Origin of the sequence: Pseudomonas sp. MPB26 (assembly GCF_046605355.1) — a bacterium.
GTDB lineage: Bacteria > Pseudomonadota > Gammaproteobacteria > Pseudomonadales > Pseudomonadaceae > Aquipseudomonas > Aquipseudomonas cedrina.
In genome coordinates this window covers 5,297,535-5,355,205 of the sequence record NZ_CP176793.1, presented here as the reverse complement: position 1 = coordinate 5,355,205, position 57,671 = coordinate 5,297,535, and the positions used below count along the sequence as shown (strand labels likewise).

General features: G+C 61.5%; 44 protein-coding genes and 2 riboswitches (2 of these 46 cut by a window edge). Of the genes, 25 read left to right on the top strand and 19 right to left on the bottom strand.

Annotated elements, in window-relative coordinates:
* The 4 genes from ACLH0H_RS24400 to cobW all read right to left on the bottom strand — a co-directional run.
* A protein-coding gene (locus ACLH0H_RS24400) for a vWA domain-containing protein (RefSeq protein ID WP_411382460.1) crosses the window boundary here: on the bottom strand, positions 1-497 show its 5' portion. It extends 106 nt beyond the left edge of the window; 497 of the gene's 603 nt are visible here — the first part of the coding sequence; its start codon is at positions 495-497; the stop codon falls past the left edge of the window.
* 53 nt (positions 498-550) lie between these two features.
* Positions 551-1,555: an ATP-binding protein gene (locus ACLH0H_RS24395; RefSeq protein ID WP_411379982.1), complete on the bottom strand. Its 1,005-nt coding sequence runs from the start codon at positions 1,553-1,555 to the stop codon at positions 551-553.
* A 141-nt stretch (positions 1,556-1,696) separates the two neighbouring features.
* Positions 1,697-5,458 carry a cobaltochelatase subunit CobN gene (cobN, locus tag ACLH0H_RS24390; protein ID WP_411379981.1) on the bottom strand — a complete coding sequence of 1,254 codons (3,762 nt, stop codon included), beginning with the start codon at positions 5,456-5,458 and terminating at the stop codon, positions 1,697-1,699.
* Positions 5,459-5,461: 3 nt separating this feature from the next.
* Positions 5,462-6,523, bottom strand: coding sequence for a cobalamin biosynthesis protein CobW (cobW, locus tag ACLH0H_RS24385; RefSeq protein WP_411379980.1), 1,062 nt, complete (start codon positions 6,521-6,523; stop codon positions 5,462-5,464).
* Positions 6,524-6,614: 91 nt separating this feature from the next.
* Positions 6,615-6,816: riboswitch (cobalamin riboswitch) on the bottom strand.
* A gap of 224 nt (positions 6,817-7,040) precedes the next feature.
* On the opposite strand from cobW, the gene ACLH0H_RS24380 reads away from it, so the two are divergent.
* From ACLH0H_RS24380 to cobM, 5 genes are all read left to right on the top strand, one after another.
* Positions 7,041-7,532: a hypothetical protein gene (locus ACLH0H_RS24380; protein ID WP_411379979.1), complete on the top strand. Its 492-nt coding sequence runs from the start codon at positions 7,041-7,043 to the stop codon at positions 7,530-7,532.
* 93 nt (positions 7,533-7,625) lie between these two features.
* Positions 7,626-7,828, top strand: a riboswitch (cobalamin riboswitch).
* A 94-nt stretch (positions 7,829-7,922) separates the two neighbouring features.
* Complete coding sequence (locus tag ACLH0H_RS24375) at positions 7,923-8,111, top strand: CbtB domain-containing protein (RefSeq protein WP_307400720.1); 189 nt, start codon at positions 7,923-7,925, stop codon at positions 8,109-8,111.
* Between the two features lie 11 nt (positions 8,112-8,122).
* On the top strand, positions 8,123-8,827 hold the full coding sequence (locus tag ACLH0H_RS24370) for a CbtA family protein (protein ID WP_411379978.1): 705 nt from the start codon (positions 8,123-8,125) through the stop codon (positions 8,825-8,827).
* Entirely contained in the window at positions 8,824-9,216 is a 393-nt protein-coding gene (locus tag ACLH0H_RS24365) for a cobalamin biosynthesis protein (protein WP_411379977.1), read from the top strand. Before ACLH0H_RS24370 ends, ACLH0H_RS24365 begins: the two co-directional genes overlap by 4 nt.
* Before the next feature lie 69 nt (positions 9,217-9,285).
* Positions 9,286-10,032: a precorrin-4 C(11)-methyltransferase gene (gene cobM / locus ACLH0H_RS24360; protein ID WP_411379976.1), complete on the top strand. Its 747-nt coding sequence runs from the start codon at positions 9,286-9,288 to the stop codon at positions 10,030-10,032.
* Between the two features lie 412 nt (positions 10,033-10,444).
* Here cobM and nfuA read toward each other — a convergent pair whose 3' ends face one another.
* Together nfuA and ACLH0H_RS24350 are read right to left on the bottom strand one after the other, a co-directional pair.
* A complete protein-coding gene (gene nfuA / locus ACLH0H_RS24355) occupies positions 10,445-11,029 on the bottom strand; it encodes a Fe-S biogenesis protein NfuA (RefSeq protein ID WP_003173594.1) in 585 nt (194 codons plus the stop codon).
* Positions 11,030-11,088: 59 nt separating this feature from the next.
* On the bottom strand, positions 11,089-12,111 hold the full coding sequence (locus ACLH0H_RS24350) for an acyltransferase family protein (protein ID WP_411379975.1): 1,023 nt from the start codon (positions 12,109-12,111) through the stop codon (positions 11,089-11,091).
* 270 nt (positions 12,112-12,381) lie between these two features.
* Between ACLH0H_RS24350 and metH the strand changes: the two genes are divergently transcribed.
* Positions 12,382-16,092 carry a methionine synthase gene (gene metH, locus ACLH0H_RS24345; protein WP_411379974.1) on the top strand — a complete coding sequence of 1,237 codons (3,711 nt, stop codon included), beginning with the start codon at positions 12,382-12,384 and terminating at the stop codon, positions 16,090-16,092.
* Positions 16,093-16,096: 4 nt separating this feature from the next.
* Here the strand turns inward: metH and ACLH0H_RS24340 are convergent, their stop codons facing one another.
* Positions 16,097-23,047: an NEL-type E3 ubiquitin ligase domain-containing protein gene (locus tag ACLH0H_RS24340; protein WP_411379973.1), complete on the bottom strand. Its 6,951-nt coding sequence runs from the start codon at positions 23,045-23,047 to the stop codon at positions 16,097-16,099.
* 171 nt (positions 23,048-23,218) lie between these two features.
* Between ACLH0H_RS24340 and ACLH0H_RS24335 the strand changes: the two genes are divergently transcribed.
* The 3 genes from ACLH0H_RS24335 to ACLH0H_RS24325 all read left to right on the top strand — a co-directional run bounded on the left by ACLH0H_RS24335 (position 23,219) and on the right by ACLH0H_RS24325 (position 25,975).
* On the top strand, positions 23,219-23,428 hold the full coding sequence (locus ACLH0H_RS24335; RefSeq protein WP_411379972.1) for a DUF2970 domain-containing protein: 210 nt from the start codon (positions 23,219-23,221) through the stop codon (positions 23,426-23,428).
* 410 nt (positions 23,429-23,838) lie between these two features.
* Positions 23,839-25,497: a nitrite/sulfite reductase gene (locus ACLH0H_RS24330; protein WP_411379971.1), complete on the top strand. Its 1,659-nt coding sequence runs from the start codon at positions 23,839-23,841 to the stop codon at positions 25,495-25,497.
* The gene (locus ACLH0H_RS24325) at positions 25,481-25,975 is read left to right on the top strand and encodes a DUF934 domain-containing protein (RefSeq protein ID WP_186691424.1); all 495 of its coding nucleotides are present in this window, start codon (positions 25,481-25,483) and stop codon (positions 25,973-25,975) included. The genes ACLH0H_RS24330 and ACLH0H_RS24325 overlap by 17 nt, the downstream gene beginning before the upstream one ends.
* A gap of 40 nt (positions 25,976-26,015) precedes the next feature.
* Here ACLH0H_RS24325 and ACLH0H_RS24320 read toward each other — a convergent pair whose 3' ends face one another.
* Positions 26,016-26,420 carry a MerR family transcriptional regulator gene (locus ACLH0H_RS24320; protein ID WP_411379970.1) on the bottom strand — a complete coding sequence of 135 codons (405 nt, stop codon included), beginning with the start codon at positions 26,418-26,420 and terminating at the stop codon, positions 26,016-26,018.
* Positions 26,421-26,491: 71 nt separating this feature from the next.
* On the opposite strand from ACLH0H_RS24320, the gene ACLH0H_RS24315 reads away from it, so the two are divergent.
* From ACLH0H_RS24315 to ACLH0H_RS24305, 3 genes are all read left to right on the top strand, one after another.
* Complete coding sequence (locus ACLH0H_RS24315) at positions 26,492-27,724, top strand: NADH:flavin oxidoreductase/NADH oxidase family protein (RefSeq protein ID WP_411379969.1); 1,233 nt, start codon at positions 26,492-26,494, stop codon at positions 27,722-27,724.
* A 79-nt stretch (positions 27,725-27,803) separates the two neighbouring features.
* Entirely contained in the window at positions 27,804-29,528 is a 1,725-nt protein-coding gene (poxB, locus tag ACLH0H_RS24310) for a ubiquinone-dependent pyruvate dehydrogenase (RefSeq protein WP_411379968.1), read from the top strand.
* Between the two features lie 543 nt (positions 29,529-30,071).
* Positions 30,072-31,088 carry an IS110 family transposase gene (locus tag ACLH0H_RS24305; protein WP_411379243.1) on the top strand — a complete coding sequence of 339 codons (1,017 nt, stop codon included), beginning with the start codon at positions 30,072-30,074 and terminating at the stop codon, positions 31,086-31,088.
* Between the two features lie 504 nt (positions 31,089-31,592).
* On the opposite strand, the gene ACLH0H_RS24300 is transcribed toward ACLH0H_RS24305, so the two are convergent.
* Positions 31,593-32,150: an NADPH-dependent FMN reductase gene (locus ACLH0H_RS24300; RefSeq protein ID WP_186691428.1), complete on the bottom strand. Its 558-nt coding sequence runs from the start codon at positions 32,148-32,150 to the stop codon at positions 31,593-31,595.
* Positions 32,151-32,376: 226 nt separating this feature from the next.
* On the opposite strand from ACLH0H_RS24300, the gene ACLH0H_RS24295 reads away from it, so the two are divergent.
* Positions 32,377-32,613 (top strand): hypothetical protein, encoded by a 237-nt coding sequence (locus ACLH0H_RS24295; RefSeq protein ID WP_076952458.1) that lies wholly within the window; start codon positions 32,377-32,379, stop codon positions 32,611-32,613.
* A 63-nt stretch (positions 32,614-32,676) separates the two neighbouring features.
* Here ACLH0H_RS24295 and ACLH0H_RS24290 read toward each other — a convergent pair whose 3' ends face one another.
* A complete protein-coding gene (locus ACLH0H_RS24290; RefSeq protein WP_411379967.1) occupies positions 32,677-33,021 on the bottom strand; it encodes a hypothetical protein in 345 nt (114 codons plus the stop codon).
* 109 nt (positions 33,022-33,130) lie between these two features.
* Between ACLH0H_RS24290 and ACLH0H_RS24285 the strand changes: the two genes are divergently transcribed.
* Positions 33,131-34,024 (top strand): LysR substrate-binding domain-containing protein, encoded by an 894-nt coding sequence (locus ACLH0H_RS24285; protein WP_411379966.1) that lies wholly within the window; start codon positions 33,131-33,133, stop codon positions 34,022-34,024.
* On the opposite strand, the gene ACLH0H_RS24280 is transcribed toward ACLH0H_RS24285, so the two are convergent.
* From ACLH0H_RS24280 to ACLH0H_RS24260, 5 genes are all read right to left on the bottom strand, one after another.
* Positions 34,021-34,590 (bottom strand): GNAT family N-acetyltransferase, encoded by a 570-nt coding sequence (locus ACLH0H_RS24280; protein ID WP_186691451.1) that lies wholly within the window; start codon positions 34,588-34,590, stop codon positions 34,021-34,023. The genes ACLH0H_RS24285 and ACLH0H_RS24280 overlap by 4 nt on opposite strands.
* 20 nt (positions 34,591-34,610) lie before the next feature.
* Complete coding sequence (locus ACLH0H_RS24275) at positions 34,611-36,866, bottom strand: Orn/Lys/Arg decarboxylase N-terminal domain-containing protein (protein WP_411379965.1); 2,256 nt, start codon at positions 36,864-36,866, stop codon at positions 34,611-34,613.
* 144 nt (positions 36,867-37,010) lie between these two features.
* The gene (gene dnaQ, locus ACLH0H_RS24270) at positions 37,011-37,751 is read right to left on the bottom strand and encodes a DNA polymerase III subunit epsilon (RefSeq protein ID WP_411382459.1); all 741 of its coding nucleotides are present in this window, start codon (positions 37,749-37,751) and stop codon (positions 37,011-37,013) included.
* Between the two features lie 65 nt (positions 37,752-37,816).
* Positions 37,817-38,269, bottom strand: a complete 453-nt coding sequence (gene rnhA / locus ACLH0H_RS24265) for a ribonuclease HI (protein ID WP_003173571.1) — start codon at positions 38,267-38,269, stop codon at positions 37,817-37,819.
* 28 nt (positions 38,270-38,297) lie between these two features.
* Positions 38,298-39,056, bottom strand: coding sequence for a methyltransferase domain-containing protein (locus tag ACLH0H_RS24260; protein WP_076952463.1), 759 nt, complete (start codon positions 39,054-39,056; stop codon positions 38,298-38,300).
* A 65-nt stretch (positions 39,057-39,121) separates the two neighbouring features.
* On the opposite strand from ACLH0H_RS24260, the gene gloB reads away from it, so the two are divergent.
* The 9 genes from gloB to ACLH0H_RS24215 all read left to right on the top strand — a co-directional run bounded on the left by gloB (position 39,122) and on the right by ACLH0H_RS24215 (position 53,502).
* Positions 39,122-39,889 (top strand): hydroxyacylglutathione hydrolase, encoded by a 768-nt coding sequence (gloB, locus tag ACLH0H_RS24255; RefSeq protein WP_411379964.1) that lies wholly within the window; start codon positions 39,122-39,124, stop codon positions 39,887-39,889.
* 98 nt (positions 39,890-39,987) lie between these two features.
* On the top strand, positions 39,988-41,403 hold the full coding sequence (locus tag ACLH0H_RS24250) for a transglycosylase SLT domain-containing protein (RefSeq protein WP_411379963.1): 1,416 nt from the start codon (positions 39,988-39,990) through the stop codon (positions 41,401-41,403).
* 208 nt (positions 41,404-41,611) lie between these two features.
* On the top strand, positions 41,612-43,441 hold the full coding sequence (locus ACLH0H_RS24245) for an extracellular solute-binding protein (RefSeq protein WP_411379962.1): 1,830 nt from the start codon (positions 41,612-41,614) through the stop codon (positions 43,439-43,441).
* Positions 43,438-45,276 carry an extracellular solute-binding protein gene (locus ACLH0H_RS24240; RefSeq protein WP_411379961.1) on the top strand — a complete coding sequence of 613 codons (1,839 nt, stop codon included), beginning with the start codon at positions 43,438-43,440 and terminating at the stop codon, positions 45,274-45,276. Before ACLH0H_RS24245 ends, ACLH0H_RS24240 begins: the two co-directional genes overlap by 4 nt.
* Entirely contained in the window at positions 45,277-46,353 is a 1,077-nt protein-coding gene (locus ACLH0H_RS24235; RefSeq protein WP_411379960.1) for a microcin C ABC transporter permease YejB, read from the top strand.
* Between the two features lies 1 nt (position 46,354).
* Positions 46,355-47,374, top strand: a complete 1,020-nt coding sequence (locus ACLH0H_RS24230) for an ABC transporter permease (RefSeq protein ID WP_411379959.1) — start codon at positions 46,355-46,357, stop codon at positions 47,372-47,374.
* A gap of 1 nt (position 47,375) precedes the next feature.
* Positions 47,376-48,977, top strand: coding sequence for an ABC transporter ATP-binding protein (locus ACLH0H_RS24225; protein ID WP_411379958.1), 1,602 nt, complete (start codon positions 47,376-47,378; stop codon positions 48,975-48,977).
* A 127-nt stretch (positions 48,978-49,104) separates the two neighbouring features.
* Entirely contained in the window at positions 49,105-52,554 is a 3,450-nt protein-coding gene (locus tag ACLH0H_RS24220) for a hypothetical protein (protein WP_411379957.1), read from the top strand.
* A gap of 63 nt (positions 52,555-52,617) precedes the next feature.
* Positions 52,618-53,502: an AraC family transcriptional regulator gene (locus tag ACLH0H_RS24215; protein WP_411379956.1), complete on the top strand. Its 885-nt coding sequence runs from the start codon at positions 52,618-52,620 to the stop codon at positions 53,500-53,502.
* Here the strand turns inward: ACLH0H_RS24215 and ACLH0H_RS24210 are convergent.
* Positions 53,444-54,031 carry a LysE family translocator gene (locus ACLH0H_RS24210; RefSeq protein WP_411379955.1) on the bottom strand — a complete coding sequence of 196 codons (588 nt, stop codon included), beginning with the start codon at positions 54,029-54,031 and terminating at the stop codon, positions 53,444-53,446. The genes ACLH0H_RS24215 and ACLH0H_RS24210 overlap by 59 nt on opposite strands.
* Positions 54,032-54,160: 129 nt before the next feature.
* On the bottom strand, positions 54,161-55,045 hold the full coding sequence (locus tag ACLH0H_RS24205; RefSeq protein WP_411379954.1) for an NAD(P)/FAD-dependent oxidoreductase: 885 nt from the start codon (positions 55,043-55,045) through the stop codon (positions 54,161-54,163).
* Positions 55,046-55,189: 144 nt separating this feature from the next.
* Between ACLH0H_RS24205 and ACLH0H_RS24200 the strand changes: the two genes are divergently transcribed.
* On the top strand, positions 55,190-55,627 hold the full coding sequence (locus tag ACLH0H_RS24200; RefSeq protein WP_411379953.1) for an Rrf2 family transcriptional regulator: 438 nt from the start codon (positions 55,190-55,192) through the stop codon (positions 55,625-55,627).
* Here the strand turns inward: ACLH0H_RS24200 and ACLH0H_RS24195 are convergent.
* Positions 55,624-56,253 (bottom strand): ribonuclease T2 family protein, encoded by a 630-nt coding sequence (locus tag ACLH0H_RS24195; RefSeq protein ID WP_411379952.1) that lies wholly within the window; start codon positions 56,251-56,253, stop codon positions 55,624-55,626. The genes ACLH0H_RS24200 and ACLH0H_RS24195 overlap by 4 nt on opposite strands.
* Positions 56,254-56,291: 38 nt before the next feature.
* Positions 56,292-57,272, bottom strand: coding sequence for a Gfo/Idh/MocA family protein (locus ACLH0H_RS24190; RefSeq protein ID WP_411379951.1), 981 nt, complete (start codon positions 57,270-57,272; stop codon positions 56,292-56,294).
* Between the two features lie 128 nt (positions 57,273-57,400).
* Between ACLH0H_RS24190 and ACLH0H_RS24185 the strand changes: the two genes are divergently transcribed.
* On the top strand, positions 57,401-57,671 hold the 5' portion of the coding sequence (locus tag ACLH0H_RS24185; RefSeq protein ID WP_411382458.1) for an NUDIX hydrolase. It continues 92 nt past the right edge of the window; only the first 271 of its 363 coding nucleotides appear in the window; its start codon is at positions 57,401-57,403; its stop codon lies beyond the right edge, outside the window.

Genomic DNA, 57,671 nt, shown 5'->3' with positions numbered 1-57,671 from the left:
CACTCCAGCGCGGGTAATCCAGCCACATCCTTCAGCCGCCCATCGGTAATCACCAGCAACCGCTGCTGCTCGGCCGGATACCGCTTGCGCCGCACCGCCAGCCATTGCGCAGCCTCAGCCAGCGCCGCCAGCAACGGCGTGCCGCCGCCCGCGCCCAATTGCTCCAGCCAGCCCGCCAGCGTCTTCGCCGCCTTAAGCCCCTGCACTTGCCATTTGGGCGACTGCCCGCTCGCCGTCAATAACGCCATGCGTGCCCGCTGGCGGTAAGCGTCATCAAACAGTTGCGCCAGCAGGCCCTTGGCGTCAGTGAGTGCACGGTGCCGGCGGGTGGACGCCGACGCATCGACAATCACCAGCCACAATTCATGGGCCGAGCGAGTGCGCAGGTGAAACCGCAAATCCTCACGGGATTGCGGCCGACCGCCAAGCAAGGTGCCCGGCCAATCGATCGAGCCCTGCCTGGCACTGCGCGCCTTGCCCTGCCTGCCGCTGTCCAGTCGGCCCGACTTGGGCCGGGCATCCGCCCCCGTGTCAGGCCGGGGGCGAATGCCTAGGGCTTTTTTGGCCAGCTCGGCACGTCGCGACGAGCGCCCGTGGGCAACGCCGCTGCGGGCATGTCGCCCCACTGGCCTTGGCCCTGGGCCGATGAGGTGTAAGAGGCTTCAGGCGGCTGCCCTTCGCTCGGCGGGCTGGCCGGGGGCGCTTGCTCTTGTCGGCGATGGCGCAGGGCAAATTCGGCAACCGCTTCGATGTCTTGCTCGGCGATAGCGCTGGCGCCGCGCCAAGCGGCATGGGCCCTGGCGCCGCGCAGCCAGACCAGGTCCGCGCGCAGCCCATCGACACCGGCGGAGAAACACCGCTCGGTGATTTGCGCCAGCGCCTGGTCATCCAGTTCGATACGGTCCAGCTGCGCCCGCGCCTGGGTGCAACGCGCACGCAGCGCCGCCTGCTGTTCGGCCCATTGCGCGCAGAACTTAGCCGGGTCGCTGTCGAAATCCAGGCGACGACGGATGATCTGCCCGCGTTCGACCGGCAAGGTCTGCCCGCTCAGCGCCACGTTGAAACCAAAGCGGTCGAGCAGTTGCGGGCGCAACTCGCCCTCCTCCGGGTTCATCGTGCCGATCAACACGAAGCGCGCCGAATGGCGATGGGAAATGCCGTCGCGCTCGATCAGGTTAGTGCCGCTGGCGGCCACATCCAGCAGCAGGTCCACCAGATGATCGGGCAGCAAGTTGACCTCATCGACGTAGAGTACGCCGCCGTCAGCCTTGGCCAGCACGCCAGGGGAAAACTGCGCGCGGCCTTCGCCGAGCGCAGCGTCCAGATCCAAGGTGCCGACAAGGCGCTCTTCGGTGGCGCCCAACGGCAGCGTGACGAACTGGCCGCTGGCCAACAGATCGGCCAAGCCGCGCGCCAGGGTCGACTTGGCCATGCCACGCGGGCCTTCGATCAACACACCGCCGATCTTCGGATCGATGGCGGTCAGGCACAGCGCCAGTTTCAAATCGTCGGCGCCGACCACGGCGGACAGCGGGAAATGGGGAGTATCAGTCATGCGAATCCTCGGTCATGGATCGTTCCCACGCTCCCGCGTGGGAACGCCTCAGTGGACGCTCTGCGTCCGCTTTTGTGACGCCGAGTATCACGGGCTGCATTCCCACGCGGAGCGTGGGAACGATCAGTCAGGCGCGGCATCTCAGCTGTCTTCTTCTATATCCAGCAACAGGTTTTCCAGCGCCTCGCGATACGCGCCCGGCTCTTGCCACATTCCGCGCTGCTGGGCTTCGAGCATGCGTTCGGTCATGTCGCGCAGGGCATCGGGGTTGTGCTGTTGCACAAAGTCCCGGGTGTCGGGGTCGAGCAGGTAGGCATCGGCGAGCAAGGCGTATTGGTGATCGTCAATCAGTGCCGTGGTGGCGTCGAAGGCGAACAGATTGTCCACCGTCGCGGCCATCTCGAACGCACCTTTATAGCCGTGGCGCTTCACACCCTCGATCCACTTGGGGTTGGCGGCGCGGGAACGGATCACCCGGTTCAGCTCTTCCTTCAGGGTACGGATCTTCGGCAGGTCCGGCTGGCTATGGTCGCCATGGTAACTGGCGGCCTTGTCGCCACTCAGGGTTTCGACGGCGGCGAGCATGCCGCCCTGGAATTGGTAGTAATCGTTGGAATCGAGCAGGTCGTGCTCGCGGTTGTCCTGGTTCTGCAACACCGCCTGCACCTGGCTCAGACGCTGGGCGAATTGCTCGCGGGCGGCGGTGCCTTCGTCGGAGCCGCCATAGGCGTAGCCGCCCCAATTCAGGTAGACCTCGGCCAGGTCTTCGCGGCTTTGCCACAGGCGACCGTCAATCGCGCCCTGCACGCCCGCGCCATAGGCGCCGGGCTTGGCGCCGAAGATGCGCCAGCCGGCCTGCCTGGCGGCCGCTGCCTGGTCCACACCGGACTCGAGCAGCGCTTCACGCTCACTGCGCACTTTGGCGGCCAGCGGGTTCATATCGTCGGGCTCATCCAGCGCGGCCACCGCCTGCACCGCCGCGTCGAACAGGCGAATCAAGTTGGCGAAGGCATCACGGAAAAAGCCGGACACCCGCAGCGTCACATCCACGCGCGGGCGGTCGAGCAGGCTGACCGGCAGGATTTCAAAGTCATCCACCCTCTGGCTGCCCGTCGCCCATACAGGGCGCACGCCCATCAACGCCATGGCCTGGGCGATGTCATCACCGCCGGTGCGCATGGTAGCGGTGCCCCACACCGACAGGCCGAGTTGGCGCAGGTGATCGCCGTGGTCCTGCAGGTGCCGTTCCAGTATCAGGTTGGCCGACTGAAAACCGATACGCCAGGCGGTGGTGGTGGGCAGGTTGCGCACGTCGACGCTGAAAAAGTTACGCCCGGTCGGCAGCACGTCGAGACGCCCGCGACTCGGTGCGCCACTGGGGCCGGCGGGCACAAAGCGGCCGCTCAGGGCATCCAGCAACCCACGCATCTCCGCCGGGCCGCAGGCGTCCAGGCGTGGCGCAACCACGCTAAGCAGGCTTTCGATGACCGCCTTCACATCCTCCCAACCGGGCGCGTCCAACTGTTCCAGCGGCCCTTGCAGCGCCTGCTCGATCAAGCGGGCCGCGTACAACTCCAGGCGCTCGCGGGTATCGCCGGCGGTGCGCCACAGCTGCGCGTCTATCTGCTGCAATACCCGCGGGCGGCGTTCGGTCCAGGGTTCGGCCAGGGCGCAATCGAGCGGATCAAAGCCCAGCTCGAACGCCTTGGCCAATGCGCGCAGCAAACTTGATTGCGCGCCACGACCATCGCCACGCGGGATGCGCAGCAAGGCAAGCAAGGTGTCGATTCGCAGACGGCCTTGAGGCGACTCGCCAAAGATGTGCAGGCCGTCACGGATCTGCGACTCCTTCAGATCGCACAGGTAAGTGTCCAGGCGCGGCAGCCACACGGCCGCGTCGGCATCGCTCTCCAGCTCCAGCTCCTGGTCGATACGGGTTTCGCGCACCAGTTTGAGGATATCTTTCTGCAGCTCCAGCGCGCGGCGTGGATCGAGCAGCTGTGCTTCGTAATACTCGTCGGCCAACAGTTCGAGGTTCCGCAACGGGCCATAGGTTTCGGCGCGGGTCAGGGGTGGCATCAGGTGGTCGATGATGACCGCCTGGGTGCGCCGCTTGGCTTGGGCGCCCTCCCCCGGATCGTTGACGATGAACGGGTAGATATTCGGCAAGGGCCCCAACAGTGCATCGGGCCAGCAGTTTTCCGAAAGACCGACACCCTTGCCCGGCAGCCATTCCAGGTTGCCGTGCTTGCCCACGTGGATGACGGCGTGGGCGCCATAGGTATGGCGCAGCCAGAAGTAGAACGCCAGGTAACCGTGGGGCGGCACCAGGTCCGGGTCGTGGTAAACGGCGCTGGCATCCACCTGATAACCCCGCGCCGGCTGGATGCCGACAAAGGTCAGGCCCAGGCGCAGGCCGGCGATCATCAGGCGGCCGTCGCGGAACATCGGGTCGCGATGCGGCGTGCCCCAGCGCGCCAGGACCGCTTGGCGGTTGGCTTCGGGCAGGCGCTTGAACATCGTCTCATAGGCGTCCAGGTCCAGGCTTTGATGGCAGGGACGCAGGTCGAGGCTGTCGAGGTCGTTGGTCACGCCGCCGAGCAAGTCGTGGATCAATTCAGTGCCGCTCTCCGGCAGCACCTGGGGCAGCGGATAGCCTTCGGCTTGCAGGGCACGCAGGATATTCAGCGCCGCCGCCGGCGTATCCAGGCCGACACCATTGCCGATACGGCCGTCGCGGGTCGGGTAGTTGGCGAGGATCAGCGCGACGCGTTTGTCTGCGTTAGCCACCCGCGCCAGTTCGACCCAGCGGCGCGCCAGCTCGGCGACGAAATCCATGCGCTCGGGCGCGGCGCGGTAGCACACCACGTCCGACTGGCTGCGCTCGCTGCGCCAGGCCAGGTCCTTGAAGCTGATCGGCCGGCTGATGATGCGCCCGTCCAGTTCCGGCAAGGCGATGTGCATCGCCAGGTCGCGCGGCCCCAGGCCTTGCTCGCTGGCCTCCCAACCGGGCTGGTTGTCCTGGGCACAGATCGCCTGGATCACTGGGATATTGCGGCGAAACGGGCGCAGGTGCGGCGCCTCCGGGCTGGATTGGGCAAAGCCGGTGGTGTTCAGAATCACCGCCGCGCCGACTTCATCCAACCACTCCTCTACGGTCGCCAGGCAACCCGGCTCTTTGAGGCTGGCCACCGCCATCGGCAACGGGTTCAGCCCCGCTGCCTGCAAGCGCTGGCAGAACACCTCGATAAATCCGGTGTTGGCCGCCTGCAAATGTGAGCGATAGAACAGCACCGCCGCCACCGGCCAGTCGGCGTTCCAGTCCGCCTGCCAGTCGCTCAGGCGGGCATTGGCGTGGCGCGGATGGTAAATCGCGGTGCGCGGCAGAGTTTGCGGCTCGGCCCAGGCGTAGTCGCGGCCCAGGTAACCGGCGGCCAGGCATCGATAGAAATCCAGGGCATTGGCCAGCCCGCCCTGGCGCAGGAAGTGCCAGAGGCGGTCGCGTTCCTGCGGCCCTACGGTGCTGAGGCTGCTGAGCTCCGGGTCCGGACGATCGTCTCCCGGCACCAGAATCAGCTGTACGCCGCGCTCGGCCAATTCCACCAGGCGCTCGATGCCATACCGCCAATAGCCGATGCCACCGTGCAGCGAAATCAGGATGACCTTGGCGTGGCGCAGCACTTCATCGACGTACAGGTCGACCGACGCGTGGTTCTGCACCTGCATCGGGTTGGCCAGGCGAAAGGTCGGGTAATCGCCCGGCAGTTGCTGCGCCGCTTCGGCAAGCAGCGCCAGGCTGGAGTCGCCGCTGCACAGGATCACCAGTTCAGCGGGGGTCTGGCCAAGGTCGGCGATGTTGTCGTCCGAGACGAAACCACCGGGCTGGGTCCTGAGCAGGTGCATGGGTCAGGCGCTGAGGGCGGCGCGCAGTTGCGCTTCGAGGCCGGCGGCGTCCAGGTCCTGGCCGATCAGCACCAGGCGTGTGACGCGTGCTTCGTCAAAGCCCCAGGCGCGGTCGAAGTGCTTGTCGAACCGCGTGCCCACGCCCTGGATCAGCAGGCGCATCGGTTTGTTCGGGATCGCCGCGAAACCTTTGACGCGCAGGATGCCGTGCTGCACCACCAATTGGGCCAGGGCGTCGAGCAGCAGGGCTTCGTCGGCTTGCGGCAGGTCGATGGAGATGGAGTCGAAGGCGTCGTGATCGTGGTCATCCTCACCTTCATGGTGATGATCGTGATGGCTGTGGCGCCCGTCGATATGCTCCTCGGAGCCTGCGCCCAGCCCGATCAGCACATCCAGCGGCACGCGACCGCTGCTGGCCTCGATGACTTTCACTGCTGGCGGCAGTTCTTCGGCGACTTCCAGGCGCACGCGGGCCAGGTCTTCGGCGCTGATCAGATCGGCCTTGTTGAGGATCACCAGGTCGGCGCTGGCCAGTTGGTCGGCGAACAGCTCATGCAGCGGCGATTCGTGGTCCAGGTTCGGGTCGAGTTTGCGCTGGGCATCCACCTGGTCCGGGAAGGCCGCGAACGTGCCCGCGGCCACGGCCGGGCTGTCGACCACGGTGATCACCGCGTCAACGGTGCAGGCGCTGCGGATTTCCGGCCACTGGAAGGCTTGCACCAAGGGTTTTGGCAGGGCCAGGCCCGAGGTTTCGATGAGGATGTGGTCAAGATCACCACGACGAGCCACCAATTCGCGCATCACCGGGAAGAACTCTTCCTGCACGGTGCAGCACAGGCAGCCGTTGGCCAGCTCATAGACGCGGCCGTTGGCTTCTTCCTCGGTGCAACCGATGGAGCACTGCTTGAGGATTTCACCGTCGATGCCAAGCTCGCCGAATTCATTGACGATCACCGCGATACGCCGGCCCTGGGCGTTGTCGAGCATATGCCGCAGCAACGTGGTTTTGCCCGAGCCGAGAAAGCCGGTAACGATGGTGACGGGAAGTTTGGCCAGTGTTTTCATCGGATGCCCTTTGGGGCGGGCATACGGGACGATAGGCCCTGCGACGGCGCGCAGCAGCGGATTTCGTCACCGGATCACCCCGCCCGGTTGAATTGAAAATCGGTTGCGAGGCAGGTCTCCTGGCTTGGGGCTTGCGGGTCTTGCGACCGGCACCGGCTGCGCCTTCCCGCCCGTTGAGGCAGTGGCGTGGCAGTCGAATAAACCCTTCACAGTTGCGGGGGCAGCCGCGGCTTGAACCGCGTTCCCTTCTTAGCTTCGACCTGGGCCGAAGAACCTCGAGGGTGCAAGGCTACGCAGTGCGGGGGGGCGGGTCAATGTTGGCGGCCTCCAGCATGCCGCCAGGGCTACGTTAAACAACGAAGAATCCGCAATATGACGACATTAACTTTCAGGAACTGCTTATGGCGCGCACGCCACGGAATCACTGGCTCATCCAGTCCATCTGTGTTGTGAAGCGTTCGCTTCGACAGGCTCTGGATGAGTTATGTCCTTACTGAAACAACCACGAGACAGGCTCATGACCGTATCCGCATCAACCCAAAATACAGCCTATATGCCCACTTATTCATCGGTGAATGAAGCCGCAGTCAAACAGGCTTCAACTGATGATCGAGTCGATCCATCGCGCACCAAACGAGCGGTGCGCAGGGAGAAGGTGTGCCCGCCCATAAGGAAAACTGACTTTCAATTACTGGGGGACATAAAAAAACATTTCCGGGAGTACGCTACCGGCGCAAACGATGAATATGTGAATTTTAATGAGCTAAAAGAGGCGGCCGGACAGCGCCCGACCACTCGAACCTTTTCCCCGGAAGCGACAGCGGCTGCCAAAGAGCTGCTTGACCGACCTACAATCCTTCGCCAGTTAGACATCGGTATCAATTTCCTTGGCTTTGATGGAGCTGAGGACAAAAGATTTGACATGGACAACCTCGACTACATGTTGCGTAGATACTCAAACCAAAAACCGCCGACGGTGTGGTGCAAATACAAGCTGGTTGAGGGTTGATCTGAGTCCGACACTGCCTGCCGCGCCCGAACGCGACAGGCCGGCTTGTTCGCGCCAGACGACCATTTGACGCCCATAACGAGTCCATGTTCTTCTACACATCTTGTTTCGGGTGCCCTTCACAGGGTGAAACGGGAAACCGGTGCGTCATAACGTTATGACCATTCCGGTGCTGCCCCCGCAACGGTAAGCGAGCGAAGCGTCATATCCACTGTGCCCCAGGCATGGGAAGGCGACGTTTTGAGGCAATCAGCCCCTCGCAAGCCCGGAGACCGGCCCGAAAATCAGATAACAAACCCGCGGTGGGCGGGCGCTGTTCAAAACCCTGCGTGCCTGGCTCGCGGGGTTTTCATGCGCTCGTTCGCTCAAGACATTTGAAAGGGACGCGCCATGTCGATCATCAGCAGCACTTCGCACTCCGCCAGCAGCACCACGACCCTGAGCCAACGCCTGGCCGCCGCCATCGGTGCGTCGATTCTCGGCGCCTGCCTGGTGTATTTCGCCGGTTTCTCGCACATTGAGGCGGTGCACAATGCTGCCCACGATACCCGCCACAGCGCCGCGTTCCCGTGCCACTGAGGCCTGCCGACATGATCAAGCGTATTGCGCAAACCGCAGGTTTCACGGGCTTGCTGGCCGCCCTGCTACTGACCCTGCTGCAAAGTTTCTGGGTGGCCCCGTTGATTCTGCAGGCGGAAACCTTTGAACAGGCCCCAGCCGTGATTGAAATTGCGCACAAGCATGCTGCCGGCCCTGCGGCGCACGCCCACGACGCCGAAGCCTGGGAGCCAGAAGATGGCTGGCAGCGCGTGCTGTCCACCACTGGCGGCAATCTGGTTGTCGCCGTCGGTTTTGCCTTGATGCTGGCGGGCCTGTACACCCTGCGCGCGCCGACCCGAACCGCTCACGGCCTGCTGTGGGGCCTGGCCGGCTACGCGACCTTCGTGCTGGCGCCGACCCTGGGCTTGCCGCCCGAGCTGCCGGGCACCGCCGCCGCTGACCTGGCGCAGCGGCAGATCTGGTGGATCGGCACCGCCGCGTCTACCGCTGTTGGAATCGCCCTGGTCGTGTTTGGCCGCAACTGGCTGCTCAAGGCGCTGGGCATGGCGATCCTGGTCGTTCCTCATGTGATCGGCGCGCCGCAGCCGCTGGTGCATTCGATGCTGGCGCCAGAGGCGCTGGAAACGCAGTTCAAGATAGCTTCGCAGCTGACCAACGTCGCATTCTGGCTGGCCCTGGGCCTGATCAGCGCCTGGCTGTTCCGGCGCAACCGCGACGGTCAATACTCGGCATGACGCTGGTGGTCGGCCTGGGTTGCCAGCGAGGTTGCGACGTTCACGCCTTGCTGGTCCTGTTTGACGGCGCCCTAGCCGACGCCGGTATCGAGCGCCCGCGAATCAGTGCGCTGGCCAGTATCGACCGCAAGCAGGATGAACCCGGCCTGCGGGCGCTGGCGGCGCTGTTGAACCTGCCGCTTCAGTGCTTGAGCGTTGGGCAACTGGCGCCTTATGCCGAACACCTGAGCCATAGATCCGCGGTCGCGTTTGCTCATACCGGCTGCTACGGCGTCGCGGAAAGCGCCGCCCTGGCCCTGGCTGAACAGCTCACAGGCAGCCCTGCCCGCCTGCTGATCACCCGCAGGAAAAGCTCCCAAGCCACCTTTGCGTTGGCTTGCGCCGGCTGAAAACCCGATAATCGCCCTCTGCAATCATGAGCAATCTTCATGCTCATACGTTTTTGAACAGGATTTTCCATGACCGTCTACTTCATTGGTGCTGGCCCCGGCGACCCGGAATTGATCACCGTCAAAGGCCAGCGACTGATCCGCAGTTGCCCGGTGATCATCTACGCCGGCTCGCTGGTGCCGGCGGCGGTGCTGGAAGGCCATCAGGCGGACCAGGTGGTCAATAGCGCCGAATTGCATCTGGAGCAGATCGTCGACCTGATCAAGACTGCACACGCGCAAGGCCACGATGTGGCGCGTGTGCACTCCGGCGATCCGAGCCTGTATGGGGCGATCGGCGAGCAGATCCGCCATCTGCGCGAGCTGGGCATCCCGTTCCAGATCATTCCCGGCGTCACGGCGGTAGCGGCGTGCGCGGCGCTACTGGAAACCGAGCTGACCCTGCCGGACATCGCCCAGAGCGTGATTCTGACCCGCTATGCCGACAAGACCCGCATGCCGGCCGGTGAAGACTTCGACAGCCTGGCGCGGCATGGCACCACCATGGCGATTCATCTGGGGGTCAACCATCTGGAGAAGATCGTCGCCGAACTGCTGCCGCACTATGGCGCCGATTGCCCGATTGCCGTGGTGCACCGCGCGACCTGGCCGGATCAGGATTGGGCGGTGGGGACGTTGAGTGATATCGGCGAAAAGGTCGCGGCCAAACGCTTTCGGCGCACGGCGCTGATTATTGTGGGGCGGGTGCTGGCGGACGATAGTTTCAGCGAGTCGTCGCTGTATCGGGCTGGCCATGCGCACCTCTATCGCCCCTGACTAATGTAATCAAAAAGGTGGGAGCTGGCTTGCCTGCGATAGCGGTGTGTCAGCCACCAGATTGGGCGACTGACACACCGCTATCGCAGCATAGGTATCTACACAACTTTCAAAGGCTGACAAATCCCTGTAGTGAGCGGGCTTGTCCCGCGCTGGGCTGCGAAGCGGCCCCAAACCAGGCGAATTGCGTTTGTCTGAAACTGCGCGGTGTCTTTATTGGGGCGGCTTCGCCACCCAGCGCGGGACAAGCCCGCTCACTACATAAATGTGTAGATACCTATGGCTATCGCAGGCAAGCCAGCTCCCACAGTTGATGCGATTTGTCTGATAGATATCGCAAGACCTTGAATTTAAAACATAAAAAAACGGCGCTCACGGGGCGCCGTTTTTTTGTCCGCAGTGAACACCTTACTCAGTAGTAGGCGTTTTCTTTCTGCGTGTGGTCGGTCACGTCACGCACACCCTTAAGCTCTGGAATACGCTCAAGCAGCGTGCGCTCAATGCCTTCGCGCAGGGTCACATCCGCCTGGCCACAGCCCTGGCAGCCGCCGCCGAACTTGAGCACCGCAATGCCGTCCTCAACCACATCGATCAGGCTGACCTGGCCGCCATGGCTGGCCAGCCCGGGGTTGATCTCGGTTTGCAGGTAGTAGTTGATGCGCTCGTTGACCGGGCTGTCGGCGTTGACATTGGGCACCTTGGCGTTCGGCGCCTTGATGGTCAACTGGCCGCCCATGCGATCAGTGGCGTAGTCGACCACGGCGTCATCCAGGAAGGCTTCGCTGAAGGCATCGATATACGCGGTGAAGCTTTTCAGCCCCAGGGCAGTGTCTTCAGGCTTCTCTTCGCCGGGCTTGCAGTAGGCAATGCAAGTCTCGGCGTACTGGGTGCCGGGCTGGGTGATAAAGACGCGAATGCCGATACCTGGGGTGTTCTGCTTGGACAGCAGGTCAGCCAGGTAATCATGGGCGGCGTCGGTAATGGTAATGGCAGTCATGGAAACTCCTCACAGGCTTGCCCGCAGTTTACGCCAAATCATTACAGAGGTACAAAGTCCTAGTATTTTTGTCGGGAAATAATCGCTCTGTCTTCAACACCAAACCAATGCTTGAGCGTGCGATAAGTGCGCTGTTCCAGCCATTGGTAGCTGCCATATGCGCCCACTGCCGTCACTGTGACGCATACCAGCAACATGGCGTAGGGATTTATTCCCATGCGTTCGGCAACAAATTGCCCAACGGCGAGTACCGGCACATGGATCAAATACACCGAATAGGAACAATCTCCGAGCACCTTCAAAAACCGCGCCCCCTGAAAGTAAGGCTCCAGCGCTACACAACTAATGACCAATACCGCGCTGGGTACGCCCCATTCCAATGCACGCGGTATATCCGCCCCGTAATAAACCGCCATTGACGCAACCACGATGCCCAGTAACGGCAGCCACGGCCTGGATCGGCACAGCCCACGGCGATACAGCATGCCGATCACTATGCCCATCAGGAACTCCAAGACGATGCCGTTGCTGTAAAAACCGCTGGCCAAGCCCAGGTCTGGGCCGATGTAGCACACCAGACACAGCAGGGTTGCCACTACCCACAGCCGAAAGGACTCGCGCACCAGCAGCGCGAAGGAGAACAGCGCATAGAACAACATCTCGAAATTCAGAGTCCACCCGACACCCAATAGTGGATAGACCTCCACACCCGGTTCGCTTGGAGCAGCGATGAACAGCAGCGACATGAGCACATAACTCAACTCCAACTGCTCATAGGGAAACATCGAGGGCAAGGCCGCCACCAGAAGCACCATGATCAAGGTATAGAACCAGTACGCAGGAACGATTCTCGCCACACGCATAAGCATGAAGCGCCAAGGGGTCAGCGCTTTGTCCGCAGTCGCAAGGAAGATCACAAAACCACTGATGACAAAAAAAATATCGACTCCGATACCGCCTTTATCGGCCACCAGGTACTCCAACGCGTTATGGGCCTCAAAGTCGAAAAATAACTGCATGAAGTGCACACCCACCACAATCCATGCAGCGAAGGCGCGTAATGCCTGCACTGAAATCAACATGCCGGAGTACCTTTTCCCAATCCTGCAAGGCAAATATCCGACTGCTTCAGCACCCGCTTAGAGAGATGACCGGATCAATGAGAGTAGTTATAGGTGCTCATGGCGGCGCATGTCCAATTCAGGTGTCGTTGTGATGGATATACCCGTGTTTTGATCGAATCATTACGCCTCCAAACATGAGCCAGATTCATGCAAATTGCCCACATGCTCCAAATCGGCACAGGTTTGTTATGATTCATGCCCTCCGTAATGCCTGACCAGAGTAGTCCCATGTCCGATCGTAGCGTTCGTCTGCAAGCCCTTCATCAAGCCCTCAAGGAACGTATCCTGATCCTCGACGGCGGCATGGGCACGATGATCCAGAGCTACAAGCTCGAGGAGCAGGACTACCGTGGCAAACGCTTCGCCGATTGGCCGAGCGACGTCAAGGGCAACAACGACCTGCTGGTGATCACCCGTCCGGACGTGATCGGCGGCATTGAAAAAGCCTACCTGGATGCCGGCGCCGACATCCTTGAGACCAACACCTTCAACGCCACCCGCATCTCCATGGCCGACTACGGCATGGAAGAACTGGCCTACGAACTCAACGTGGAAGGCGCACGTCTGGCACGCAAAATAGCCGACGCCAAGACGGCCGAGAACCCTGCCAAGCCGCGCTTCGTCGCTGGCGTGCTCGGCCCTACCAGCCGCACCTGCTCGTTGTCGCCGGACGTGAACAACCCCGGCTACCGCAACGTGACCTTCGATGAGCTGGTGGAAAACTACACCGAGGCCACCCAGGGCCTGATCGAGGGCGGCGCCGACCTGATCCTGATCGAAACCATCTTCGACACCCTCAACGCCAAAGCCGCGATCTTCGCCGTGCAGGGCGTGTTCGAAGCGCTGGCTATCGAACTGCCGATCATGATCTCCGGCACCATCACCGATGCGTCCGGCCGCACCCTCTCGGGCCAGACCACCGAAGCGTTCTGGAACTCCGTCGCCCACGCCAAGCCGATTTCGGTGGGCCTGAACTGCGCCCTGGGCGCCAGCGAACTGCGTCCGTACCTGGAGGAGTTGTCCAACAAGGCCAACACCCATGTGTCTGCGCACCCCAACGCCGGCCTGCCCAACGAATTCGGCGAGTACGATGAATTGCCGTCGGAAACCGCCAAGGTCATCGAAGAATTCGCCCAGAGCGGCTTTCTCAATATCGTCGGCGGCTGCTGCGGCACCACGCCGGGCCATATCGAAGCCATCGCCAAGGCCGTGGCCGGTTACGCGCCGCGCCCAATCCCGAACATCCCCAAGGCCTGCCGCCTGTCGGGCCTGGAGCCGTTCACCATTGATCGCAGCTCATTGTTCGTCAACGTCGGTGAGCGCACCAACATCACCGGCTCCGCACGCTTTGCCCGCCTGATCCGTGAAGACAACTACACCGAAGCCCTCGAAGTCGCCCTGCAGCAGGTGGAAGCCGGCGCCCAGGTGATCGACATCAACATGGACGAGGGCATGCTGGATTCGAAGAAGGCCATGGTGACCTTCCTCAACCTGATCGCCGGCGAACCGGACATCTCCCGTGTGCCGATCATGATCGACTCCTCCAAGTGGGAAGTGATCGAGGCCGGCCTCAAGTGCATCCAGGGCAAGGGCATCGTCAACTCCATCAGCATGAAGGAAGGCGTGGAGCAGTTCATTCACCACGCCAAGCTGTGCAAGCGCTACGGCGCGGCCGTGGTGGTGATGGCGTTCGACGAAGCCGGCCAGGCCGACACCGAGGCGCGCAAGAAGGAAATCTGCAAACGCTCCTACGACATCCTGGTCAATGAAGTCGGCTTTCCGCCGGAAGACATCATCTTCGACCCAAACATCTTCGCGGTCGCCACCGGCATCGAAGAGCACAACAACTACGCCGTCGATTTCATCAACGCCTGCGCCTATATCCGCGACGAGCTGCCGTATGCGCTGACCTCCGGCGGCGTGTCCAACGTGTCGTTCTCGTTCCGTGGCAACAACCCGGTGCGTGAGGCGATCCACTCGGTGTTCCTGCTATATGCGATCCGCAACGGCCTGACCATGGGTATCGTCAACGCCGGCCAGTTGGAGATCTACGATCAGATCCAGGCCGAGCTGCGTGATGCGGTGGAAGACGTGGTGCTCAACCGCACCCCGGAAGGCACCGACGCCCTCCTCGCCATCGCCGATAAATACAAGGGCGACGGCAGCGTCAAGGAAGCCGAGACCGAAGAATGGCGTGGCTGGCCGGTGAACAAGCGCCTGGAACACGCGCTGGTCAAGGGCATTACCACGCACATTGTCGAAGACACCGAGGAGTCCCGGCTGTCGTTCGCGCGCCCGATCGAAGTGATCGAAGGCCCGCTGATGTCCGGCATGAACATCGTCGGCGACCTGTTCGGCGCGGGCAAGATGTTCCTGCCTCAGGTGGTGAAGTCCGCCCGCGTGATGAAACAGGCCGTGGCCCACTTGATCCCGTTCATCGAGTTGGAAAAAGGCGACAAGCCCGAAGCCAAGGGCAAGATCCTGATGGCCACGGTGAAGGGCGACGTGCACGACATCGGCAAGAACATTGTCGGCGTGGTGCTCGGCTGTAATGGTTATGACATCGTCGACCTCGGCGTGATGGTGCCGGCGGAGAAAATCCTGCAGGTGGCCAAGGAACAGAAGTGCGACATCATCGGGCTGTCCGGCCTGATCACGCCGTCCCTGGACGAGATGGTGCATGTGGCCCGCGAGATGCAGCGCCAGGACTTCCACCTGCCGTTGATGATCGGTGGCGCCACCACCTCCAAGGCCCACACGGCGGTTAAGATCGAACCCAAGTACAGCAATGACGCCGTCATCTACGTGACCGACGCTTCCCGCGCGGTGGGCGTGGCCACGCAGTTGCTGTCCAAGGAATTGAAGCCGGCATTTGTCGAGAAGACCCGCCTGGAATACATCGATGTGCGTGAGCGCACCTCCAACCGCAGCGCCCGCACCGAACGCCTGAGCTACCCGGCGGCGATCGCCAAGAAGCCGCAGTTCGACTGGAGCAGCTACACCCCGGTGGTGCCGACGTTTACCGGCGCCAAGGTGCTGGACAATATCGACCTCAACGTCCTGGCCGACTACATCGACTGGACGCCGTTCTTTATCTCCTGGGACCTGGCCGGCAAATTCCCGCGCATCCTTACCGATGAAGTGGTGGGTGAAGCCGCCACCGCGTTGTACGCCGACGCCCAGGAAATGCTGCGCAAGCTGATCGACGAAAAGCTCATCAGCGCCCGTGCCGTATTTGGTTTCTGGCCGACCAACCAGGTGCAGGACGATGACCTGGAAGTCTATGGCGACGACGGCCAGCCGATCGCAAAGCTGCACCATCTGCGCCAGCAGATCATCAAGACCGACGGCAAGCCGAACTTCTCCCTGGCCGACTTCGTGGCGCCCAAAGACAGCGGCGTGACGGACTACATCGGTGGTTTCATCACCACCGCCGGCATCGGCGCCGAAGAAGTGGCCAAGGCTTATCAGGATGCGGGCGACGATTACAATTCGATCATGGTCAAGGCCCTGGCCGACCGCTTGGCCGAGGCCTGCGCCGAGTGGCTGCACCAGCAGGTGCGCAAGGATTACTGGGGTTATGCCAAGGACGAACAGTTGGATAACGAAGCACTGATCAAAGAGCAGTACAGCGGCATCCGCCCTGCCCCCGGCTACCCGGCGTGCCCGGACCACACCGAGAAAGCCCAGTTGTTCCAGCTGCTCGACCCCGAGGCGCGGGAGATGCACGCCGGCCGCAGCGGCGTGTTCCTCACCGAACACTACGCGATGTTCCCAGCGGCGGCAGTCAGCGGCTGGTACTTCGCCCACCCGCAGGCGCAGTACTTTGCCGTGGGCAAGGTCGACAAGGACCAGGTGCAAAGCTACACCGCGCGCAAGGGTCAGGACCTGGCCGTGACCGAGCGCTGGCTGGCACCGAACCTGGGGTACGACAACTGATTGACTAACGGCCCAGCGCGGCGATTTCGCGCGCTGACAGCTGAGTCATCAAGGCCTGCCGTTCATCCTCGTTGGCCTTCTGCAGGGTGTCCATTTTCTGCAGATACTCCGGGTTGATCTCGGGGTATTGGTCTTCCAGCGCCGAGGCTTCGCTTTCAAGGACTTGTTGCAGCCTGGCGAAGTCGTCGGGATATTTGTCCTGCAAGTACTGTTTCCAGTACGGGCGCGCAATCAGTTGTTCCTCGAATGCCGGTGTCTGCTCCTGCGCGAGAATATGCTGGTAAGCCGCGTCCAGATCCGCCTGCACCACCCGTGACAGGGATCGATAAATCATGCCCTTGGGCTGCTTCGGCAGCGCCAGGCGCTGGGCCAGACCGACTCGGTAAGCCAGACGAATCTCGGCGGGGTCGGTGGCCGGGTTGAGTCGAATGCGCTCGCTGGCGATCGCTTCCAACTCGGCCAGACGGAACAGTCCCCTGGAGAGGTTGAGCAAGGCACGGCCTTTGTCGGTGGGGTCAATTTCCCGCAAGGCCTTGACTTCATACACCTCCACCTCCAATGCGTTGAACAACAACATACGGCCATCCCCGCAGGTCTCGCGATGCCTCGACGCCCGGGCGATGCTCATCAGCCGTTCACGCAGGGCCGGATCGGCATACGCGCCCTCGACAACGTCCCAGACCCGCTCGGCAAGGCCGGCGCGATCCTGCATAAAGTCGTGGGTGTGGCGCAGTTGCGCAAGAATATTGGCGAAATCCCCCGTCTGGTCGGCGGCCATCACCGCATCCCACATCTCGTGCTTCTCGGAATCTGCCGCTACGCCCTCAAACCAGCGATTTTTCTGAGTGGGCTGATCTTCCAGCTCAGGGTGAACGTCAGCGCCCTCATCGTCAAAAAAATCAGGGTCGTTGGCTAACAATTCGCGGTCGATCTGCCCGGCGGTAAAACCCAACCCTTGTCCGGTTTCGCGCAGGTGTTCACGTAGCGCAACCAGTTCTTCCGCCATCAACGGGTTATCGGACAAGTCAGTGCCCTCCATCAAGTCTGCATGTTGCGGTTCAAACGCGGTGCGAGGGATCGTCTCAAACTCGTTGCCCCGCAGGTTGAGACGCCTCAGCGCGGGGGCCTCCAGAGCACCTGCCGGCCAGTCGGTCAACCGATTGCGGTTCAAATCGAGGTGTTGCAAGCGATCAAGGCCCGTCACGTCAAACTCAAGCAGTTGGTTCCCGCCCAGGTCCAGTGTTTGCAAACGCGGCAAGGTTCGCAGGACGCGTTGCAACGGTCCGCTCTCCGTCAGCCCGTTATTGTTGACACCCAACTGGGTAAGGTCGGTCAGCTGCGTTACGGATTCGGACAATTCACCCAGCGGGTTGCCATTAAGCATCAAGCGGTTCAACCGTGGAAAAGCCTGCAGAAATGCATCTGGCACACCCGTAAGCACTGAACCGCTCAAGTCCAGCGCATCAACGTGGCTGAAACTGACCTCCAGCTCCGGCAGGTCGCCCAGGTTAAGGCCGCTCAAGTCAACGCTCCGGGAAGCTGCGGCCCCCGTGACAGACACGTCGCGCAGCGCTTCTCGCCAGCAGGACAGCAGGCGATCAGCGGCACGCCGACGGTCGGTGGCGTTCGCCCAGCCCTCACGGATACGCGTCGCAGGGCGATCGATCCAGGCATTCAGATCCCGGACCATTGTCGCGTGCTGCGTCTGCCACCGCAGCAACGCGGCTTCAATGTCCATGGCGCCCACTTCTTGCGCGAGCCAGGTGTCGATTCGCTGAACGGCTTGGGCGGTATCAAGCTGTGGATCAAGCCGCTGCAGGCGCTCGGCGGAGGTCAAAGGCAGCTCTGGCTCTGCGCCAGGCGCTGGCAGCAGCAGATCGGGGTGCTGCGCGACCTCCACCGGGAAGAACTCCGGTTCGCCGCCGGTCCTGCCGGCGGCCAGCAAGCCTCGCTCGATCCCCAACGGGTTGACGAACATGGTCGCCAACGGTGTTCCGGGGCCGGTACTGGTGGCGAACGCCTGCGCCCTGGCGAGCGCCTGCGGGCTTAACTGGCAACCGCGCAAAGCAGTGCCTGCCAGCAGGACGTCATGCCCCACCCACACGGCCTCCGGAATGTTGTTGACCGCGCTGTAACTCAGGTCAAGGAAGCGCAGCCGTGGCAGGCTCAGCACGCCTTCAGGCCATGCCGTGATCTGCGTTCTCGACAGATTCAGCGAAATCAACTCGGTCAGCGAGGCAACCGTCAGGCTGCCAACGCGATTTCGCGAGAGGTCCAGGCGCTGCAGCGCACTCAAGCGGTTCAACCGGGCCTGTATCGGCGTGGTGATCGTCAGTTGATTGCCAGACAGGTTCAGCTCGCTGAGGTGCCTCAGCGCTTCCAGGGCCTGGGGCAGTTCGGTGAGGTGGTTGCTACTCAGATCAAGTTCACGAAGCTGAGGAAACCGACTCAGAAACTCATTCAGTTGTGTGGTCGTCAGGTCGAGCCCGCCCAGTTTCAGGCGGCGTATGTGCGCAAAGACGGCGTCGTTCAACGCCGGCAAGTCTCCGGGAGCACCGTACCCGGTCAAGTCCAGCGTCTCTGCTATCCCGCCCTCCGAGCGGCCTCGGGACGGCCCCGCCACAGGCTCGCGGGGTACAAACCTGGCCCGCTGTGCGTCGCGCCAACACGCTTGCAGCCTGTCCGCCAGCAACGCGCGCTCATGTTCAGGCATTTGCACACCGGCCACCCGTGGACCGGCCAGGTTGCCCCACTGCGTCAAGGCGGCATCCACGTCGCGATATTCCTGATGCAGTGCCTCGACCCTGGCCAGCAGCGCAGGGCCCGACAGCCCCTCTTGCTCAAGCGCGGCGAAGGCATTGACCACGAAGGCTTCATCGCGGGGCACCATGCTCTCCAGGCGGCCCTTGCAGTAATCCCCCAGCATCTTCGCCTCATCCACCAGATGGGCCGGATTTTGATAGAGATACTCGAACGCCCGCATGAACGCCTGCGGTTCCAGGGCTTTCCAGTTCAACAACACGCCACGCCATAGGCGTTCGTGCCCGCTGAACAATGCATCGGGCAGCGATGAAATGCGTGTGAGCGACAGATCCACTGACTCAAGCCTGTCGAGCGCCAGAAGGCCGGTCGGCCAATCGCGCAGGTTTCCACTCAGCGTGAGCTTACGCAACGCCGTGTAGACGCCGTAGTCCAGCACCGGGAGGCTCCCGCGCAGGTATAACTCCTGCAACTGGGTCATGCCCTGGAGCGCCCGAGTCAGTGCCGGTGAATAGGTCGTGAGTCCTTCCTGCAGCTCAAGTCCGAGCTCGGTAATGTGATTGAGTGCAGTCAACTGGTCGGCGAGGCCTGCCATGCCCTCCCCGCCGACTTGTATCTGGAGTCTCGCCAACGAGCTGAAGCGTGGCACAAGCGTGCCTTCAGCCACCTGGCGACTGTCTATCATCAACGTGCGCACATGGGAAAAATCGGCGGTCCACGTCGGTAGTTCTTCAGCGCCAGACAGCGAGAGCCAGTGCGTAGGCGTCTGCCCGCGATAAAGCCCGCCTCGCCAGCAGGTAATGATTCGATTGGCGACTGAACGTCGGCTGTTCCAGTCATACCGAGACTGCGATGCCGCACTTTCGACCCAACTCTCCAGCACCGTGTTTAACCCTTCAAACTCCCTGCGACGGCTCTCCAACAGATGGAACACCTGCTGATCGCTGTCGCCCGCCAGCTGGCGGCTCCTGATGAATTGCAACGCTTGGTCATCATCGATATTGGGGTAAATATCCCGCACCCTGGCGACCAGTGGCGCATCCGCGAATCCCGCAACATCACCGCTGGCCGCGTAGCCAACCCGGCCCGGGGTGCGCAGCAAGCGTCCGGCACCGTCGCTGGGCGCTTCGCGCTTGAGGATTCGCGACATGACCTCACGATTGCTGCACGCGTAGTCGATCACCTGCTGGCGCAAGGCTTCGCTCGGCGTTTCCCCCAGTGAACGGCGCCATGTCTCAGGCACCACGTGCAGCAGCGACTCAAACAGATTGCGGCCATACCCGGCAGCGCTGTTCAACGCCCTGCCCTCAGCGCCCATGGCTATAAAACGATCCCCTTCCTTGACCAGGTAATACCGCGACAACGCCTGCTCACTGCCGATGCTGTCCACCAGCGGCCCGCTGATGCCAAACGCGCGCACTTCTACCCGAATATCCGCCGGCCAGCCGGGCATGTGCTCCAGGCTGTGCAAGGCCAACCGATCACTGGCGGTGGACGCCAGGTTTTCCAGGTACAGGCCGGCGAGCGCCCGACTCAAGCCGCTCTGATGCAACTGCACGCGAATCGCCTTGGCCAGCCGCAGGGGAACGCGCCCGGTGCTGCGCAATTGGCTCAACTCATCGGCGCTGGCACCAGCCAGTACAGGCTGCGCGGCCTCTGGCGACAGTGACCGAAAACTGCGCTGAAGCAATCCGGTGTCGGCATCTGGCGCGGCTTGCCCACTCAAGAGGCTGTCGAACAGTGACTTGCTTCGGCCTTGTGCGTGATCGGCCAAGCGGTCCCTGAGCCGTTGCAGACGATCGACGTGCGGCTGGGCAGCGTCAGGACCCAGCACACGGTTGGCCTGGGTTTCGTCGAGGGCTGCAAGGATTTTCTCCGGCAACTTTCCGGCGGCGACCTCTGACCGGGTAATGCTGACCGACTGTTTTGCATTGACCGCGCCGTAGCGTTTTGACGTCGCCCAGGATTCGGGGCTGCTTAACACCTCGATCCCCACCTCAAGCGGCCACCCCGGCAATTCCACAGCCAGTGGAACCATGAACTGGCCAGGCGCGCCCATTCTGGCTCCCTCGCGGACTTGCCCGATCACTTCGTCCACTTGTCGGTCGGCCTCGTACAACCGTGCCACTTCCGCAAACGCCGGGGACGGCGCCTGATTATCCACGTGCAGCGCACGCAGGGCTTCGTCATTGACGCCGCTGACCTCGGCGATCTGTTCCACTTGTGCGTCGGTAAAGCGCTCCATATGCGGCCCGGTGCGCCGCAGCAGCGCCAGACGCTGCCACTCCAGCGGTCGCTCCAGGCTATGGCGCCAGGCGCCGTGACCGTTGTGCCGCAAAATCGGCTGGTAGGCATCTATTTCGTGGGGATGCTTGATGCGCCATTGCTTGATCGCGGGGTCGAAGATCTTTTCGTAGGAATGACCTTCCAGCGTGATGTAAGTCTTGCCGGCGACCTTGTACTGCCCCAGCGCATTGGGTTTGAGGCCCTTGAGCGAAATGCTGCTCTTGTACACAGAGAGATCGGGATGCCACAAACGCAGCTTGCCGAAAGGCGACCGCACCCGTGCCATCCCATTGACGAACCTCGACGGCAGGATCGGCGGCGCCTTGGCCGCCACGGCGCCCAGCGCTGCCATGTACGCGACGTTCTGCATGACCGACGTCAGGTGCGCCCAGGCTTCCTCACTGTCGCCGGCGCTCCACGCCTCGACCCCTTGATACACCTCGTAACCGAGCTGCAAGGCGGTGACCGCCATCATCACCTCGCCCAACCCAGGCACGAAGAACGCGGCGACGTTGAGTACGTTCAACCCCCATTCGGCCCAATGCATCAGGCGCTGGGTCCAGGCCGCGTGGTCAACCTCAGCGGTGGGCACCGCCAGCAGCTTCGCGCTGGACTTGAGCCGTGCCAGGTGCTTTGCGTAGAGATGGTCGAACACGTCGGTTTCTATGAATGACTCTTTGGGGTGCAGTTTTACAGCGTCGTTCCAGACCGATTCGTAAATTCCATGCATGAAGACCGCAGGGTTGTAGTTCGGGCCCGGGTACACGGGATTCGGGTTCCACCGCAAGACTTTCAACTCGCTTTTGAGGCGTTGAAAAAATGTCGGCGCTTCATTCTGGGACAAGAGCCCAGCGAAAAAGCGCTGGTAGTTGGATGAACGCAAATTGACCGCCAACGCCGTCAAAAACGCCTCAAGCGAACGGTATTCCTTGACCGGCGCCAGGGGGTCGCCCGGGATGTACACGATGATCCGACTGGAAACGAGCAGCGACTCGTACTGCCTGACTTTGGGAGGAACGAAATCGGTGACGACTGCCCGCCTGCGCAAGGCGGTACTGATAATGACCACGTCGTTCACGTCCGCCCCCAGCAGATTCAGTTGGCTGTAAGCCACCGACCAGCCATGAAACGATGGCGCGGGCGAGCCATCGAGTATCGCGAGCAACGTAGTGTGGGCCGTTTCGCTGATTGCGTCGCGCATCCGGGCGATATGGGCCTGGACCCGCAACGTATCCTTGTTGGCGTCGATCATCTGCTGGCGCACCTGCGCCGCGGTAGCGGGCGCTTCAAACACAGCGCTCAGGTGTGCCTGGTACTGTTTACCCAGATCCAGCCGGCGGCACAGGCTGGCGAACGCCGCAGGCTTGATCGCCAACCTGTCGCGCAGGTGATAGCGAACTTTTCCAAACGGATAGGTATCGCGCTTTTCGTAAAGAATCTGCTCCAGCGAGCCCGCTGGCGCCAGCCCGCTGGTTTCCTGCAACACGACATCGTCAAACGACTCATCGGCCTCGAAATTGTGCAGCGCCGCTTGCAGCAACGATTGCTGCTCCACACGGTGGTACGCACGCAGATGGTAAAGCACAGTGTTGTTGACGTCGGGCGCCAGATCGAACTGCTTGCCCATGGCTTCGAGCAGCAGCGGCTCGCTGAACTCGGTGATGCCTTTAAACGCCTTCAGCGCCGTGGCCATCGCCTGGGTTGACGCCTGGCGCCGTGCGCCGCTGTCGATCAACGCCTGACGCAGTGACGGGCTGGCGGCAGCGTATTGCTCGGGGAACGCTTGCCGCAATTGCTGCACCGGGTCGCGGGCGCGGTGCAACGCCTGGATATCGGGTGCAGCCAGGTGCTTGATCCATCCAGGCAAGTTGGCCTTGATGAAAGAAGCATGAAATGAAGGGACGGGCATGTCGCGGATTCCTGATTCGTCATGAAGAACCCTCAGAAAACCACGCCAACGGCGCCCCAAAGCGGTGCACTCTTATGGCAGGGAAGCAGACCAGGCAAAGAGGCGGCGCGCTGCGCTCAAGCCCGTCGGATTGTCTATGCTGTTCCTCACACACCTTGTGGTGAGGGACCTATGGACGAGCACAAACCTCCGACCTTCTGGCAAATGCTGCACAGCGTGGTCGCCGCAGCATTCGGCGTGCAAAGCGGTAAAAACCGCGCACGCGACTTCACCCATGGCAAGCCCAGCCACTTTGTGATTCTGGGCATTCTATTTACCGCAGTGTTTGCGCTGACGCTGTTTGGCATCGTCAAGCTGGTGCTGCACGTGGCAGGGGTGTAAACCGGATCAAAAATGTGGGAGCTGGCTTGCCTGCTCCCACATGGGTTTGTCACTGGTGATATTTACTGGTGGCTGACCCAGAACACAGCAATGCCCACCACCAGGATAATCAGGAACAGAATGGCCCACGCGTCCACGGTACTGTCGGGCTTACGGGCTTTTGTCGGATTGCTCATCGCATCGCCTCTTATCGGTTTTATAGGTGACTGCATCAAGACTCGATCACAGTAAAGTTCAAACTTGCCCTTATGACAACTGTGGGTATCGCGAGAGTGATTCCAGATAGTCGATTTGGTTATTTGCATATACTCAAACATCACTTTTGCGCATAAACACAACCTGTTATCGTGCGCCGGCTCCCGTTGGGAGTGCGCGGCCGTGCGCGCAGATTTGCCGAGAACAGGACCTATATGTACGTATACGACGAATACGATCAGCGCATCATCGAGGACCGCGTCAAGCAGTTCCGTGATCAGACCCGACGCTATCTGGCAGGTGAACTGAGCGAAGAAGAGTTCCGCCCTCTGCGCCTGCAAAATGGCCTTTACGTTCAGCGCTTTGCGCCGATGCTGCGGGTGGCCGTGCCCTATGGCCAACTGACGTCGCGCCAGACGCGGATGATGGCCAAGATTGCCCGCGACTTCGACAAGGGCTACGCCCACATCAGTACCCGCCAGAACGTACAGTTCAACTGGCCGGCGCTGGAAGATGTGCCGGACATCCTGGCTGAACTGGCCACCGTGCAGATGCACGCCATCCAGACCAGCGGTAACTGCCTGCGCAACGTGACCACCGACCAATTCGCAGGCGTTGCCGCCGACGAGCTGATCGACCCACGCCCCTGGTGCGAAATCGTCCGCCAATGGACGACGTTCCACCCCGAGTTCGCTTACCTGCCCCGCAAGTTCAAGATCGCCATCAATGGCTCGACCTCGGACCGCGCCGCCATCGAAGTGCACGATATTGGCCTGGAGCCGGTGCACAACGCCGCAGGCGAGCTGGGCTTTCGCGTACTGGTCGGTGGCGGCCTCGGGCGTACCCCGGTGGTCGGCGCGTTCATTAACGAGTTCCTGCCGTGGCAGGACCTGTTGAGCTACCTCGACGCCATCCTGCGGGTCTACAACCGCTATGGCCGTCGTGACAACAAGTACAAGGCCCGGATCAAGATCCTGGTAAAAGCGCTGACCCCTGAAGTGTTCGCACAGAAAGTCGACGCTGAAATGGAGCACCTGCGCGGCGGCCAGACCACCCTGACCGAAGCCGAAGTGCACCGCGTGGCCAAGCATTTCGTTGACCCTCAATACAAGGCCCTGAGCAATCAGGACGCCGAGTTGGCAGCGCTGGATAAAGAACATCCGGGTTTCGCCCGCTGGCGTGGCCGCAACACCCTGGCGCACAAGAAGCCGGGCTATGTGGCGGTGACCCTGTCGCTCAAGCCTACCGGTGTCGCCCCTGGCGATATCACCGACAAGCAGCTCGACGCCGTCGCCGACCTGGCCGACCGCTACAGCTTCGGCCAACTGCGCACCTCCCACGAGCAGAACATCATCCTCGCGGACGTCGAGCAGAGCCAACTGTTCACACTGTGGGGCGAGCTGCGCGAAGGCGGTTTCGCCACGCCGAACATCGGCCTGCTGACCGACATCATCTGCTGCCCGGGCGGCGACTTCTGCTCCCTGGCCAACGCCAAGTCGATCCCGATCGCCGAATCGATCCAGCGTCGTTTCGACGACCTGGACTACCTGTTCGACATCGGTGAGCTGGACCTGAACATCTCCGGCTGCATGAACGCCTGTGGCCACCACCACGTCGGCCATATCGGCATCCTGGGCGTGGACAAGAAAGGCGAAGAGTTCTACCAAGTGTCCCTGGGTGGCAGCGCCAGCCGCGATGCGAGCCTGGGCAAGATCCTCGGCCCATCCTTCGCCCAGGAAGCCATGCCCGAGGTGATCGGCAAGCTGATCGATGTGTACATCGAACAGCGCACCGAAGATGAACGTTTCATCGACACCTACCAGCGCATCGGCATTGACCTGTTCAAGGAGCGCGTCTATGCAGCGAATCATTAAGAACAACGAAGTCGTCGACGAAACCTGGCACCTGCTGCCCAAGGACGCGAGCTTCGACGGCATCTCCAACTGCGACGACCTGATCGTGCCGTTGGTGCTGTGGCGCGAACATGGCCACGCCCTCAAGGCCCGCGACGGCGGCCTGGGTGTATGGCTGGACGCCGATGAAGAAGCCGAGGAGATCGGTGACGACGTGGAACATTTCCAGGTTATCGCCCTGAACTTCCCGGCCTTCACCGACGGCCGCAACTACTCCAACGCGCGGCTGCTGCGTGACCGTTACGGTTACAAAGGCGAGCTGCGGGCGATTGGCGATGTACTGCGCGACCAGCTGTTCTACCTGCGCCGCTGCGGGTTCGATGCCTTCGCCCTGCGCGCCGACAAAGACCCGTACGAAGCGCTGGAAAGCCTCAAGGACTTCTCGGTGACGTACCAGGCCGCGACGGACGAACCGCTGCCGCTGTTTCGCCGGCGCTGAGCCTAAGGCTATAGAGAAGCCCTGGCATGCCAGGGCTTTTTCATGGGTTGAACTTGATCGACGCCAGCACCTGCTGCTGCCCCATTGAACACGTACCCCCTTCCGGCTGCGCCCGCACCACTTCGATCACGCCCAGCAACTGCGCCTTGCTATGGGCCAACTGCGCCTGCATCTGTTCGATCTGCGCCACCTTGCGCTCAAGCGCTTCGATCAGCACCTCGCGCTTATGCTCTCCCGGCGCGGGCATCAACGCCTTGAGTTCCTGCAAGGTGAAGCCGGCTTGCTGCGCGCTCTGGATCAATTGCAGGGTGTGCAACGCCTGCGGTGCATAGCGCCGATAGCCATTGGCCTGGCGCCCCACCTGGCTGATCAGCCCTTCGGCTTCATAGAAGCGGATACGCGACGCCGCCAGCCCACTCTGTTTTGCCAACTCACCTATGTTCATCACAACGCCTGCTTGACATTAAAGTTAACTTTAAGCTTAGCCTGGGGCCTCCCCCGCTCAGGAGTCAACCCATGTCACCTTTTGAAGCCTTGCAACTGCCCAATGGCCAAGTCATCGCCAACCGTATCGCCAAGGCCGCGATGGAGGAGAATATGGCGGATGCCAACCAGGCCCCCTCGCGCCAATTGAAGCAGCTGTACAAGGCCTGGGCGGACGGCGAGCCTGGCCTGTTGTTGACCGGCAACGTGATGATCGACCGCCGCGCCATGACCGGCCCCGGCGGCGTGGCCCTGGAAGATGAACAGCACCTGGACAGCTTTCGCGAATGGGCGGACGTGGCCCGCGCCAAGGGCGTGCACTTCTGGGTGCAGCTCAGCCATCCGGGGCGCCAGACCATGGCCAACCTCGGCCAGCAAGCGCTGGCGCCCTCCGCGATAGCGCTGGACCTGGGCGGTTTTTCCAAGATGTTCGCCAAGCCCAAGGCGATGAGCGAAGACCAGATCCAGGACGTGATCCAACGCTTCGCCACCAGCGCGCGCCTGGCCGAGAAAGCCGGGTTCACCGGCGTGCAGATCCATGGCGCCCACGGTTACCTGCTCAGCCAGTTTCTGTCGCCTTTGAGCAACCAGCGCACCGACCGCTGGGGTGGCCCGCTGGAGAACCGCGCACGCCTGTTGCTGGAAGTGATCAATGCCGTGCGCGCCGTGGTCAGCCCGTCGTTCTGCGTGGCGGTCAAACTCAATTCGGCGGATTTCCAGCGTGGCGGTTTCGACGAAGCGGATGCGCGCCGCGTGGTCGACATGCTCAACCCGCTGCCCATCGACTTGCTGGAATTGTCCGGCGGCAGCTACGAAGCCCCGGCCATGCAAGGCGAAGCACGGGACGGTCGCACCCTGGCCCGCGAGGCGTACTTCCTCGAATTCGCCGCGCAAATGGCAACCATCGCCAAGATGCCGCTGATGGTCACCGGTGGTATTCGCCGCCTGCCCATCGTGCAGCAAGTGCTCGACAGCGGCATCGCCATGGCGGGCATTGCCACCGCCCTGACGCTGGAACCGCAGTTGCTGCGCCACTGGCGCGAAGGCCGCGACCCCAACCCGCAACTCAAGCCGATCGACTGGCAGCGCAAGCCTCTGGCGTCGCTTGCCACCCTCGCGGTGGTGCGCTACCAGATGCGCCGCCTCAGTCGCGGCCTCTTGCCCAAGGCCAAGGTTGCCCCCTGCGTGGCACTGGTGCGCGACCAATGGTTTATCGTCCGGCGCACCCGGCAATACCGCGCGACCATGACACAAACGTCCAATTAATCACGGGAGTATTCGCCATGATCGAACTGTCCCCTATTGATCTCACAGTTTTTAACCTCACTGACGATTGGAGTTCTTCATGGCGAAAATCAACCTGGCCCAGCAGTTGGCGACCACCCTTGAACAGGCGGGCATCAAGCGCATCTGGGGCCTGACCGGCGACAGCCTCAATGGCCTCACCGACGCCCTGCGCACCATGGACAGCATCGAGTGGATGCATGTGCGCCACGAAGAAGTGGCGGCGTTCGCCGCCGGGGCCGAAGCGGCCGCCACCGGTGAGCTGACCGTCTGCGCCGGCAGCTGCGGGCCGGGTAACTTGCACTTGATCAATGGCCTGTTCGACTGCCATCGCAACCATGTACCGGTGCTGGCGATTGCCGCGCAGATTCCGTCCTCGGAGATCGGCCTGAATTACTTCCAGGAAACCCATCCCCAGGAGCTGTTCAAAGAGTGCAGCCACTTTATCGAACTGGTCACCAACCCCGAGCAAATGCCCCAGGTGCTGCACCGCGCCATGCGCTCGGCGATCCTCAATCGCGGGGTGGCGGTGGTGGTGATTCCGGGGGATGTGTCGCTGCTGGAAGTGGAAGACAAGCTCAAGCCATGGCCTGCCCTGCACACTCCGCGCACACTGCCTGCGGAACAGGACCTGCAACGCCTCACCGAGATCCTTCAAAGCAGCCAGAAGACTACCCTGCTGTGCGGCAGCGGCTGTGCCGGTGCCCATGACCAGGTGGTGGCGCTCGCTGACGCGCTGGGCGCGCCGGTGGTGCATGCCCTGCGCGGCAAGGAACACGTGGAGTGGGATAACCCGTTCGACGTGGGCATGACCGGCCTGATCGGTTTCAGCTCCGGTTACCATGCCATGCTCGATTGCGACACGTTGATCATGCTGGGTACCGACTTTCCGTACCGCCAGTTCTACCCCACCGATGCAACCATCATCCAGGTTGATCGCGATCCGCAGGCGCTCGGCCGTCGCGCCACCTTGGACCTGGGGATTGCCGCCGACGTCAGCGAAACCATCGGCGCCCTGCTGCCGCGCTTGACGCGCAAGACCGACCGCAGCTTTCTCGAGACTTCCTTGAAGCATTACGAAAAAGCGCGCCAGGGGCTGGATGACCTTGCGCAACCGTCCAAGGCCGACCGGCCGATCCATCCCCAATATGTGGCGCGCTTGCTCAGCGAACTGGCAGACGACGATGCGATCTTCACCGCCGACGTCGGCTCGCCGACCGTATGGGCTGCGCGCTATCTGAAAATGAACGGCAAGCGCCGCCTGATCGGTTCGTTCAACCACGGCTCGATGGCCAACGCCATGCCCCAGGCCATTGGCGCGCAGGCCGCCTTCCCCGGTCGCCAGGTGATTTCGATGTCGGGAGACGGTGGTTTCGCGATGTTGATGGGCGACTTCATCTCGTTGGCGCAGCTGAAGCTGCCGGTGAAAGTCATCGTGTTCGATAACTCATCGCTGGGTTTTGTCGCCATGGAAATGAAAGCGGCAGGTTACCTCGATGCTGGCACAGAGCTGAAAAACCCGGACTTCGCGGCCATGTCCAACGCCATGGGCATCCTCGGCATCCGCGTGGAGCAATCCGAAGACCTCGAACCGGCCCTGCGCCGCGCCCTGGCGCATGACGGCCCGGTGCTGGTGGATGTGGTCACGGCCACCCAAGAGTTGGTGATGCCACCGACGATCAAGCTGGAGCAGGCCAAAGGGTTCAGCCTGTATATGCTCAAGGCGGTGATGAGTGGGCGTGGGGATGAAGTGATCGAACTGGCGCGCACCAACTGGTTGCGTTGATCCCAATGTAAGAGAGTGTGTAAGCGGCAATGGCTTATGTGGGGAGCTGGCTTGCCTGCGATGGCCATGGGTATCTACACGACTTTCAGAGGCTGACTTCACCCCCTCTGTGGGAGCTGTCGAGCTTTAGCGAGGCTGCGAAAGCGGTGGGTCAGGCGAAGAAAATGCCAGCAGTGCCGCCGCCTTCGCAGCCTCGCTGGGGCTCGACAGCTCCCACATTTTGAACCGAGTTCGACATGAATACCGGTCGGCTCTAAGGCCGCCGCGCTTTGTTTTTGATCTTGATCTGAGGCGCCCCGTCAACCACGCTGGCCGCAATTCGATATTGATTTGGGGGGTAAACCGGCAGGACGCCGGTTTAGCCGCCCCGCGCCATGGATGGCGCGTGGCGGCGCCCCCCCTCAATAAATGTCGGATTACGGGCATGCCGAGCCTAGGCGAGGCACCGAGTGGTGGGGCAAGAGCGCTAATGAGATGGTCAGCCCGGCGAGAACCTCAGGTCTAAACTACTGGGGTTCTCACTTTTCTTGAGGAGGCTTTCTCATGAACAGCGTAACGCTTCTAGGCATCGACATTGGCAAGAACAGCTTCCACTTGCACGGCCAAGACGCACAAGGCCATCAGGTATTGCGCAAGAAGCTCAATCGCCGACAGTTGCTGCCATTACTTGCACAAATGCCACCCTGCAAAGTTGCCATGGAATCCTGTGGCGGATCACAGTTTCTTGCCAGAGAAATCACCAAGCTCGGTCATCAGGTCCAACTGATTGCGCCGCAGCATGTGAAGGCTTACGTCACCGGCAACAAGAACGACTTCATTGATGCCGAGGCTATTTGCGAAGCCGCATCACGTCCCAGAACGCGATGTGTACAGGTGAAATCAGTTGACCAGCAGGTGCTGTCGACCGTGCATAAACTGCGTAAATCACTGGTGAGTCGACGCACTGGAGTGATCAACCAGGTGCACGGGTTCTTACTTGAGTTTGGCGTTATCTTTCCCGCCGGCTATGCTGCGTTGGAGCGGGTTCCTGCATTGATGGAAGAGCACAATCTACCTCTGCGCCTGCGGCAGGCTATTAGTCGGATGCTTGATGACATTCGTCAATTGACTCGCGAAATCAAAGCGCTGGATACCGAGATCAAGCAGCAAGTAAATGGGAGTGACGCCGGCAAAAGATTACAGAGCATCCCCGGCATCGGCCCCCTCATCGCTAGCGCGCTGGTGGCCGATGTCGGGGACGCTTCGATGTATAAATCGTCCCGAGATTTTTCGGCGTCCTTAGGGTTGGTGCCGCGGCAATACTCGACTGGAGGGCAAACCACTCTCCTGGGTATCAGCAAGCGTGGGGACAGGTATTTGCGAACCTTGCTGATGCAGGGCGCCCAAACCCTGCTTTATCGAATCGATAAACGAAACGATGCCCTTGGGGTCTGGGCCAGAAGTCTATTAGCTCGAAAACCGCTCAACAAAGTTGCCTGTGCGCTGGCTAATAAAATGGCCAGGATTGTCTGGGCGCTATTGACCAAAGGTGGCACCTACAACGGGCATGCCACCGCATAATCCGGCTTTACCACCAGCTTTTGCGACGTCAGTAGCTGATGACGATAAACGGCAGACATCCTGGCTGAGAACCTGATAACCAAAGCAGCTTTCGCAGCTGAAGCGCTTTTAAGGACAGGCAGGAGCGAATACTCATCAAGGGCCGAGCGTGTACCCGCGCTCACAAGGAGCCCGGATACATTAGCGCAAGCCTGATTTACCGTTCATCGTGACTGGATAGCAAAAGGTGGGCTGACCATACATTTGGTTACTTTCGCGCTTTTCGAAAGTGACCCGCCGTAAGGGCGGAACCAATAGCCGCCGTTACCGCAGCAACGGATATGTACGCCGTCAAACCCAAAAAAAAGGTAGGCCCGAAGGCCGCCACACAAGCAAGTTCCCTCGCCACACACCGTTGAAAGTTGTGTAGATACTCATGCTGCGATGGCATCACACGGTGTATCTGCTGCACCGCGATGTCTGCATCGCAGGCAAGCCAGCTCCCACATGAGGCTCATTGTCAATTCAGGCGTGCTGTTTTTCGACCCACTTGGCATAGGCATCAATAAACGCCTGCAGGAACGGCTTGGTCTTTTCCGACACCTTCCCCGCCTCATCAAACACACTGCCCGCCCCACCCAGGTAGGCTTCCGGCTGCTGCATGCACCACACATCCAGGAACACCAGGGACTGGCGCAGATGATGGTTGGCGCCAAACCCGCCAATCGCACCCGGCGACACGCTGATGATTGCCCCCGGCTTGCCGCTCCAGGCACTCTGGCCGTACGGCCGGGAACCTACGTCAATCGCATTCTTCAACGGCGCGGGCACGGAGCGGTTGTATTCCGGGGTCACGAACAGCACCGCGTCGGATGAACTCACCTGTTGGCGGAAAGTACTGTAGGCTGCGGGCGGTGAATCGCCGTCAATGTCTTCGTTGTAGAGCGGCAAATCGCCAATTTCCACAATGTTCAACTTCAGGTTGGCAGGGGCCAGTTCGGCCAGTGCCAGCGCGACTTTGCGGTTGATCGAGTCTTTTCTCAAGCTGCCGACCACGACGGCTACGGTGTAGACCTTGCTCATTGGGGTTTCCCGACGTCTGACTAAAGGAGCTTGTAGTTATAAAGTCTTCGCGGCGTGCGCACCAGAAGGTTTTGAGAATCCACAGGACGTTTACCTTGCGACATAACGCGTAGGAAACGTCTGAAATTACCGACGAATAGTATTTTTATTTCGTAAGTAAACTACCCCGCTCCATAACGGTCTACAGAACCGCAAATCGAGTGTTTATCTCCAGAGGTTCTAACAGATGGCAGCAGTACTAGTCGGACAGTTTCATGCCAGAGACGCGGAAGGACGTGTGTATTCGGTGCATGAGTTCCAGGAATCAGACCCAGCGCAAGGCGCCCTGGCTGGCTCGGCACCTACCACCACCTACAAGCTGGCCATTGGCGATCGTGTAGAGAAACTGGAAGGCGACGAATTCAAGCTGATTCAGTCGGGCACCATTCTTGTGCGCGAGTCGCAAACCACACTCGCTTCATAAGGCTCGCCTTGTCCACCTGCCCGGTCCTGGCCATTGATGATGGCGTCGACTGGGCCGGGGCGATCACGGCCGATGAATCTGCGTGACTTCAATTTCCTGCTCGCCCTCGACCTGTTTCAAGGTCACCAGTAAACGCCCGCGCTCGCCCTCCACCGCGAAGATTGAACGCTGGTAACCCGCCGTGTTGTAACCGGGATGCGCGACCACCTGCCTGACCAGCGCCACGTCCAGCACCGCGCCCACCTGTTCGGCCACCTGTTCCTGTGAGCGAATGAACGCCTCAAGTGCCAGGTTTTCCGGCGTCGTTTCGCTTTGAATGTTGAAGAGATAAGCGGCCGCGCACCCGATGGTCACCAGGACCACCCACTGCTTGACCGTTACCCCGAGGAATGTCGAGGGTAAAGGCATTTGAGACCAGACCTGTTTTTGTTGTTAACGCCGGTAGCCGGCTTTGGTCGTTGATGATCAGCGCAGCCATTCTATTGAATACACAGCGCGCTGCACATAGACTCCGGCGATGCGTTTACGTCATATCGAAGTGATTCAGGCCATTTTGCAGACCGGACACCCAGGCCTGGCCGCCGAGTGGTTGCAACTTCCCGTGGGCGATGTGGAGGCGGCGCTCAAGGAAGCCGAGCAGCAACTGGGCTTTATGCTCTTTGCCAGCGTCCGTGGACGTTTGCAGGCAACCCGCGAAACCCTGGAGTTGCAGGTACACATCGCCCATGTGTATGAGGCGCTGGAACCCGTGCAACGCCTGGCCAGCCGCTTGAAACACCATCACGCCCCGACCCTGCGCGCGCTGTGCACGCCGCCCCTGGCTAACCAACTGCTGCCGCAAAGCATCGCGATGCTACGCCGGCGCTTCCAGGACACCCCGTGCAACCTGTCGAGCCAGCCCACCCGAGAGATCGTCAGGAGCCTGCTGCTGCACGAAGCCGACGTGGGACTGAGCCTGCATGATCCGCAACACCCGCAGATCCACAGCGTCGTGCTGGCCCAGGGCAAGCTGCAATTGCTCGCCCCCCATGGCTGGCTCAAACCCAGGCAGAAGTACATCGCGGTGCAGGACCTGGCGGGACAATCGATGATCGGGCTTGAGGGCCAGGACCCGCTCAGCCGCCTGCTGGACGCCAAGCTGCAAGCCTTGCGCCCCTTGCCGGTGGTGCAGACGCGCGTACAGACCTACCAGATGATGCGCAGCATGGTGGAAGCCGGAGAAGGCTTGGCGGTGGTCGACCCCTTCACCGCGTGCGGCGCGCGGGAGGCGGGGCTGGATGCGTGCCCGGTGTCGCCGCCGATCATGGTCAGCCTGTATGCGCTGACCCTCAAGGAAGCCGCAGCCTCCCCCGCGCTGAATGCGCTGCTGGAGATCGTGACGCAGAAGGCCGAAGGCCTGCTGGCGGGCTAAGCCTTGTCGGCTTCGCTCTTGAACAACCGGTACCAGAATATCGCCACTTCGCGGGTTTGCGGGTCAATGCCGCGATAGCGCAGGTGGTCAATCCCGCCCATCACATAACCGCAGCGCTCATACAAACGGCAGGCGCCGAGGTTGTTGTTCTGGGTTTCCAGCATCATGCCCGGCAGGTTTTTCTTGCGACTCCAGAACTGCGCCACATCCAGCAATGCCTTGGCCACCCCATGGCGCCGCGCCGGCAGGACCACGGCCAGCTCATCGACATGGGCAAAACCGTTCCAATTGGTACTGACCACGATGTGCCCCACCGGGCGGTCGTCCAGGTAGGCCATGAAGATCGCGCTGTCGGGCGCGTCGCGAAAACTGGCGAACTCCTCGGGATCGATCCCATAGCACTTGCGGTACGGCAGGATGCGCTCCACGGGCCATTGATCGACCCGCTTGCCCATCTGCGGCTCACCGTAGGCGCTGACCTCAAAGCTGAAGTCATTGCCCCATACGTAGGCATCAAAGCCCTCGTCGGCGACCCGGACACTGAGCCCCGGATACTTCGGGTTCATTACAGCTTGCATAAACATTCTTAACCCTTGATGCAATCGACGGTGTAACAACGACCACTGCCGTCGTCTTCGTGTTGCAACCCATGAACATCAGCAACAAAACCGGGAAAACTGCTATCGAACGTCCGGGCGAAGGCCAGGTAATCGATGATCGAACGCGTCGACTCGGTAAAGCGCTCGCCCGGCATGATCAATGGAATGCCGGGCGGATAAGGCACCAGCATCACGGCTGCGACGCGCCCTGGCAAGGCATCAATGGAAACCGCCTCCACTTCGCCTCTCACCAATTGGTCGTAGGCGTCGGCCGGTTTCATGGCGATTTCCGGTAGCACGGTGTACATGCGCTTGAGGTGCCTGGCGGTGGCATTGCTGCGGTAACAACTGTGCAATTGATCACACAGGTCGCGCAAGCCCAGGCCCTGATACCGCAGCGGGCCTTGTGCAAACACCGATGGCAGGCAACTGGCCAGGCTGACATTGGCGTCGTAGCTGCGCTTGAATTCCAGCAACTCGGTAAGCAAGGTACTCCATTTGCCTTTGGTGATGCCCATGGAAAACAGCACCAGGAAGGAATACAGCCCGGTCTTTTCCACCACCAGGCCCCGCTCCCAGAGGAATTTGCTGACCACGGCCGCGGGAATGCCGCAGTCGCTCAGGGCGCCGCCGGCGGTGAGGCCAGGCATCACCAGGGTCACTTTGATCGGGTCCAGCAGCACGTAGTCTTCGACCACATCGCCAAAGCCATGCCAATCGTCCTCCGGATGCAGCAGCCAATCTGCCGTAATCACCCGGTCGACGCCCGACACCGACGGCGGTTGCCAGATGGAGAACCACCAATCCTCAGGGCCAATGTGCTGGCGCAGGTTGGCCAGGGCGCGGCGGAAACTCAAGGCCTCGTCGAACATTTCCTGCAGCAGCGAACGACCCGCCGGGCCTTCCATCATCGCCGAGGCAACGTCCAGCGACGCAATGATGCTGTATTGCGGCGAAGTGGAAATATGCATCATGAAGGCTTCGTTGAAACGATCACGGTCCAATTGGCGCGCGCCGCCGTCCTGCACATGGATCATCGAGGCCTGGCTGAACGCCGCCAGCAGCTTATGGGTCGAGTGCGTGGTGAACACCAGCGGGCTGTCCGGGGTGCGCGACGTGCCCATGCCATAGCGTCCGGCGAAGAACTCATGAAACGCCGCGTAGGCGTACCAGGCTTCGTCAAAATGCAGCACCTCGACGCTGTTGCCCAACTGCTGCTTGATCATCTGGGCGTTGTAGCACAGGCCGTCGTAGGTGGAGTTGGTGACCACCGCCAGCTTGACCTTCGGCGGTCGGCCATGGGTCAGCGGGCTGGCGTCGATCTTGGCGCGTATCGACTCGGGGCTGAATTCGCTCAGGGGAATCGGGCCGATGATCCCCAGTTCATTGCGCTCCGGACACAGGTACAAAGGAATCGCGCCGGTCATGATGATCGAGTGCAGCACCGACTTGTGGCAGTTGCGGTCGACCAGCACCAGATCATCGCGGCCGACCATGGAGTGCCAGACGATCTTGTTGGCGGTGGAGGTGCCGTTGATCACGAAGAAGGTATGGTCGGCGCCGAAATTGCGCGCGGCGCGGGCCTCGGCCTCGGCCAGCGGCCCGGTGTGATCCAGCAACGAGCCCAGCTCGGGCACTGACACCGACAGGTCGGAGCGCAGGGTGTTTTCCCCGAAGAACTGGTGAAACGCCTGCCCTACCGGGCTTTTGCGATAAGCCACGCCGCCGCCATGGCCGGGGGTGTGCCATGAGTAATTGGAGTCAGCGGTATGTTGTACCAACGCCTTGAAGAAAGGAGGCAACAAGCCATCGAGGTAGGTGCGCGTCGCGCGGGCGACCTGCCGCGCAAGAAACGGCACGGTGTCTTCGAACAGGTACAGAATACCGCGCAGTTGGTTGAGTTCGCTCATGGCGTCGGCCGGCGCGTTTTCCAGGGTGACTTGCTCGCCCAGGGCAAAGATCGGCAGGTTCGGCGCTCGCAGGCGTGCCAGGCGGATCAGCTCGACCATGTTTTGCAGCAGGTGGGTATTCTCGCCGGCGCCTTCGGCGGCAATCAACATGCAGGCCAGGCCATGGTGGGTAGCCGCCACCAGCCGGCCTTCGGCGTAATCCACCGCCTGGATGATACTGAAGCCCTCTTGTTCCAACTCCCTGGCAATGCCTCGAACCCGGTCACCGGCAACGGTGTCGGCCTTGATGTCGCGGTGCACGATGAGTACGGGGAACTTCAGGTCTTTGTACATGAGTGCTTGGGCGTCCTGAGGGCTATGCACTCAAGGGTAGAAGCTGGGCGTGAATGTGGCGAATGAAGATTTCGCAGGCAGTGGGGATCAACTGTGGGAGCTGGCTTGCTCGCTCCCACAGTTTTGACCGCGTTCGGCTGGCGATTATTGCTGGGTCAGTTGGGTCCATAACGCCGGCGCGCCCGCCGACTTGGCAATCGCCTCCAACCGCGCCGCATGCTCAACCAGGTCCTGCTCGCTCGCCCGAATAACCGGGGTAGGCCTGCGGTCCGACGGCAGGCGGCGGATTTCCGAAGGACGGTTGCCCGAACCTTCCGCCGAGCCGGTGCCGTCGGAGGCGTTACCGGCCAGGGACAGGCTGGTTTGCCCGCCGGTCATGGTCAGGTAGACGTCGGCGAGAATCTCGGAGTCGAGCAAGGCGCCATGGAGTTCGCGGCCGGAGTTGTCGACGCCATAACGCTTGCACAGGGCGTCGAGGCTGTTGCGCTGGCCGGGGTGACGCTCGCGCGCCATCATCAAGGTGTCGAGGATCGTGCAGTGCTTGGAAATATCGGCACGATCGGTCTGCCCCATCAGGGCAAATTCGTTATTGATGAAGCCGATGTCGAACGCCGCGTTATGGATGATCAACTGGGCGCCGTTGATGAATTCGAAGAATTCATCCGCGACTTCGGCAAAGCGCGGCTTGCCCTTGAGGAATTCATCGGTGATACCGTGCACGCCGATCGCGCCTTCGTCACTGTCACGATCCGGTTGCAGGTAGACGTGGAAGTGACGGCCGGTGAGGCGCCGGCCCATCAGTTCGACACAGCCGATTTCAATGATCCGGTGGCCGTCGGTCACCGGCATGCCGGTGGTTTCGGTATCGAGTACAACAGATCGGATGGCCATCAGGGTTCAGCTCTCAACGGTGTATTTCAAAGGGCGCAATATTACCACGTGATTCGGCATCAGCTCTGCTTGTAGCCGCGCACTTCATCCACGCCCCGGTTGGCCAGTTGGTCGGCGCGCTCGTTGCCAGGGTGGCCGATGTGGCCGCGCACCCATTTCCAGGTGATGTCATGGCGGTTGCATTGTTCGTCGAGCAGTTGCCACAGGTCGGCATTCTTCACCGGTTCCTTGGCCGCGGTCTTCCAGCCACGCTTCTTCCAGTTGACCATCCACTCGTTGATGCCCTTCATCACGTACTGCGAGTCGGTCACCAGCAGCACGTTGCAGCGGCGCTTGAGTTCTTCCAGGCCGCGAATGGCGCCCATCAGCTCCATGCGGTTGTTGGTGGTGTTGGCTTCACCGCCCCACAACTCTTTCTCCACGCCCTTGCACACCAGCAACGCGCCCCACCCGCCTGGGCCTGGGTTGCCCTTGCAGGCGCCATCGGTGAAGAGTTCTACGCTATCGGTCATCGGTTACTCGGAATCAATTCAAAGAAGTTTACGCGTCGCTTTGCCTGCGGTTGACCTTGGCCATCGGCATCGGCACCAGCTTGCCTATCGGCTCACGGCGCACTTGCTGCAGCGGCCGCAGCCCGACCACGATTTTACGCGCCACCAGCAGATAGAAGCCGCCCCCCGACAACTGCCAGGCACCCGCGCGGCGCTCCCAGCCGGCCAGCCGGCCTTGCCACTTGGTCGACGCAAGCGGCGGACGATAGCACCCGAAGCGGCGTTTCTCCAGCGCGAAGCCCAGCAGGTTCAGCCAATCGCCCACCCGTTGCGGCGAGATGCAACGCGCCTGGCGCAGGGCATCATTGGCAAACACATGGCGCAGGCCCCAGCTGCTCCAGGGGTTGATCCCGACAATCAGCAAATGGCCGCCTGGGCGCACGCTGCTCGCCGCCTCGCGCAGCAAGCCGTGGGGCGAGAGGCAAAAATCCAGGCCATGCTGCAACACCACCACGTCAGCGGCGTGCTCGCTCAATGGCCAGGCCTGTTCCTCGCAGACGATCTCCACCCCAGGCAATGGCGCCCCCAGGCGCACATTGCGCTGCACCTGGGGCGCGGACGGCGGCGTCTGGGCCGAGGGACCGTAATGCACCAGGTAGCCACCAAAGAACCGGCCCAACTCGTCCTCGAGCATGCGCCGTTCCTCTTCCAGCAGAAATTGCCCGATGGGGCCGGACAACCATTCACGGGCTGCACCGATCAGGGCCAGCCACTCGGGATCGGCCTGGGCGAACGCTTTATCAGTCATTGCATTCTCCAACTCGCCTAGACGTTCTAAGATGCACCAATGTGTTCAGCTTGGCGAATCGAAGAATGATACAGATCAGTGCCCTGCCCGCCTTCACCGATAACTACATCTGGTTGTTACAAGACCCCGGCACCGAACGCTGCGCGGTGGTCGACCCCGGCGATGCCGCGCCCGTGCTGGCCTGGCTCAAGCAGAACCCGGAGTGGACCTTGAGCGATATTCTTATCACCCATCATCACCATGACCATGTCGGCGGTGTCGAACAGCTCAAGGGCGTGACGGGCGCCAAGGTCTACGGCCCGGCAGCCGAGAAGATCCCCGCGCGCGACGTGGCCCTGAACGACAACGACCGCCTCACAGTGCTCGGCTGGGACTTCGACGTTTATACAGTGCCCGGACACACCTTGGGCCATATCGCGTTTTATCACCAGGGCGTGCTGTTTTGCGGCGACACGCTGTTCGCAGCCGGCTGCGGACGCCTGTTCGAAGGCACGCCGCAACAGATGTACACCTCGCTTGAACGCCTGGCCGCCCTGCCCGGCGATACGTTGGTGTACTGCACGCACGAATACACACAAAGTAACCTCAAATTTGCCCAAGCGGTGGAACCGGACAACGCGGATATCGCCGAACGGGTGGAAATCGTCCGCCAACTGCGCGCCCTTGGCGAGATCTCTCTGCCTTCAAACCTGGCTCTGGAAAAGCGCACCAATCCTTTTCTACGTACCTCTGAAACATCCGTTAAACAAAAAGCTGACGAACGGAGTGGACGCGACAACCGCTCTGCGGCCGAGGTGTTTGCTAGCTTGCGGGCATGGAAAGATGCGTTCTAACAGAACGCATTTTGATACGTAAATTCTGAATGGTTGACCGGAACCGAAGCGCTTTCTAGAATCGCCCGACATTTTTGCCCGGAACTTACTTCCAGCCAATGTCGTCATCTATTCGTAAATCCAACCATTCAGACGCATTGACCCGCCTGGCTCAAGCTGTGGCGGTGGCTGTGTCCGCCACGCTGGCGGGCTGCCAATCAAGCAATTTCACCGCACAATCCACCGTGCAACCCAAGCCAAACCTCAGCGCCAAGATCAAACAGAAACCCGTCATCTGGCTTTCCGAAAAGCCGACCCCCGAAGCCCCCCAGGATGTTTGGGAGCGTATGCGACGGGGCTTTCAATTGCAGGATGGGGTGGGCGTAAACCCGCGTATCGAACAACAGCGCCTTTGGTTCGCCAGCAACCCCTCCTTCCTTGAAAACGCCGGTGAACGCGGCAGCCTCTATATTCATTACATTGTCGAACGCCTTGAAGAGCGCAATATGCCCCTGGAGCTGGCGCTGCTGCCAGTGATTGAAAGTGCCTACAACCCGATGGCCTATTCGCGCAGCGATGCAGTCGGCCTGTGGCAGTTCATTCCCTCCACCGGGCGCTACTTCAACCTGCGCCAGACCCGCGCCTACGACGGCCGCCGCGACATCACCGCCTCCACCACCGCCGCCCTGGACTACCTGACGCGCCTGCACGACATGTTCAACGGTGACTGGTTGCTGGCCCTCGCCGCCTACAACGCCGGCGAAGGCACCGTGAGCCGGGCCATCGAGCGCAACGAGAAGCTCGGCCTGCCCACCGATTACTGGAACCTTCCACTGCCCCAGGAAACAAAGGACTACGTGCCCAAGTTCCTGGCGTTGTCACAGGTGGTGCTGGCGCCGGAAGCCTACGGCGTCAACCTGAACCCGATTGCCAACACGCCCTATTTCGAAGTGGTTGAAGTCAAGCAAAGCATGGACCTGTCACGGGTCGCCGCGCTGGCCGAAATCGACGAAGACGAGCTGTTCCAGCTCAACCCGGCCCTGAAACAACGCACCACCCTGGACGGCCCCCAGCATTTGCTGGTGCCAAGCTCCAAGGCGCAACTGCTGACCAGCACCCTTTCGACGATGAAACCGGAAGAATTGCTGGCGATGCGCCCAAAAAAGCAGGTGTTCGACGAAGTCGAGACCGCGCGGGTTGCCGGTCGCACCCGCAGCTACAAGGTACGCAACGGCGACAACCTCACGCTGATCGCCAAGGCCAACAAAGTCGATGTGCATGACCTGCAACGCTGGAACAAGCTCAACGGCCAGGCGCTCAAGGTCGGCCAGACCCTGGTGATGCAGGACACCCGCAAGCTAGTGGCGAAGGCTGACAGCAAGAAGCCCGTGCAATACAAGGTCAAGAAAGGCGACTCGTTGTACATCGTCGCCAAGCGCTTCAACGTCGAGATGCAACATCTCAAGCGTTGGAACCCGCGCACCGGCCAGGCGTTGAAGCCGGGGCAGATGCTGGTGGTTTCCGGGCCGCGCTAGGCCTCGGGAACACCTGGGGAGCCTATGTGAGAGCGGGCTTGCTCGCGAATGCGGTGTATCAGTCACACATATATTGGCTGACACTCCGCTTTCGCGAGCAAGCCCGCTCCCACATGGGACCTCCATCATCCGACTGGCTTTTTCCAACTGGAACAAGCTGTTACTGTACCGATCATAAAGCCCAAGCCGCCTGGATCGGATCTCTGACTTGAAGCGTCCCCTCCTTCTACTAATAAGTCTGGCCTTGAGCTTTGCTGCGAACGCGACGATTACCGAGAGCCACGGTTATACGCAGTTCGGCAGGCTCAAGTACCCGGCCAAATTCACCCACTTCGATTGGGTAAACCCCGCAGCGCCGAAAGGCGGAACATTGCGGGTGATGGCCTTTGGCACCTTCGATACGCTCAACCCCTATACCTTCAAGGGCTCAAGCCCGGTCTCGACCCCCAATTTCCTGCAATACGGCGTCAATGAGCTGAACGAGCCGTTGATGGTCGGCACCGGCCAGTACGCACCGTCCGGCGACGAGCCCACCTCCAGCTATGGGCTGATCGCCCAGTCGGTGGAGTACAGCGAGGACCGCAGTTGGGTGGTGTTCAACCTGCGCCCGCAGGCGCGCTTCCACGATGGCAAGCCGATTACCGCCTATGACGTGGCGTTTTCCTACCGCACCCTGCTGACCGAAGGTCACCCGCAGTACCGCACTAACCTGCAGGAAGTGGCGCGGGTCGATATCCTCAACCGTCACCGCATCCGCTTTGTGTTCAAGCGCGCCGGCAACCCGTTGCTGATCCTGCGCCTGGGCGAGCTGCCGGTATTGCCCCAGCATTACTGGAAAAACCGCGATTTCAAGGCCACCACCTTCGAACCGCCCCTGGGCAGCGGGCCGTACCGCATCAGCAAGGTCACCCCTGGCCGGCAATTGGTGTTCGAACGGGTCAAGGATTATTGGGGCAAGGACCTGCCGGTCAACCAGGGTTTCTACAACTACAACAAGGTCGAAGTGGAATTCTATCGCGACAGCGACGTGGCCTTCGAAGCCTTCAAGGCCGGCGAATTCGATATCTACATCGAGCACCAGGCCAAGAACTGGGCCAATGGCTACAACTTCCCGGCGGTGAACCGGGGCGAGGTGATCAAGGCGCAGATTGCCCACCAGATCCCGACCCAAAGCCAGGGCCTGTTCATGAACACCCGACGCCCGGCCTTCAGCCAGACCAAGGTGCGCGAAGCCATGGGGCTGATGTTCGACTTCGAGTGGACCAACGGCACCCTGTTCAGCGGTGCCTATAAACGTACCCTGAGCTACTACCCCAACAGCGAATTTTCGGCGACCGGCCTGCCGGTCGGCCATGAATGGCTGATGCTTTCCCCCTACCGCGAACAATTGCCGGCCGAGCTGTTTACCCAAGCCTTCAGCCTGCCCCGCACCGATGGCCGCGGCATCCCCCGCGAGACCATGCGCCGCGCCCTCGCCCTGCTTGGCGATGCCGGCTGGAAGCTGTCCGGGCAGCGCCTGCTGAACAAGGAGGGGCAACCGCTGCGCTTCGAGATCCTGTTGGTCAACCCGAACCTGGAGCGCATTCTGCAACCCTACGTCGAGAACCTGATCAACATCGGTATCGACGCGCGCCTGCGCACCGTCGACCGCGCCCAGTACAAACAGCGCCTGGATCAATTCGACTTCGACATGATCCTGATTACCCTCAACCAGACCCTCAGCCCGGGCCTGGAGCAGTGGCAGTACTTCCACTCCAGCCAGGCCGCGATCAAGGGCAGCAAGAACTATGCAGGCATTGCCAACCCGGTAGTCGATCACTTGCTCGAACAACTGCTGGCGGCGCAGACCCGCGAAGAACAACTGGCCGCCGGCCGCGCACTGGACCGGGTGCTGCTGTGGCAGCACTACAGCATTCCCAACTGGTACCTCAATTATCATCGCCTGGCGTACCGCAACCGGTTCGCCTTTGTCACCACGCCGCCCTACAGCCTGGGCCTGAGCGCATGGTGGCTGAAAGCCTCGGAGAAAGCCCAATGATGCATCTGCGCAACGCACTGCTTGGCAGCCTGTTGCTGTGCACTGCGGCCCAGGCCGCTCCGCAACATGCGCTGACGCTGTACAACGAGCAGCCCAAGTACCCCGCCGATTTCAAGCACTTCGACTACGTCAACCCGGACGCGCCCAAGGGCGGTACCTTCCGCGAGTCGGCCATGGGCGGTTTTGACAGCCTCAACCCGTGGATCAGCAAGGGCGTACCGGCCGACAACATCGGCCTGATCTACGACACCCTGGCCATGCAAAGCCTCGACGAGCCGATCACCGAATACGGACTGGTCGCCGGCAAGATCGAAAAAGCCCCGGACAACAGTTGGGTGCGCTTCTATCTGCGCCCCGAAGCGCGTTTCCATGACGGCCACCCCATCCGCGCCGAAGACGTGGTGTTTACCTTCCAGGAGCTGATCAAGGAAGGTTCGCCGATCTACCGCACTTACTATGCCGACGTCGACGAAGTGATCGCCGAAGACCCGCTGAAGGTGCTGTTCAAGTTCAAGCGCACCAACAACCGCGAGCTGCCGTTGATCCTCGGCCAATTGCCGGTCTTGCCCAAGCATTGGTGGGCCACCCGTGATTTCGCCAAAGGCAACCTCGAAGTACCGCTGGGCAGCGGGCCTTACAAGGTCGCCGAGGTCAAGCCTGGGCGCATGATTCGCTACGAGCGGGTCAAGGATTACTGGGCCAAGGACCTGCCGGTCACCCAGGGCTTCTATAACTTCGATAACCGCATCACCGACTATTACCGCGACAGCACCGTGTCCCTCGAAGCCTTGAAGGCCGGGCAGTTCGATTACTGGCTGGAGTTCAGCGCCAAGAACTGGGCCAACGCCTACAACATCCCGGCAGTGGCCGAAGGCCGCTTGATCAAGGAAGAAATCCCCAACGGCAACCCGACCGGGATGCAGGGCTTTGTGTTCAATATGCGCAAGCCGATGTTCCAGGACGTGCGCGTGCGCAAGGCCATCAGCCTGTTGCTGGATTTCGAGTGGAGCAACAAGCAGCTGTTCAATGGCGCCTATACGCGCACCCGCAGTTACTTCGAAAACTCCGAGATGGCCGCCACCGGCCTGCCCGGCCCGGATGAGCTGAAGATCCTCGAGCCGCTGCGCGAAAAAATCCCATCCGAAGTCTTCACCCAGGCCTTCGAGCCTTCCAAAACCGACGGCAGCGGCATGATCCGCACCCAGCAGCGCGAGGCCTACCAACTGCTGCAGGAAGCCGGCTGGCGCATCAAGGACGACAAGATGGTCGACGCCGACGGCAAACCGGTGGTCATCGAGTTCCTGCTGGCGCAGACCGAGTTCGAGCGCATCCTGCTGCCTTTCAAGCGCAACTTGGCCGACCTGGGGATTGACCTGGTCATCCGTCGGGTGGACGTCTCGCAGTTCATTAACCGTATCCGCTCGCGGGACTTCGACATGTTGGTGGGCAGTTTCCCGCAGTCCACCTCGCCGGGTAATGAGCAACGCGAGTTCTGGAAATCCTCCAGCGCCGACAAACCCGGCAGCCGCAACTACATGGGCCTCAAGGACCCGGCCGTCGACCAACTGGTGGAACAGTTGATCGACGCCGACTCGCGCAAAAGCCTGGTGGCCCATGCCAGGGCGCTGGATCGCGTGCTGCAGTTCGGCTACTACGTGATTCCCAACTGGCACATCAAGACCTTTCGCGTTGCGTACTGGGATCACCTGGGCCATCCGAAAGTCCCGCCACGCTACGACGTCGGTACCGCCACTTGGTGGGTCAAACCCAACGTCAAGCCGGCGGTTTCCCTGGACACCACCGAAAGCGCCGAGTCGGCGAAGGGAGGCGATTGAATGCTGGCCTATATTATTCGCCGCCTGTTGCTGATCATCCCCACGCTGTTCGGGATCCTGCTGATCAACTTCGTGATCATCCAGGCCGCCCCCGGTGGCCCGGTGGAACAGATGATCGCCAAGCTCGAAGGCTTCGAGGGTGCCACCAGCCGTATCGCCGGCGGCGGTGCCGAGGTCTCGGTGGCCGGTTCCAGCAGCTACCGTGGCGCCCAGGGCCTGGACCCGGCGCTGATCAAGGAAATCGAAACGATGTACGGCTTCGACAAATCGGCGCCGGAACGCTTGTGGATCATGGTCAAGAACTACGCCCAGCTGGATTTTGGCGACAGCTTTTTCCGTGACGCCAAGGTCATCGACCTGATCAAGGAAAAGATGCCAGTGTCCATCTCCCTCGGGTTATGGAGCACACTGATCATGTACTTGGTGTCGATCCCCCTGGGCATCGCCAAGGCCACGCGGCACGGCAGCCATTTCGACGTATGGACCAGTTCGGCAATCATTGTCGGCTATGCGATCCCGGCGTTCCTGTTCGCGATTTTGTTGATCGTGGTGTTTGCCGGCGGCAGTTACTTTGACTGGTTCCCCTTGCGCGGGCTGACGTCGAACAACTTCGACGAACTGAGCTGGGGCGGCAAGATCCTCGACTATTTCTGGCATTTGGCGCTGCCCATCACGGCGTTGGTGATCGGCAACTTCGCCACCATGACCCTGCTGACCAAGAACAGCTTTCTCGACGAGATCAACAAGCAGTACGTGGTCACCGCCAAAGCCAAGGGCCTGACCAACCATCGCGTGCTGTACGGCCACGTGTTCCGCAACGCCATGCTGTTGGTGATCGCGGGCTTCCCGTCGGCATTCATCGGCATCTTCTTTACCGGGTCTTTGCTGGTGGAGGTAATTTTCTCCCTCGATGGCCTGGGCCTGATGAGCTTTGAGGCCGCGATCAACCGCGACTACCCGGTAGTGTTCGGCACGCTGTTTATCTTCACCCTGCTGGGGCTGATCGTGAAACTGATCGGCGACCTCACCTACACCCTGGTCGATCCGCGCATCGACTTTGGCAGCCGGGAGCATTGAGATGAATCTGTCCCCCCTCAATCGCCGTCGGTTCGAGCGTTTCAAGGCCAACAAGCGTGGCTGGTGGTCACTGTGGCTATTTTTGACTCTGTTCGGGTTGAGCCTGGGCGCCGAGCTGATCGCCAATGACAAGCCGCTGGTGGTGCACTACGACGGTGGCTGGTATTTCCCGGCGCTCAAGCGCTACCCGGAGACCACCTTTGGCGGCGAATTCCCGCTCGAGGCCAACTACAAGAGCCCGTATATCCAGGAACTGCTCAAGGCCAAGGACGCCTGGACCCTTTGGGCGCCGATCCCGTTCAGTTACCAGAGCATCAACTACGACCTCAAGGTGCCGGCGCCGGCGCCGCCCTCCAGCGTCAACCTGTTGGGCACCGATGACCAGGGCCGCGATGTGTTGGCGCGGGTGATCTACGGTTTTCGCGTGTCGGTGCTGTTTGCCCTGACCCTCACCGTACTCAGCTCGATCATCGGCGTGATCGCCGGGGCCTTGCAGGGTTTCTACGGCGGCTGGGTCGACCTGGCCGGGCAGCGCTTCCTGGAGATCTGGTCCGGGTTGCCGGTGCTGTACCTGCTGATCATCCTTGCCAGCTTCGTGCAGCCCAACTTCTGGTGGCTGCTGGGGATCATGCTGCTGTTCTCCTGGATGAGCCTGGTGGACGTGGTGCGCGCAGAATTCCTGCGCGGGCGCAACCTGGAATACGTGCGCGCCGCCAGGGCCCTGGGCATGCAGAACGGTGCGATCATGTTCCGGCATATCCTGCCTAACGCCATGGTCTCGACTATGACGTTCATGCCGTTCATTCTAACCGGCGCCATCGGTACCCTGACCGCCCTGGACTTCCTCGGTTTTGGCTTGCCGGCCGGCTCGCCGTCCCTGGGTGAGCTGGTCGCCCAGGGCAAATCCAACCTGCAAGCGCCGTGGCTGGGCATGAGTGCGTTTGCCGTGCTGGCGATCATGTTGAGCTTGCTGGTGTTTATCGGCGAGTCCGCTCGTGATGCCTTCGACCCGAGGAAATGAGATGAATCAGGACAATCTGATCGAAATCCGCGACCTCAGCGTCGAGTTCGTCACGGGTGAGCATCACCATCGCGTGGTCAACAACGTCAGCTTCGATATCAAGCGCGGCGAAACCATTGCGCTGGTGGGTGAAAGCGGCTCGGGCAAATCGGTGACCGCCCACTCGATCCTGCGCCTGCTGCCCTACCCGCTGGCGCGGCATCCATCCGGCAGCATCAACTACGCCGGGCAGGATTTGCTGACCCTCAAGGAAAAAACCATCCGCCACATTCGCGGCAACCGCATCGCGATGATCTTCCAGGAGCCGATGACCTCGCTGAACCCGCTGCACAACATCGAGAAGCAGATCAACGAAGTGCTGGGGCTGCACAAGGGGCTCACCGGCAAGGTTGCCACCCGGCGCACCCTGGAGTTGCTGGAGTTGGTAGGCATCCCCGAGCCGCACAAGCGCCTCAAGGCCCTGCCCCACGAGTTGTCCGGCGGTCAGCGCCAGCGGGTGATGATTGCCATGGCGCTGGCCAATGAGCCGGAATTGCTCATCGCCGATGAACCCACCACCGCGCTCGACGTAACGGTGCAGTTGAAGATTCTGGAGCTGCTCAAGGAGTTGCAGGCGCGGCTGGGCATGGCGCTGCTGCTGATCAGCCATGACTTGAACCTGGTGCGGCGTATCGCCCATCGCGTGTGCGTGATGCAAAAAGGTTGCATCGTTGAGCAGGCCGACTGCGAGACGCTGTTTCAGTCGCCCCGCCACCCTTACACCCAGGAGCTGCTGGCGGCGGAGCCGAGCGGCGGGCCGGCCGCCAATGCAGTCGGTCCAGCGTTGTTGGAGGTCGATGACCTGAAGGTGTGGTTCCCGATCAAGAAGGGCTTTTTGCGCAACACCGTCGATTACGTCAAGGCGGTGGACGGTATCAATTTCAGCCTGTCCCAGGGGCAAACCCTGGGCATCGTCGGCGAAAGCGGCTCGGGCAAATCCACCCTGGGCCTGGCGATCCTGCGCTTGATCGCCAGCAAGGGCGGTATTCGCTTCGAAGGCCAGCAACTGGACACGCTGACCCAACAACAGGTGCGCCCGCTGCGCCGGGAAATGCAGGTGGTGTTCCAGGATCCGTTCGGCAGCCTCAGCCCGCGCATGTGCGTCAGCGAGATCGTCGGCGAAGGCTTGCGCATTCATAAAATGGGCACGCCGGCCGAGCAGGAGGCGGCGATCATCGCGGCGCTCAACGAGGTGGGCCTCGACCCGAAATCGCGCAATCGTTACCCCCACGAATTCTCCGGTGGCCAGCGCCAACGCATCGCCATCGCCCGCGCACTGGTGCTCAAGCCGCGCCTGATCCTGCTCGACGAACCCACCTCGGCACTGGACCGCACGGTGCAACGCCAGGTGGTGGAACTGCTGCGCAGCTTGCAGGCCAAGTACAACCTGACCTACCTGTTTATCAGCCATGACCTGGCGGTGGTAAAAGCGCTGAGCCACCAATTGATGGTGGTCAAACAGGGGCAGGTGGTGGAGCAAGGTGATGCGCGGGCGATATTTGCCGATCCGCAGCATGCGTATACGCGGCAGTTACTGGAAGCCGCCTTTTTGGCACCGGCCTGACGGAACGCCTGACGCCTTACGACCGTGGCTGAAGCAAGCCACGGCATTCAATGACGGGCCTGCTGTCGGCAGGGCCGCGGGCTGCGCAACCATCGGGGTCTACGTTTCTACAGGACGCTGTACCCCCATGGACGAACCCTACGCACTGCTTTCCACTGAAGACCTCCCCGACGCCACGTTGCCGATGCCTCAAGCCAGCTTCTCTTCCGCTGAACTGCGCGAGCGCGACGACCTTCGCGTGCGAGGCGACAAGGAACTGATCGCCCACCTGCTGCCGGTGCTGAAAACCACCCCAGGCGCGTCAACACCCGCGGCACACACCGCCGTCACGGTATCCGAGCTGTCCTTGCTGGGGCAGTGGGGCGACGTCTTTTGCAGAGCGTTCAACCAACGGGATTTCCTCGAATGGGCGGATCGACGGGGCCTGGACTTCAACACAATGTCGGTTTGCAATGGTGTGCTGCAGGCCAGTTCCCATGGGCAAACCACGCCCCAGCGCTTCACCCTGGCGGATTCTTCAGGATGGTGGGCCGTCGCCAACCCGCTCATTTTTATCGCGCAGTTAATCGACCCCGCCGAGCTGGGCCTTCCCTATCTGGGCGACCGAGTGAACAATGCTGAACGCAGTCTGCCCCTCGACCGGGTATTGGCATTTCACGGCTACCCGATGCCCGCCAACCGTTTGCAGGTGGAGGTGATCGCCGAAGAGTTGCGCGCGCTGGGGACCTTCCCTGGCATTAATGACATGGGACTGAGCCGCTCGCTGATCCACGACGAGCTGCTCAACCAGCAACGCGACTACCGGCAATTGGCCGATGCCCTGCAGGCCCTGCCAGACCTTGACAGCTTCACGCTGTACAAGACCCGCATGCAGTTAACGTCGGGTTCGTTGCTGGCGCGCACGCTGGTGGACGCTGCGCAGTTGCTCAAAAGCATTGTCGAAGACACCGTTGTCGAGGTCGACGGCGATTACTTTTTCGACCACCGCAAACAGCTGATCTGCAGCCTGCCCGCCTCTGTGGAGGACGTGACTCAGGTACGCGAGTGGCTGCCCCAGGCCCCTGACGTGCTCTGGCGCAGGCTGCTGCGCCTGGCCGAAAAAGCGGGCGCAGATATCTACCTGGACCACAGCGTGAACCTGGCTGGCCTGTTGCAGGCCTACGGCATCGAACGCCCGCTGAGCAAGGACGAGTTGACAGCCCTGATCGCGCGGCTGCGCCAGTGGCCGATCACACAGGCGCCGACACTTTACGCCGCCGCCCGCAGCCTGGTTGAGCGGCATGTCCATAATCAATACATCGGTTTGCGCAACGACCGTCATGTCATTCGCAAAGCGCTCTACGCGGTGCTGCGCCACGGTCGGCTGACCGGCCCAGACGGCCTGGACAGGGTTATTGCGGTAGACCCGGAACGCCTGCCAGTGATCCTCGAACCGGGTCGCCGCAAGCTGCAGGCACTGGTTGAACAGCCCGAATTTGTAGAAATCCGCCAACAGGAACACATCGACCCCGCCAGCCATGTGCTATTGAGCGTAGTCAGCGGTATCGGCGCCCATGGGCAGGACGGCCAATGGAAGATGATCACGGGCGCAGTGATGGCCGATCCCAAACTCGCGTCGCAAATTCGCCCATTGACCGTGCTGGCCGCGCGCATGGGCGGGCAGTTGCGCACCAACAAGGCCGTGAGCCTGAGCCAGGCGCTGCGCCTTTACAAGGTGTTGGTGCCGACAACACTGGATGAAGTGCGGCTGGCCGCGCAACGCTGGTCCATCAGCGCGCCGCAACGCCTGCACGAAAGCGACTACTGGCGCGGGCTCAAGCCGGCTCACCCGGCGCAGCCCAGCGGGTGGATCCTGTCGGAGGCAGACCGGCTTCGGGTGCTGGTGGTGAGCCAGGGGTTCGTTCCCGACCCCGAACAGGGTTTGTTCAGCTACCTGGCGGCCCCCGTGCTAGGAGACAAATCCCCTGAGGACATCCGCGCCGAAGCGGATTTGCTGATGATCCGCCTGATCGCCACGCCACGCGCCCAGCAACTGGCCGGCCACTTGCAGCGCAGCATCCAGTGGCATGGCAGCGACACCAGCCCCGCCGCCAGTCGCAGCGCGCTACTGTGGGCGGCCTTGATCCTGAGCCTGGACCCGACGGCGGGCGCACACCCCAATCGTATTCACCACTTGGACTGGTCGGCCACTGACTTCTGGGGCGAACCGGTTGCCTATGTACGCAGGCAACTGGAAAGCAGCTTGCGCCTGGCCCCTGGTGCTGCCGCCCTCGCCGCTCACCTGATGCTTTGCGGCCAGGCCCCGCACCTGCTGGTACGCGCGATTCCTGATTCGATGCCGTTCCTGAGCACCCAGGCCTGGATCCTGTTCGAGCAATATGCCACCTACCTGGAACGGCGAGTGCCGGGTGCGGCACGCCAATTGAGCCATGACGAGATCATGTATCAGGCGTACCTGCCGCCGCGCGGAGGCTGGGCAACGTTTCTGGACGGCGTCCACGCCTTGCCCCCCATCCGCATGTGGGCCGTAGTCAATGGCGTCATTACGCGCCAAGAGCGCTACAGCAGTGCCGAATCCAACCTGGCAATTGCCGCGCTCAACGACCTGCGGGCGCGCCTGAGCCGCGCCCTGGAAGCGTTCGCCAGCCCGATCCTGACCCAACGCGAGATCGCATTGCAGGCCTTGCAAAAGGTCTGGCCGGACAATCGCCAACTGACGGACCTGGTGCTGATGTGGCTGCCCCGGGACTCGGTATTCGCCGAGGACAAGCGCTTTGAAAATGTGCACACCGGTAAAAAATTCTCGTTCGTCGACCTTTACCTGGCCAACCGCCTGGAAGCGGATTCGCCGCATTGGCACTCCTCCAGCCCGACCATCAAGTACCGCGACATGGCGCAGCAGTTTCATCAGCTCACGCCCTTCAGCCAGGTTTTCGCGCAACGCTTTGCGCAGGATCTGCAACGGTTGCAATCGGCCTATAAGGAATACCTGCAGAACAGCCTGCCGCAGTTGTCATTGCTGCGACGCGAAGCGATCGAGTTTGGTCGCATCCGTTTTTTTGCCTTGCGCAAGGACGCCGAGCCGGTCGGGCCATTCGGCCTGATCCTGTGCGTCAGTTATTACGGCGATCACCATGTCTATGAATGCTTCCCCAAATACCTGTTGCTGCGCCCGCGCCATGACCTCGACTATGCCACCCTGATGCAGGCCGCCGCGGCAACCGGGCAGGATGTGTCTACCCTGGGTTTTCATTGGCCGGCTTACGCCGATGGGGTTGAGCCGGCAGACAGTGGCAGCGAACAGCGCTGGCCCGGCCTCAGGATCAGCCAACTGGCGCCCGTATTGCCGGACGTCGACACGCTGCCGCAGGCCGATGCCCAGGGCCAGCGGATACCGCGCAGCTTCGACTCGCCGCGCTCCAAGGCATTGGCGGCGATTATAGTCGAGCAACACTTCTTCCAACGGGCAGCAGCGCTACGCGAACACTCCACCGTGCCGCTGACCTTGGAACAACTCGGCAACGGCGAAGATCCCTGGGCCGAGTATTTGCACCGTATGGCCATGGCTGCCCTGTGAGGCCTTGAACCCGAGGCGGTTTTGTATGACGCTGGGCACCCCTTCCGCTTGGAGCGCGGCGCCATGAACTTGCCCGCAAGCCCCACGGCGCCCCGCTTCTGGCGCGACGCCGGGCTGCCGTACATCGAAGCACGTACCATTGTTGACGGGCGCAAGGTCACTTATACCCGTCATGCTCACGAGCATTTTTCCATCGGTGCGATCACCACCGGCAGAAGCTATTACCACTACGGCGCGGACACCTTCCAGATCAGCGCCGGCACGGTGGTGCTGATGAACCCCGGCGACGTGCACGCCTGCAATCCTATCGCCGGCGAGGCATGGTCCTATCAGATGCTATACCTCGGCACCCCTTGGCTGACGGATTTGCAGCACCAGCTGGGTTTCAGCACTGACCAGGGTTACCGGCCATTCAGTACGCCCTACACCCAGGACAAGGTGCTGTACGACGGGCTGCTGGAGCTGTATCGGATACTGGTGGATGAACAGGCCGAACACCTGCAAAAACAGAGCGCGTTGGTGAGTTACTTCACCGAGGTGCAACAGCGCCTTAACCCCTCCGACACCCCGATGCGTGAGGTCAATCACAAGCTGGAGCGCGCCGCACAGTACATCCGCGAACACTGCACCCAGGCGCTGAAACTGGAAGATATCTGCCTGGCTGCCGAGCTGTCGCCGTCGTACCTGATCCGCGCGTTCAAGCAGTATTACGGGCTCACGCCGCACGCATTTCTGGTCAACCAGCGTATCCAGTTTGCCCGCGCGCAATTGCGCCAGGGCGAACTGATCGCCGATGTGGCCCTGGCCGCAGGCTTTGCCGATCAGGCGCACTTCCAACGCACCTTCAAACAACATTTCGCCGCCACGCCAGGGCAATACCGCGACCGGCTTACGCCATCAGCAGATACCCCACACTGGCCACCAGCAACGCGGCCATCGAGCGGTTGAACAACCGCACGCCACGGGGGTTGCTCAGGTAGCGGCGCAGGAACGTGCCGGCATAGGCCCAGCAGGCCACCGACAGGTAGCAGATCACCAGGTAGAGCGCCGCAAACAGCCACACTTGCGCGGCGTCGCCGTCTGCCACAAACAACCCCATGCCCGCCACGCAGGCCAGCCACGCCTTTGGGTTGAGCCACTGCATGATCGCGCCGTAGAGCATCGACGGCGCGGTGGCCGTACCCTCGGCGTCCAGCCGGCCATCGTCCACTGCCAGCTTCCAGGCCATATACAGCAGGAAGACCACGCCGCCCCATTGGATCAATTGGGTCAGGATCGGCCAGCGCACCAGCACTTCATGCAAGCCCAGGCCAATCAGCACCAGCAGCAGCGTGAAGCCCACGGCGGCACCGAACACGTGTTTCTGGCTGGCGACAAAGCCGAAGCGCGCCCCCGAACTCAGCGCCACCACATTGACCGGGCCCGGTGTGATGGAAGTGGCCAGCGCGAAGGCCGCCATGGAAATGATCAGGCTCATTGCAGTTCCTTTTTATCCGAACGAGTAGCGATGGCCCCCACGGTACCGGGCCTTTCGGCCGGGGTATTGAAGAAAATGCCCCTCAGGTATCTACACATCTTAAGAAGCTGGCGAATCTCCTTTGATCTGCTAACCGTTGATCAACGAAACGTGCGCGCCCACCCCGGCGCGCACGCCCTCGGCCACGGCCAGCGCGACGGAACCGGCGGCGAGGGAGGTATCGCCACAGGCAAACACGCCGGGCACGGAGGTCTGGCGCATGTCATTGGTGTGCAGATAAGGTCCGGTCGGGCCGTCGGTCATCCCACAGCCCAACTGCTCGGCCAGCGGGCTGATGCGCGTGCGGGACATAGTGAAGATACCGTCGAGGTTGAACACCCGGCCGTCATCCAATTCCAGGTCGGCGCGCTCACCGCTGATGCGCCGTACGGCACCGCTTTGCACGCTGACGCCACGTCGGTCCAACTGCGCCTGCTGCTCGGTATCGGGTGTGAACACGCCATTGGTGAACAACGTGGTGGTGCCCCAGTCCGGCAGCATCAATGCGTGGTGCATGGCCAGGGATGACGTCGCCAGGACGCCGATGCGGCCGCTGTACAGCTCGTAGCCGTGACAGTATGGGCAATGGAACACCCGCTTGCCCCAACGTTCCTTGAGACCGTCGATAGCCGGCAAGTCGTCGACCACACCCGTGGCGAGAATCAAGCGATTGCCCTGCAACGTCCCGTTATTTTCGGTGCGAACGCTGAAACCCTGCACCTGTTCAGCCGTCTGCACGACGCTGTCTTGCAGCCAGGTAACCGTTGGATATTCCATCAGTTGGCTACGCCCTTCTGCGGCGATGATCTCCGGCGCCTGGCCGTCCTGGCCGAGAAAGCCGTGGGACGTGGCGGCGAAACGGTTGCGCCGCTGACCCGCATCGATCACCAGCACCTGGCGTCGCGCCCGTGCCAATTGCAGGCCCGCCGACAGGCCGGCGTAGCTGCCGCCCACGATAATCACGTCGTACATCATGAAAATGACCCCTGCTGTGTGCCCCCCGGTTGTTCGGGCGCTTTCACGACACACCATAAGTTACATAAAAATACCACGTCAAGGCTCTCGCAACTTTTCGGGTTACGAAGGATACTTTCGAGCGAATCGATCAGAGGTTTGTTGATGAGAAACGACACGCGCCTTTCGCGCATGCTCCATGTGTTGATCCATATGGGTCGCCACGAAGAACGCGCGACGTCCGAAACCATCGCGCAAATGCTCGGCACCAACCCGGTGGTGGTGCGACGCACGCTCGGGCTGCTTAAGGAAAAAGGTTATGTACGCTCGGAAAAAGGCCACCAAGGCGGCTGGTGCCTGGGCAAGCCGTTGAGTGATATCACGTTGCTGGAGATTCACAACGCCCTGGGCACACCCTCGATATTTGCCATCGGGCTGTCCACCGATCATCCGCAATGCCTGGTGGAACAGGCGGTGAACGCCGCGCTCACGGATGCGTTCGAGCAAGCCCAGGCGCTGCTGCTGGAGCGCCTGGGCGAGGTCACGCTGGCGCAGTTGGCCGAGGATTTTGATGAGCGCTGTCGCGTGGCGATGCTGCCCTAGCGCTGTGCAGGAATGCGGATATCGCCGTCACGGCACTGGGTTTTCACGCTGCGCGGGCAGCCGGCGAACGCCAGGTCCTTGGTCAGGCACACACGCACTTCCGACAGCACCTTGCCTTTGCAGATCACCGCCAGCCCATGGTTGCCCATGCGCGGGTTGCTCTCACGGAACAATGCCTCTATCTCACGCGCAGGTAACGAGGGCGGCGTATTGAACGGCTGCAGTTGATGCGGAATGTTCACGACACCCAGCGCTTCATCGGTTTTTTCCAGATAAGCCGACGGTTCCAGACCACTGCAAGTGCCATGCTTGGCCCATTCGTGCCTGAGCAGCGAACGGGTCGGGAACAGTGCCGCGCCTTTTTCGATGTCTTCGCGACTCAACCGCGACTGCGGCGAGCACGAAGCCGGCCACCCTCCCCGCGCGTATTGCGGCCACAGGCCGTGCAAGACAAAACCGTAGCCCTTGCCCGAACACTGCTCATTGTCCGGATGGGTCAGGCAGAACGTCGGTGACCATGACAACGACAACACGTAAAAATCGAACTCGCCAGGCGTGCCTTGACTACGCGCAGCCCCCATCGCGCTGGTGGCCAGCACCAGCCACAACGCCATCCAGTATTTCATGCGTCTGTTCCTTGGAGAAACGAAAAATCCTATCGCGGTTACCCGGGATGGTTGGGGTTACGTTGTAGCACCTTGTCCAGGATCCGATCAGTCTTCAACGCTTCGATCGCCAGTGACGGATGCTCGGCTTCGCCACGGATATGCGCGTTCATCGCCAACACGTGGTGCCATTGGATATGCGCGTGGCACGGCACTTCCAGTACTTCGTTGACCTCCCCTTCAAGGCGCAGGGGCTGGTCCTCGAAGACCGAAAACTGGATGCGCCCGCGGCTGCCGATCAGTTCGACCAAGTCTTCACGTCGGTCCGCGACAAAATTCCAGCAGCCCATGCCCATCGCGCCCGAACTGAAGGTCCAGCACGCCGTCACGGCATCCTCGGCCGCATAGTGCCCAGCCTGGCGCGCGGTAAAGCCTGAGACTTCGATGATATCCCCGGCCAGGTATTGGAACAGGTCGAACCCATGGCTGGCCAGGTCGGCGAAGTAACCGCCACCGGCAATGGCTGGGTCCGTACGCCAGTTGGCGGCGCTGGCGTCATCGGCGCTCTGTGGCTTGCACAGCGTCCAGGTGAGGTGGCGCAGCTCGCCGATGCGCCCTTCCTGCAGCCAGTCGCGCACCTGCTGGAAGCGCGGCAGCGAACGACGGTAGTAGGAGACAAACAAATGCAGCCCGGCGCGCTCGAAGGTGCGCTGCATCAGCGCGCTCTGCTCGGCATTCAGCGACATGGGTTTCTCGACGCAGCAATGCTTGCCGGCGGCGGCCACCATCAGGCTGTATTCAAGGTGACTGTCAGGCGGCGTGGCGATGTACACGGCATCCACTTCGGGGTCGTTGATCAGGGCTTGAGCGTCGGTGTAGAAGCGGGCAATGCCGTGGCGTGCCGCATAATCACGCACCGCGGCTTCACGACGGCCCATCACTGCCACCAACGCAGAACCTGGCGCTTTGTAGAAAGCCGGTCCACTCTTCAATTCAGTGACACTGCCACAGCCGATCATGCCCCAGCGTACGGTGCTCATCTGCTCTCCTCGTCCGTTTTTGATCAAGCGGGCAGTATCCACATCCCCACCCGTCAGCGCCATAAGCAGTTAACATGACAATTGCATTACACTTTTATGACATTCATTCCTCTGCGGGGGCACAGACGATGAAAATACGCGCAACGGTGATCTGCGAGCACGAAGGCAATATCCTCTTCGTGCGCAAGGCCAGGTCGAAATGGGCCTTGCCCGGAGGCAAGGTCGAACGCAACGAACGCCCGGTCGGCGCCGCCGAGCGCGAGCTGGAAGAGGAAACCGGATTGAGTGTGGACGGCTTGCTTTATCTGCAGGAGTTGAAGGCCCGCGACACGGTTCATCACGTGTTTGAGGCGTCGGTGGTGAACATCTCCGATGCAAAACCTTGCAATGAAATAACCG

Bases quoted from the DNA above. Each gene is read 5' to 3' on its own strand.
- ACLH0H_RS24325 (WP_186691424.1), top strand. From the start codon at position 25,481: ATGCAGCGAATCATTAAGAACAACGAAGTCGTCGACGAAACCTGGCAC.
- ACLH0H_RS24210 (WP_411379955.1), bottom strand. From the start codon at position 54,031: ATGAGCCTGATCATTTCCATGGCGGCCTTCGCGCTGGCCACTTCCATC.
- ACLH0H_RS24190 (WP_411379951.1), bottom strand. From the start codon at position 57,272: ATGAGCACCGTACGCTGGGGCATGATCGGCTGTGGCAGTGTCACTGAA.
- ACLH0H_RS24340 (WP_411379973.1), bottom strand. From the start codon at position 23,047: ATGCCCGTCCCTTCATTTCATGCTTCTTTCATCAAGGCCAACTTGCCT.
- metH (WP_411379974.1), top strand. From the start codon at position 12,382: ATGTCCGATCGTAGCGTTCGTCTGCAAGCCCTTCATCAAGCCCTCAAG.
- ACLH0H_RS24335 (WP_411379972.1), top strand. From the start codon at position 23,219: ATGGACGAGCACAAACCTCCGACCTTCTGGCAAATGCTGCACAGCGTG.
- cobM (WP_411379976.1), top strand. From the start codon at position 9,286: ATGACCGTCTACTTCATTGGTGCTGGCCCCGGCGACCCGGAATTGATC.
- ACLH0H_RS24280 (WP_186691451.1), bottom strand. From the start codon at position 34,590: ATGAACCCGAAGTATCCGGGGCTCAGTGTCCGGGTCGCCGACGAGGGC.
- cobN (WP_411379981.1), bottom strand. From the start codon at position 5,458: ATGCACCTGCTCAGGACCCAGCCCGGTGGTTTCGTCTCGGACGACAAC.
- ACLH0H_RS24205 (WP_411379954.1), bottom strand. From the start codon at position 55,045: ATGATGTACGACGTGATTATCGTGGGCGGCAGCTACGCCGGCCTGTCG.
- ACLH0H_RS24375 (WP_307400720.1), top strand. From the start codon at position 7,923: ATGTCGATCATCAGCAGCACTTCGCACTCCGCCAGCAGCACCACGACC.
- ACLH0H_RS24320 (WP_411379970.1), bottom strand. From the start codon at position 26,420: ATGAACATAGGTGAGTTGGCAAAACAGAGTGGGCTGGCGGCGTCGCGT.
- ACLH0H_RS24290 (WP_411379967.1), bottom strand. From the start codon at position 33,021: ATGCCTTTACCCTCGACATTCCTCGGGGTAACGGTCAAGCAGTGGGTG.
- ACLH0H_RS24330 (WP_411379971.1), top strand. From the start codon at position 23,839: ATGTACGTATACGACGAATACGATCAGCGCATCATCGAGGACCGCGTC.
- gloB (WP_411379964.1), top strand. From the start codon at position 39,122: ATGATACAGATCAGTGCCCTGCCCGCCTTCACCGATAACTACATCTGG.
- ACLH0H_RS24250 (WP_411379963.1), top strand. From the start codon at position 39,988: ATGTCGTCATCTATTCGTAAATCCAACCATTCAGACGCATTGACCCGC.
- ACLH0H_RS24370 (WP_411379978.1), top strand. From the start codon at position 8,123: ATGATCAAGCGTATTGCGCAAACCGCAGGTTTCACGGGCTTGCTGGCC.
- ACLH0H_RS24230 (WP_411379959.1), top strand. From the start codon at position 46,355: ATGAATCTGTCCCCCCTCAATCGCCGTCGGTTCGAGCGTTTCAAGGCC.
- ACLH0H_RS24195 (WP_411379952.1), bottom strand. From the start codon at position 56,253: ATGAAATACTGGATGGCGTTGTGGCTGGTGCTGGCCACCAGCGCGATG.
- ACLH0H_RS24260 (WP_076952463.1), bottom strand. From the start codon at position 39,056: ATGACTGATAAAGCGTTCGCCCAGGCCGATCCCGAGTGGCTGGCCCTG.
- ACLH0H_RS24275 (WP_411379965.1), bottom strand. From the start codon at position 36,866: ATGTACAAAGACCTGAAGTTCCCCGTACTCATCGTGCACCGCGACATC.
- ACLH0H_RS24220 (WP_411379957.1), top strand. From the start codon at position 49,105: ATGGACGAACCCTACGCACTGCTTTCCACTGAAGACCTCCCCGACGCC.
- ACLH0H_RS24300 (WP_186691428.1), bottom strand. From the start codon at position 32,150: ATGAGCAAGGTCTACACCGTAGCCGTCGTGGTCGGCAGCTTGAGAAAA.
- poxB (WP_411379968.1), top strand. From the start codon at position 27,804: ATGGCGAAAATCAACCTGGCCCAGCAGTTGGCGACCACCCTTGAACAG.
- ACLH0H_RS24295 (WP_076952458.1), top strand. From the start codon at position 32,377: ATGGCAGCAGTACTAGTCGGACAGTTTCATGCCAGAGACGCGGAAGGA.
- ACLH0H_RS24380 (WP_411379979.1), top strand. From the start codon at position 7,041: ATGACCGTATCCGCATCAACCCAAAATACAGCCTATATGCCCACTTAT.
- ACLH0H_RS24365 (WP_411379977.1), top strand. From the start codon at position 8,824: ATGACGCTGGTGGTCGGCCTGGGTTGCCAGCGAGGTTGCGACGTTCAC.
- ACLH0H_RS24315 (WP_411379969.1), top strand. From the start codon at position 26,492: ATGTCACCTTTTGAAGCCTTGCAACTGCCCAATGGCCAAGTCATCGCC.
- ACLH0H_RS24285 (WP_411379966.1), top strand. From the start codon at position 33,131: ATGCGTTTACGTCATATCGAAGTGATTCAGGCCATTTTGCAGACCGGA.
- ACLH0H_RS24225 (WP_411379958.1), top strand. From the start codon at position 47,376: ATGAATCAGGACAATCTGATCGAAATCCGCGACCTCAGCGTCGAGTTC.
- ACLH0H_RS24240 (WP_411379961.1), top strand. From the start codon at position 43,438: ATGATGCATCTGCGCAACGCACTGCTTGGCAGCCTGTTGCTGTGCACT.
- nfuA (WP_003173594.1), bottom strand. From the start codon at position 11,029: ATGACTGCCATTACCATTACCGACGCCGCCCATGATTACCTGGCTGAC.
- ACLH0H_RS24395 (WP_411379982.1), bottom strand. From the start codon at position 1,555: ATGACTGATACTCCCCATTTCCCGCTGTCCGCCGTGGTCGGCGCCGAC.
- ACLH0H_RS24235 (WP_411379960.1), top strand. From the start codon at position 45,277: ATGCTGGCCTATATTATTCGCCGCCTGTTGCTGATCATCCCCACGCTG.
- rnhA (WP_003173571.1), bottom strand. From the start codon at position 38,269: ATGACCGATAGCGTAGAACTCTTCACCGATGGCGCCTGCAAGGGCAAC.
- ACLH0H_RS24215 (WP_411379956.1), top strand. From the start codon at position 52,618: ATGAACTTGCCCGCAAGCCCCACGGCGCCCCGCTTCTGGCGCGACGCC.
- ACLH0H_RS24350 (WP_411379975.1), bottom strand. From the start codon at position 12,111: ATGTTGATTTCAGTGCAGGCATTACGCGCCTTCGCTGCATGGATTGTG.
- cobW (WP_411379980.1), bottom strand. From the start codon at position 6,523: ATGAAAACACTGGCCAAACTTCCCGTCACCATCGTTACCGGCTTTCTC.
- ACLH0H_RS24200 (WP_411379953.1), top strand. From the start codon at position 55,190: ATGAGAAACGACACGCGCCTTTCGCGCATGCTCCATGTGTTGATCCAT.
- ACLH0H_RS24305 (WP_411379243.1), top strand. From the start codon at position 30,072: ATGAACAGCGTAACGCTTCTAGGCATCGACATTGGCAAGAACAGCTTC.